49 protein-coding genes (1 of these 49 only partly in view) are annotated in these 56,163 nt (G+C 64.4%); 32 read left to right on the top strand and 17 right to left on the bottom strand.

The genetic code is table 11. From position 1 onward, the window contains the following. Positions 1-131: 131 nt before the first annotated feature. Together BLR77_RS19365 and BLR77_RS19370 are read left to right on the top strand one after the other, a co-directional pair. Positions 132-713, top strand: coding sequence for a DJ-1/PfpI family protein (locus BLR77_RS19365; protein ID WP_074680867.1), 582 nt, complete (start codon positions 132-134; stop codon positions 711-713). A 90-nt stretch (positions 714-803) separates the two neighbouring features. Continuing rightward, a complete protein-coding gene (locus tag BLR77_RS19370; RefSeq protein WP_017675012.1) occupies positions 804-1,106 on the top strand; it encodes a ribbon-helix-helix domain-containing protein in 303 nt (100 codons plus the stop codon). A 236-nt stretch (positions 1,107-1,342) separates the two neighbouring features. Here the strand turns inward: BLR77_RS19370 and BLR77_RS19375 are convergent, their stop codons facing one another. From BLR77_RS19375 to BLR77_RS19385, 3 genes are all read right to left on the bottom strand, one after another. Continuing rightward, on the bottom strand, positions 1,343-2,830 hold the full coding sequence (locus BLR77_RS19375) for an ATP-binding protein (RefSeq protein ID WP_074680868.1): 1,488 nt from the start codon (positions 2,828-2,830) through the stop codon (positions 1,343-1,345). Next, entirely contained in the window at positions 2,827-3,483 is a 657-nt protein-coding gene (locus BLR77_RS19380) for a response regulator (RefSeq protein ID WP_074680869.1), read from the bottom strand. Before BLR77_RS19380 ends, BLR77_RS19375 begins: the two co-directional genes overlap by 4 nt. Before the next feature lie 91 nt (positions 3,484-3,574). After that, the gene (locus tag BLR77_RS19385; RefSeq protein WP_074680870.1) at positions 3,575-3,973 is read right to left on the bottom strand and encodes a nuclear transport factor 2 family protein; all 399 of its coding nucleotides are present in this window, start codon (positions 3,971-3,973) and stop codon (positions 3,575-3,577) included. 111 nt (positions 3,974-4,084) lie between these two features. Between BLR77_RS19385 and BLR77_RS19390 the strand changes: the two genes are divergently transcribed. The 3 genes from BLR77_RS19390 to zapE are packed head-to-tail and all read left to right on the top strand — an operon-like array spanning position 4,085 to position 6,671. Next, positions 4,085-4,672: a GNAT family N-acetyltransferase gene (locus BLR77_RS19390; protein WP_074680871.1), complete on the top strand. Its 588-nt coding sequence runs from the start codon at positions 4,085-4,087 to the stop codon at positions 4,670-4,672. Then, complete coding sequence (locus BLR77_RS19395) at positions 4,672-5,556, top strand: carbon-nitrogen hydrolase family protein (RefSeq protein WP_074680873.1); 885 nt, start codon at positions 4,672-4,674, stop codon at positions 5,554-5,556. Before BLR77_RS19390 ends, BLR77_RS19395 begins: the two co-directional genes overlap by 1 nt. Next, positions 5,553-6,671: a cell division protein ZapE gene (zapE, locus tag BLR77_RS19400; RefSeq protein ID WP_074680875.1), complete on the top strand. Its 1,119-nt coding sequence runs from the start codon at positions 5,553-5,555 to the stop codon at positions 6,669-6,671. Before BLR77_RS19395 ends, zapE begins: the two co-directional genes overlap by 4 nt. Before the next feature lies 1 nt (position 6,672). Here the strand turns inward: zapE and BLR77_RS19405 are convergent, their stop codons facing one another. Further along, positions 6,673-7,221, bottom strand: coding sequence for a cysteine hydrolase family protein (locus tag BLR77_RS19405; protein ID WP_074680876.1), 549 nt, complete (start codon positions 7,219-7,221; stop codon positions 6,673-6,675). A 94-nt stretch (positions 7,222-7,315) separates the two neighbouring features. On the opposite strand from BLR77_RS19405, the gene BLR77_RS19410 reads away from it, so the two are divergent. Continuing rightward, positions 7,316-8,290, top strand: a complete 975-nt coding sequence (locus tag BLR77_RS19410) for a GlxA family transcriptional regulator (protein WP_074680878.1) — start codon at positions 7,316-7,318, stop codon at positions 8,288-8,290. On the opposite strand, the gene BLR77_RS19415 is transcribed toward BLR77_RS19410, so the two are convergent. Then, a complete protein-coding gene (locus BLR77_RS19415) occupies positions 8,287-8,961 on the bottom strand; it encodes a DUF1028 domain-containing protein (RefSeq protein ID WP_074680880.1) in 675 nt (224 codons plus the stop codon). The genes BLR77_RS19410 and BLR77_RS19415 overlap by 4 nt on opposite strands. A 140-nt stretch (positions 8,962-9,101) precedes the next feature. On the opposite strand from BLR77_RS19415, the gene dsdA reads away from it, so the two are divergent. Continuing rightward, the gene (gene dsdA, locus BLR77_RS19420; RefSeq protein WP_074680881.1) at positions 9,102-10,466 is read left to right on the top strand and encodes a D-serine ammonia-lyase; all 1,365 of its coding nucleotides are present in this window, start codon (positions 9,102-9,104) and stop codon (positions 10,464-10,466) included. 169 nt (positions 10,467-10,635) lie between these two features. On the opposite strand, the gene BLR77_RS19425 is transcribed toward dsdA, so the two are convergent. After that, positions 10,636-12,159: a fumarate hydratase gene (locus BLR77_RS19425; RefSeq protein WP_074680883.1), complete on the bottom strand. Its 1,524-nt coding sequence runs from the start codon at positions 12,157-12,159 to the stop codon at positions 10,636-10,638. A 474-nt stretch (positions 12,160-12,633) separates the two neighbouring features. Here BLR77_RS19425 and BLR77_RS19430 point away from each other — a divergent pair, with 474 nt between their 5' ends. The 3 genes from BLR77_RS19430 (at position 12,634) to BLR77_RS19440 (ending at position 15,527) form a co-directional block, all read left to right on the top strand. Beyond that, positions 12,634-13,761 carry a GGDEF domain-containing protein gene (locus BLR77_RS19430; protein ID WP_074680885.1) on the top strand — a complete coding sequence of 376 codons (1,128 nt, stop codon included), beginning with the start codon at positions 12,634-12,636 and terminating at the stop codon, positions 13,759-13,761. Next, positions 13,754-14,692 carry an iron-sulfur-binding ferredoxin reductase gene (locus BLR77_RS19435; RefSeq protein WP_074680887.1) on the top strand — a complete coding sequence of 313 codons (939 nt, stop codon included), beginning with the start codon at positions 13,754-13,756 and terminating at the stop codon, positions 14,690-14,692. Before BLR77_RS19430 ends, BLR77_RS19435 begins: the two co-directional genes overlap by 8 nt. A gap of 61 nt (positions 14,693-14,753) precedes the next feature. Continuing rightward, a complete protein-coding gene (locus BLR77_RS19440; protein WP_074680889.1) occupies positions 14,754-15,527 on the top strand; it encodes an enoyl-CoA hydratase in 774 nt (257 codons plus the stop codon). A gap of 1 nt (position 15,528) precedes the next feature. On the opposite strand, the gene BLR77_RS19445 is transcribed toward BLR77_RS19440, so the two are convergent. Further along, complete coding sequence (locus tag BLR77_RS19445; RefSeq protein ID WP_074680891.1) at positions 15,529-16,437, bottom strand: LysR family transcriptional regulator; 909 nt, start codon at positions 16,435-16,437, stop codon at positions 15,529-15,531. A gap of 188 nt (positions 16,438-16,625) precedes the next feature. On the opposite strand from BLR77_RS19445, the gene ycaC reads away from it, so the two are divergent. After that, on the top strand, positions 16,626-17,240 hold the full coding sequence (ycaC, locus tag BLR77_RS19450) for an isochorismate family cysteine hydrolase YcaC (RefSeq protein ID WP_074680893.1): 615 nt from the start codon (positions 16,626-16,628) through the stop codon (positions 17,238-17,240). A gap of 61 nt (positions 17,241-17,301) precedes the next feature. Here the strand turns inward: ycaC and pyk are convergent, their stop codons facing one another. Both pyk and BLR77_RS19460 read right to left on the bottom strand, forming a co-directional pair. Then, positions 17,302-18,753, bottom strand: coding sequence for a pyruvate kinase (gene pyk / locus BLR77_RS19455; RefSeq protein WP_074680895.1), 1,452 nt, complete (start codon positions 18,751-18,753; stop codon positions 17,302-17,304). A 71-nt stretch (positions 18,754-18,824) separates the two neighbouring features. Beyond that, positions 18,825-19,733, bottom strand: coding sequence for a universal stress protein (locus BLR77_RS19460; protein WP_074680897.1), 909 nt, complete (start codon positions 19,731-19,733; stop codon positions 18,825-18,827). A 268-nt stretch (positions 19,734-20,001) separates the two neighbouring features. Between BLR77_RS19460 and BLR77_RS19465 the strand changes: the two genes are divergently transcribed. The 3 genes from BLR77_RS19465 to BLR77_RS19475 all read left to right on the top strand — a co-directional run bounded on the left by BLR77_RS19465 (position 20,002) and on the right by BLR77_RS19475 (position 21,289). Beyond that, the gene (locus BLR77_RS19465; protein WP_074680899.1) at positions 20,002-20,376 is read left to right on the top strand and encodes a tetratricopeptide repeat protein; all 375 of its coding nucleotides are present in this window, start codon (positions 20,002-20,004) and stop codon (positions 20,374-20,376) included. 74 nt (positions 20,377-20,450) lie between these two features. Continuing rightward, positions 20,451-20,873, top strand: a complete 423-nt coding sequence (locus BLR77_RS19470; RefSeq protein WP_074680901.1) for a DUF4124 domain-containing protein — start codon at positions 20,451-20,453, stop codon at positions 20,871-20,873. A gap of 59 nt (positions 20,874-20,932) precedes the next feature. Then, positions 20,933-21,289 carry a PilZ domain-containing protein gene (locus tag BLR77_RS19475; protein WP_074680903.1) on the top strand — a complete coding sequence of 119 codons (357 nt, stop codon included), beginning with the start codon at positions 20,933-20,935 and terminating at the stop codon, positions 21,287-21,289. An 84-nt stretch (positions 21,290-21,373) separates the two neighbouring features. On the opposite strand, the gene BLR77_RS19480 is transcribed toward BLR77_RS19475, so the two are convergent. After that, positions 21,374-22,138 (bottom strand): SirB1 family protein, encoded by a 765-nt coding sequence (locus tag BLR77_RS19480; protein WP_074680905.1) that lies wholly within the window; start codon positions 22,136-22,138, stop codon positions 21,374-21,376. Between the two features lie 100 nt (positions 22,139-22,238). Here BLR77_RS19480 and BLR77_RS19485 point away from each other — a divergent pair, with 100 nt between their 5' ends. Next, the gene (locus BLR77_RS19485) at positions 22,239-23,261 is read left to right on the top strand and encodes a Leu/Phe/Val dehydrogenase (protein WP_074680907.1); all 1,023 of its coding nucleotides are present in this window, start codon (positions 22,239-22,241) and stop codon (positions 23,259-23,261) included. 3 nt (positions 23,262-23,264) lie between these two features. Here BLR77_RS19485 and BLR77_RS19490 read toward each other — a convergent pair whose 3' ends face one another. Both BLR77_RS19490 and BLR77_RS19495 read right to left on the bottom strand, forming a co-directional pair. Then, the gene (locus tag BLR77_RS19490; protein WP_074680909.1) at positions 23,265-24,140 is read right to left on the bottom strand and encodes a DMT family transporter; all 876 of its coding nucleotides are present in this window, start codon (positions 24,138-24,140) and stop codon (positions 23,265-23,267) included. A 283-nt stretch (positions 24,141-24,423) separates the two neighbouring features. After that, the gene (locus BLR77_RS19495; RefSeq protein ID WP_074680911.1) at positions 24,424-24,828 is read right to left on the bottom strand and encodes a DUF488 domain-containing protein; all 405 of its coding nucleotides are present in this window, start codon (positions 24,826-24,828) and stop codon (positions 24,424-24,426) included. Between the two features lie 82 nt (positions 24,829-24,910). Between BLR77_RS19495 and BLR77_RS19500 the strand changes: the two genes are divergently transcribed. Then, positions 24,911-25,153 carry a hypothetical protein gene (locus tag BLR77_RS19500; RefSeq protein WP_074680913.1) on the top strand — a complete coding sequence of 81 codons (243 nt, stop codon included), beginning with the start codon at positions 24,911-24,913 and terminating at the stop codon, positions 25,151-25,153. Between the two features lie 57 nt (positions 25,154-25,210). Here the strand turns inward: BLR77_RS19500 and BLR77_RS19505 are convergent, their stop codons facing one another. Then, a complete protein-coding gene (locus BLR77_RS19505) occupies positions 25,211-25,474 on the bottom strand; it encodes a YebG family protein (protein WP_074680915.1) in 264 nt (87 codons plus the stop codon). Between the two features lie 259 nt (positions 25,475-25,733). On the opposite strand from BLR77_RS19505, the gene BLR77_RS19510 reads away from it, so the two are divergent. The 8 genes from BLR77_RS19510 to BLR77_RS19545 all read left to right on the top strand — a co-directional run bounded on the left by BLR77_RS19510 (position 25,734) and on the right by BLR77_RS19545 (position 34,802). After that, positions 25,734-26,237, top strand: a complete 504-nt coding sequence (locus tag BLR77_RS19510) for a sigma-70 family RNA polymerase sigma factor (protein WP_074680917.1) — start codon at positions 25,734-25,736, stop codon at positions 26,235-26,237. Then, positions 26,234-27,175 carry a FecR domain-containing protein gene (locus BLR77_RS19515; protein WP_074680919.1) on the top strand — a complete coding sequence of 314 codons (942 nt, stop codon included), beginning with the start codon at positions 26,234-26,236 and terminating at the stop codon, positions 27,173-27,175. The genes BLR77_RS19510 and BLR77_RS19515 overlap by 4 nt, the downstream gene beginning before the upstream one ends. Before the next feature lie 88 nt (positions 27,176-27,263). Further along, the gene (locus BLR77_RS19520; protein ID WP_074680921.1) at positions 27,264-29,711 is read left to right on the top strand and encodes a TonB-dependent siderophore receptor; all 2,448 of its coding nucleotides are present in this window, start codon (positions 27,264-27,266) and stop codon (positions 29,709-29,711) included. Between the two features lie 111 nt (positions 29,712-29,822). Beyond that, complete coding sequence (locus tag BLR77_RS19525; protein WP_074680923.1) at positions 29,823-31,949, top strand: TonB-dependent siderophore receptor; 2,127 nt, start codon at positions 29,823-29,825, stop codon at positions 31,947-31,949. A gap of 72 nt (positions 31,950-32,021) precedes the next feature. Continuing rightward, entirely contained in the window at positions 32,022-32,318 is a 297-nt protein-coding gene (locus tag BLR77_RS19530) for a DUF3649 domain-containing protein (protein ID WP_074680925.1), read from the top strand. After that, positions 32,315-33,844: a PepSY-associated TM helix domain-containing protein gene (locus BLR77_RS19535; RefSeq protein ID WP_074680927.1), complete on the top strand. Its 1,530-nt coding sequence runs from the start codon at positions 32,315-32,317 to the stop codon at positions 33,842-33,844. The genes BLR77_RS19530 and BLR77_RS19535 overlap by 4 nt, the downstream gene beginning before the upstream one ends. Further along, positions 33,844-34,164: a DUF3325 domain-containing protein gene (locus BLR77_RS19540; RefSeq protein WP_394328066.1), complete on the top strand. Its 321-nt coding sequence runs from the start codon at positions 33,844-33,846 to the stop codon at positions 34,162-34,164. Before BLR77_RS19535 ends, BLR77_RS19540 begins: the two co-directional genes overlap by 1 nt. A 143-nt stretch (positions 34,165-34,307) precedes the next feature. After that, on the top strand, positions 34,308-34,802 hold the full coding sequence (locus tag BLR77_RS19545) for a phosphate-starvation-inducible protein PsiE (RefSeq protein WP_074680929.1): 495 nt from the start codon (positions 34,308-34,310) through the stop codon (positions 34,800-34,802). 87 nt (positions 34,803-34,889) lie between these two features. Here the strand turns inward: BLR77_RS19545 and BLR77_RS19550 are convergent, their stop codons facing one another. Both BLR77_RS19550 and BLR77_RS19555 read right to left on the bottom strand, forming a co-directional pair. Next, positions 34,890-37,520, bottom strand: coding sequence for a DEAD/DEAH box helicase (locus BLR77_RS19550; RefSeq protein ID WP_074680931.1), 2,631 nt, complete (start codon positions 37,518-37,520; stop codon positions 34,890-34,892). A 167-nt stretch (positions 37,521-37,687) separates the two neighbouring features. Continuing rightward, complete coding sequence (locus BLR77_RS19555; RefSeq protein WP_074680933.1) at positions 37,688-38,560, bottom strand: helix-turn-helix domain-containing protein; 873 nt, start codon at positions 38,558-38,560, stop codon at positions 37,688-37,690. A gap of 216 nt (positions 38,561-38,776) precedes the next feature. Here BLR77_RS19555 and bglX point away from each other — a divergent pair, with 216 nt between their 5' ends. The 4 genes from bglX to BLR77_RS19575 all read left to right on the top strand — a co-directional run bounded on the left by bglX (position 38,777) and on the right by BLR77_RS19575 (position 46,125). Beyond that, positions 38,777-41,071, top strand: a complete 2,295-nt coding sequence (gene bglX, locus BLR77_RS19560) for a beta-glucosidase BglX (protein ID WP_074681171.1) — start codon at positions 38,777-38,779, stop codon at positions 41,069-41,071. A 260-nt stretch (positions 41,072-41,331) separates the two neighbouring features. After that, the gene (locus BLR77_RS19565; protein ID WP_074680935.1) at positions 41,332-42,867 is read left to right on the top strand and encodes a glucan biosynthesis protein G; all 1,536 of its coding nucleotides are present in this window, start codon (positions 41,332-41,334) and stop codon (positions 42,865-42,867) included. Continuing rightward, positions 42,860-45,403, top strand: a complete 2,544-nt coding sequence (mdoH, locus tag BLR77_RS19570) for a glucans biosynthesis glucosyltransferase MdoH (RefSeq protein WP_074680937.1) — start codon at positions 42,860-42,862, stop codon at positions 45,401-45,403. The genes BLR77_RS19565 and mdoH overlap by 8 nt, the downstream gene beginning before the upstream one ends. A 191-nt stretch (positions 45,404-45,594) precedes the next feature. After that, positions 45,595-46,125 carry a cytochrome b gene (locus tag BLR77_RS19575; protein ID WP_074680939.1) on the top strand — a complete coding sequence of 177 codons (531 nt, stop codon included), beginning with the start codon at positions 45,595-45,597 and terminating at the stop codon, positions 46,123-46,125. Between the two features lie 232 nt (positions 46,126-46,357). On the opposite strand, the gene BLR77_RS19580 is transcribed toward BLR77_RS19575, so the two are convergent. Continuing rightward, on the bottom strand, positions 46,358-48,247 hold the full coding sequence (locus tag BLR77_RS19580; protein WP_074680941.1) for a DEAD/DEAH box helicase: 1,890 nt from the start codon (positions 48,245-48,247) through the stop codon (positions 46,358-46,360). A 149-nt stretch (positions 48,248-48,396) separates the two neighbouring features. Here BLR77_RS19580 and BLR77_RS19585 point away from each other — a divergent pair, with 149 nt between their 5' ends. Then, the gene (locus BLR77_RS19585) at positions 48,397-49,299 is read left to right on the top strand and encodes a DMT family transporter (protein WP_074680943.1); all 903 of its coding nucleotides are present in this window, start codon (positions 48,397-48,399) and stop codon (positions 49,297-49,299) included. Positions 49,300-49,397: 98 nt separating this feature from the next. Beyond that, positions 49,398-51,461, top strand: coding sequence for a TonB-dependent receptor family protein (locus tag BLR77_RS19590; protein WP_074680945.1), 2,064 nt, complete (start codon positions 49,398-49,400; stop codon positions 51,459-51,461). A 22-nt stretch (positions 51,462-51,483) separates the two neighbouring features. Here BLR77_RS19590 and mnmC read toward each other — a convergent pair whose 3' ends face one another. After that, entirely contained in the window at positions 51,484-53,457 is a 1,974-nt protein-coding gene (mnmC, locus tag BLR77_RS19595) for a bifunctional tRNA (5-methylaminomethyl-2-thiouridine)(34)-methyltransferase MnmC2/FAD-dependent 5-carboxymethylaminomethyl-2-thiouridine(34) oxidoreductase MnmC1 (RefSeq protein ID WP_074680947.1), read from the bottom strand. Between the two features lie 135 nt (positions 53,458-53,592). On the opposite strand from mnmC, the gene pap reads away from it, so the two are divergent. After that, positions 53,593-55,080 carry a polyphosphate:AMP phosphotransferase gene (gene pap, locus BLR77_RS19600; RefSeq protein WP_074680949.1) on the top strand — a complete coding sequence of 496 codons (1,488 nt, stop codon included), beginning with the start codon at positions 53,593-53,595 and terminating at the stop codon, positions 55,078-55,080. 182 nt (positions 55,081-55,262) lie between these two features. After that, a protein-coding gene (locus BLR77_RS19605; protein WP_074680951.1) for a thiolase family protein crosses the window boundary here: on the top strand, positions 55,263-56,163 show its 5' portion. The gene runs 287 nt beyond the window's last position; 901 of the gene's 1,188 nt are visible here — the first part of the coding sequence; it begins with the start codon at positions 55,263-55,265; its stop codon lies beyond the right edge, outside the window.

The raw sequence follows: 56,163 nt of genomic DNA on the forward strand, positions 1-56,163 counted from the left end.
TTTGATGGACGAGGTACTGGCTGAGGTTGGCCTTTGATCGGGCGTAGCGGGGAGTAGTACCCGGCTGTTACCTGTCGGAAGAAATAGGGGCGAATAATGGCGTTCGTTCCACCTACCTTCAGGAGACGATCATGGCTGCCAAGAAGATTCTCATGCTGGTCGGCGACTACGCCGAGGACTACGAAACCATGGTGCCGTTCCAGGCGCTGCAGATGGTCGGCCACACCGTGCATGCGGTCTGCCCGGACAAGGTCACTGGGCAGACGGTGCGCACCGCCATCCACGATTTCGAGGGCGACCAGACCTACAGCGAGAAGCCGGGGCACAACTTCGCGCTCAACTTCGATTTCGCCAAGGTCCGCGCCGAGGATTACGACGCCCTGGTGATTCCCGGTGGCCGTGCCCCCGAGTATCTGCGCCTCAATGGCGAGGTCGTGGCACTGGTGAAGGCCTTCGCCAAGGCCGACAAACCCATCGCTGCCGTCTGTCACGGTGCCCAGTTGCTGGCGGCGGCCGGTGTGCTGGAGGGACGCGAGTGCAGCGCCTATCCTGCTTGTGCGCCGGAAGTGGCATTGGCCGGTGGTATTTACGTGGACATCCCGGCGGACCAGGCACACGTGCAGGGCAAGCTGGTCACCGCGCCCGCCTGGCCTGCACATCCGGCTTGGCTGGCGGCGTTTCTCGGGGTGCTTGGCACGGAAATTCGCCTGTAACCAACGTAGCCCGGATGTAATCCGGAGCCGCACCATGTCGGCATCCCCGGATTGCATCCGGGCTACGACGCTAGTGAGGAGGTAAAGCCGATGTGCGAACTCTATGTAAAGGCTGATCCCATCCTCTACGAGTCGCGCTCACGCTCATTGCGCATCCGCGGTGTGGTTACCACGCTGCGTCTGGAAAATCAGTTCTGGGACATCCTGCGCGAAATCGCCGAAGTCGATGGCATGACCACCAACCAGCTGATTGCCAAGCTGCATGACGAGGTCATGGACTTTCGCGGCGAAGTGGTCAATTTCGCCTCGTTCCTGCGCGTCAGCTGCACCCGCTACCTGGCCCAGAAGGCCGGGCGTCAGGTGCCGCTGAGGGTGGTTGGTGCGAGCGGCTGAGTCACTGGTACATCCAGAAGTTCGGATGTTCCTGCACGTTCGCGGTGGTCGGTTGCTGGCTCGGTTGGGATTGCTGGAAGAAGCGTTTGATCAGGCTCATGCGAAGTTACTCCAGTAGTGGCTGTTGAACAGGTCTGCATGATCGGAGAAGCGCTTCGATTGATAAAACGGATTGTCTCTATCTTGCTGATTGGGTATGGCTATACCTGATGCCTGAGGTTTGCCATTGCGATCACTCAAGCATGGCTGCCGGGACGCCGGGGTAAGCGCACGCTGACACGCAAGCCGCCGAGCGGCGACTCCTCAAGGGCGATACTGCCCCGATGCAATTCAACGACGCGGCGCACGATGGACAACCCCAGCCCGGCGCCCTGGCCTTCGCCAATGCGAAAGAAGCGTTCGAACAACCGCTCGCGTAACTCCGCTGGCACACCGGGGCCGCTGTCGAGTACCTGCAGCATCACCTCCTGAGCCGTGGCCTGTAGTTGCACCTGAATGCAGCCGCCCTCTGGGGTGTACTGCACGGCATTGCTCACCAGGTTCTGCAGCAGAACTCCCAGGCTGGGCGCGTCCGCCGGCAGGTGATAGTCGCCTGGCTCCTGAGCGTCGAGAATCAGCTCCTGTCCACGATTGAGTGCCAGGGGGGTCAGCTCGGCCAGTTCGCCACGCATGAAGGTCAGCAGGTCCAGTTCATCCATGTTCAGGCGGATGCCATTGGGGTCCAGACGCGCCAGGGTCAGCAGCTGTGCGACCACGCGGGTCGCGCGGTCGACACCGCTGCCCAGCTGCTTCAATGCCTCTTCTCGGTCGCCGGCATCCGGTGCTTCCAGGGCGTTCTGTGCGTGAATGCGTAGCACCGCCAGCGGCGTGCGCAATTCGTGGGCGGCGTCGGCGATAAAGCGCTTTTCCTGTTCCAGCAACTGATTGACCTGCATCAGCAGGCGGTTGAGCGCAGCAGCCATCGGTTCCAGTTCATTGGGCAGCGGCGGGAAGACCAGCGGCGCCAGGTTATCCGGCGCGCGGCCGCGAATGGCATCGGCCATGCGTTTGAGTGGATACAGTCCCCAACCCACGGTCAGCCACAGCAGCAGGCCGACGATGGGCAGGCCGATCAGCAGGGGTTGCAGACTGCGCCGGGCGATCTTGCCGATCAGCTCGCCGCGCACGTCCTCGCGTTCGCCCGCCAGCACCCAGTGGTAGTCGCGGCTGTCATGCAGGACGAACACGCGCCAGCGATGCTCGCCGATGTTCAGGGTGTGATAGCCGATCAGGTAGCGGGCCAACTGGGCCAGGCGCTCGCGCATGGGCTGGTCATCGTTGGGCAGAGCCAGGCCGAGCTGCGCGATCATGTCGCTAAGCAAGCCAGGCGGCGCGCTGGCGGACTGGAACAGCAGCTCGCCATCGTCGTCGAGCATCTGGAAGGCCAGCTTGCCCTCGTATTCGTGGCCGAACAGGTTGTCCGGGTTGCGCGAGTTCTGCAGCAGCAGCGCTTCGTCGAGTACCGCCTGCATCTCATGGCGCTCGTTCTCGTTGAGATCGTGGCGTACCAGGCCCATGAGCAGGCGTGCGGTCTGCGACAACTGGGCATCGAACAACTCGCGCACTTCATGCACCGAGTCGTTGTAGATCTTGTGGCTGATCAGCCCGAAGCTGGCCGCTATCAGCAACAGAAGCAGGGCGAGCAGGCGAGTGCGGATGGAACCGAAGGTTTTCAGCAGCCTCATTTGTCCACCAGATAACCGACGCCGCGCACGGTGCGGATCAGCTCCGGGAAGAATTTCTTGCGCAGGTGATGCACGTGCACTTCCAGGGCGTTGCTTTCGACGTCTTCATCCCAGCCGTAGAGCGCCTGTTGCAGCTTGTCGCGGGTCAGCACGCGTCCGGGCTGGATCAGCAACTCGTGCAGCAGAAGGAATTCCTTGCGCGGCAGGTTGATGCTCTGGCCCTGGTACTCGACCACCTGGCTCGCGGGGTCGAGGCTGATGCCACGGTATTCCAGTGCCGGTTGCGGGCGCTGGAAGCTGCGCCGCAGCAGGGCGCGCAGGCGTGCCTTGAGCTCGGCGACGTCGAAGGGCTTGACCAGGTAATCGTCGGCACCGGCATCGAGACCGGCGATGCGGTCGCTGGTGGCGTCACGTGCGGTCAGCACCAGCACCGGCACCGGGTTGGCGGCGGCGCGCAGCTGCTTGAGCACCTGCAGGCCGTCCATGCGCGGCAGGCCGAGGTCGAGAATGACCAGCTCGAAACTCTCGTGGCTCAGTGCATGCAGCGCGCTGGCGCCGTCCTGTAGCCAGTCAACGGTATAGCCTTCGGGCTTCAGCGCGGTGCGAATGCCTTCGCCCAGGGCCTGGTCGTCTTCGACGAGAAGAATACGCATGGTCACTCCTGCAGAGGGTTAGCGGAGTTTACCTGTCACCTGCTGCAAAAGCGCTGTGGCTTGTGCGCGGCGCCCGCGTACGCAGAGCTTGTCACCCTACCTGCGTGATCCAGTCATTGAGGTTGTAGTAGTTGCTGATGCGCGCCACCTTGCCGTGCTTGATCTCGAAGAAAGCGCCGGCCGGCAGCACGTAGGTCTGGCCGTTGGCGGGCGGCAGGCCTTGGTCGTCGGCCAGGTATTCGCCGTGCACCACGAACTCGGCGGCGGCGCGGCTGCCTTCGGCGTTCTGCATCACCACGATATCGGCCAGGTGCTCGCGGTAGCAGCGGTTCATCTTGTCCATGAAGGCGGCGAAGGTGGCTTTGCCGACCTGGCGCTCGCCCTGGTTGATGTCGTGCACCACGTCATCGCTCAGCAGGTCGAGGAAGGCTGGCATGTCGCCAGCGTTGAAGGCGGCGTAGTAGGCCTGAACCAGTTCGGTGGCGGTCATGACTAAGTTCCTTTCGTAGCGTGGTTAGTGGTTCGTTGGCCCGCATGATAAGTTCGCCGTTTACCGCTGGTATAGCTACTGGCGTCACCCTGTTGCTGGCGAGCGACTGCAATGGATATCCGACTGCTGCGGGGCGCGGAGATCGAACCCCATATCAACGACCTCGCGCGTCTGCGCATCGAGGTGTTCCGCGAATTTCCCTACCTCTACGACGGCAGCCTCGACTACGAGGCCGAGTACCTGGCCACCTATGTGCGCAGTGCTGGCAGCCTGTGCGTGCTGGTACTCGACGCCGGTCAGGTAGTAGGCGCTTCCACGGCGCTGCCGCTGCCCGATGAGACCGAGGAATTCCAGCAGCCGTTCGTTGCCGCGGGCTGGAACCCGGCGCGGATCTTCTACTGCGCCGAGTCGGTGGTGTTGCCGACCTGGCGCGGGCGCGGCCTGGGCGTGCGTTTCTTCGCCGAGCGCGAGGCCCATGCACGCAAGCTCGGCCGCTTCGACTGGTGCGCTTTCTGCGCCGTGCAGCGCCCTCTCGATCACCCGCGCCGACCCGCCGACTACCAACCGCTGGACGATTTCTGGACTCGGCGTGGCTACCGCCATCACCCCGAACTGCACACCCATTACCACTGGCGCGATCTGGACGAGACCGAGGAATCGGCCAAGCCCATGTCGTTCTGGTTGAAGGAGCTCATCTGATGATCAAGGTTGCCGCCTGTCAGTACCACATCGACCTGTTCACCACCTGGGAGGCCTACGCCGAGCACTTCACCACGCTGTGCGAGGAAGCGGCCGGGCAGGGCGCCGATCTGTTGCTGCTGCCGGAGTACGCCGGCCTGGTGCTCACCGGCCAGCTGTCTGAAGTCGAGCGCGTCGACCTGCACGGCTCCATCGCCGGCATCCAGGCGCTGCTGCCGCGCTGGCTGGAGCTTTGCGAGAGCCTGGCGCGGCGCTTGAACGTTTATCTGCAACCCGGCTCGGTGGCCGTGCTCGATGACGATGGCATCTACCGCAACCGCGCCTGGCTGTTCGGCCCGGACGGCTGCCTGGGCACTCAGGACAAGCTGATCATGACCCGCTTCGAGCTGGAGCAATGGCATATCGCGGCGGGCAGCGGATTGAAAGTGTTCGATACGACGCTGGGCAAGCTGGGCATCCTGATCTGCTATGACAACGAGTTTCCGCTGTTGGCGCGTACGCTGGCCGAGGCGGGCGTGGATCTGATCCTCGCCCCCAGTTGCACCGACTCCGTGGCCGGTTTTCATCGCGTGCGCATCGGTGCCCAGGCCCGTGCGCTGGAGAACCAGATCGCCGTGCTGCATTCGCCTACCGTCGGCCTGGCGCCCTGGTCGCCTTCGCTCGACGAAGGCTACGGCCGCGCCTCGCTGTACGTGCCGTCGGACTACGGTATGCCTGCCAGCGGCATCGTCGCCGAGAGCGAGGCGTTGTGCCCCACGCGCAGTCATTGGCTGATCTGTGAGCTGGATCTGGACGAGGTGCGCCGTGTGCGTGAGCAGGGCCAGGTCTTCACTCGCCGCGACTGGCCGCGACAGTTCGATGACGGTCGGCTGGTGCTGCGTTGAACGCGCCGCAGGCGCTGCCGGATTCGCTTCAGGCCGCCTACGAGCGTGCGCTGGCTGCCGGTTTCATCGTCGATGCCGCGCAGCGCCGTGCAGTGCAGGCGCTGCAGCACTGCCATGAGGCCGTTCAGCGTGGTGAGCGGCCGCTCGGCGTCTACCTCTGGGGCCCGGTCGGGCGTGGCAAGACCTGGCTGATGGACAGCTTTTACAACACTCTGCAGGTGCCGGCGCGGCGGCAGCATTTCCATCACTTCATGCAATGGGTGCATCGCCGCCAGTTTCAGCTCACCGGCAATGCCGACCCGCTGCGTCTGCTGGCCGAGGAGCTGGGGCGCGAGGTACGCGTGCTGTGCTTCGACGAGCTGTTCGTCAGCGACATCGGCGACGCCATGCTGCTCGGTCGCCTGCTCAGCCTGGTGGTGGAGCAGGGCGTGGTGCTGGTGGCCACCTCCAACCAGCCACCGGATCAGCTCTATGCCGAGGGCTACAACCGCGAGCGCTTCCTGCCGGCCATCGCCGCGCTCCAGATGCATATGCAGGTCGTTGCCGTGGACGGCGAGCAGGATCATCGCCTGCACCCCGGCGCGCAGGTTCAGCGCTATTGGGTGCAGCAGCCACAAGCCTTGGGCGAGCTGTTCGCCCGCTTGAGCGAGGGTCAGGTCATTGGCCGTGAACCGGTGGATTTGGCCCATCGTCAGGTGGTGACCCTCGGTCAAAGCCCGGCGGCGCTCTGGTGCCGTTTCCGTGATCTGTGCGAGCAGCCATTGGCGGCTCCCGACTTCATCGAACTGTGCCAGCGCTTCCCCGCCATCCTGCTTGGCGAGGTGCCACGCCTGGGCGGCGAGCAGCGTGAAGGACGCATCGCCCGTGGCACCGAGGACGGCGCCGAGCGGGTCGATGCTGGGGATCGACAGCTGCCGGCGCTGTCGCGCAACGACGATGCGGTGCGCCGCTTTATTGCCCTGGTCGACGAGTGCTACGACCGCCGCGTGCCGCTGTACATCGAAGCCGAGGTAGCGCTGGATGAACTCTACACCCAGGGCTACCTCGATTTTGCCTTCCGCCGCACGCTGAGCCGTCTACGCGAGATGCAGCTGGAGCGCTTCGGGGCACGCTGATTCAGCCCGCCAAGTACTGCTCGGTCGACACCACGCTCGCATAGGCGAATGCCAGGGCAGCCATATAGGCCGCATGCACTTGCCCAGCCGCAACGCTGCGCCCCTCGAACGCCTGGTCGCGCGTCGCGCAGGCATCGTGGATCACCGTCGTGGCGTAGCCAAAGTCGGCGCTGGCGCGTGCTGCTGCGTCGATGCACATATGGCTCATGGCGCCGACCAGGGTGATCTGCTCGATGCCGGCGGCGTCCAGCTGCGCCTTGAGGTCGGTGCCGAGAAAGGCGTTGACCTGGTGCTTGAGCACCACCGCTTCGCCTGCCAGCGGCTGCACCAGGGGATGGATGTCCGCGCCTGTGCTGCCCGGAGCGAAGAAGGGTGCATCCTTGCCCTCGAACTCGTGGCGCACGTGGATCACCTTGTCGCCTGCAGCACGTGCAGCCGCCAGCACACGTGCGGCATTGGTCGAGGCGATCTGCATGGCTTCAAGTGACCATTTACCGCCTTCGAAATAGTCGTTCTGGATGTCGATCAGAATCAGGGCGCGCTTGCTCATGGTGTTCTCCGTGGGATGATGTGTGGCAAACCTTATCGCCCTGGCGCGCCTGCGAGGATGGGCGGGGCCGACAATCTGCGGGGAAAAACTGACAATGAGCGAGCGCTGTCTGGAGATCGGATTGTTGCTCTACCCAGGTGCCCAGTTGGCGGCCGTGCATGGTCTGGGCGATTTGTTCACCGTGGCCAATCGCATGGCTGCCGGGCAGGGGCGTAAAGGGTTGCCGCGGCTGCGGGTCAGTCACTGGCAGGCCGATGAGGCGGGATGCGTGCGGCGAGTGTTCGACAGCCTGCCGCAGGGTGACGGCGCGCCGCAGGTGGTGATTCTCCCGCCCTGCCTGGACGACGATGCCGAGCAGCCGCTTGCCGACTGTTATCGCGACTGGCTGCGTGAGCAGCATCGCGGCGGGGTGCTGCTGGCGTCGGTGTGCGTCGGTGCTTTCGCACTGGCCGAGGCCGGCCTGCTCGATGGCCGTACGGTGACCACCCACTGGGCACTGGCAGCGCAGATGGCGGCGCGCTTTCCGCTCGTGCAGGTGCTACCCGAGCGCATGGTCATAGACGACGGTGACCTGATCACGGCCGGGGGCCTGATGGCCTGGACCGATCTTGGGCTGGCGCTGGTAACGCGCCTGCTGGGGCCGACCATCGCCGCCGAGACCGCGCGCTTTCTGGTGGTGGACCTGAACCGCGAATCGCAGCGCCATTTCAGCAGCTTCGCGCCCAGCCTCGATCATGGCGATGCCGCGGTGCTCGCCGTGCAGCGCTGGTTGCAGGGGGAGGGCGGGGCGGAGGCGAGCCTGGCGGACATGGCCGCGCGCGCCGGGCTGGGGGAGCGTACTTTCCTGCGCCGATTTCGCTCTGCCACAGGCATGAAACCTACCGAGTATTGCCAGCAGCTGCGCGTCACCAAGGCGCGCGAACTGCTCGAGTTCACCCGCCAGAGCATCGAGCAGGTGGCCTGGCAGGTGGGCTATGGCGACAGTGGTGCATTTCGCAAAGTGTTCACCCGTCTGGTGGGGCTGTCGCCCGGCGATTATCGACGGCGCTTCGGTACGGCGGCGCGTTAGACCGAATCCTCCGCCGCCAGCCCCGCTGGATTGTCGCGTGTGGGCATGGCAAGAATCTCGGGCAGCACTTCGCGGGCGAATACCTTGTGCAGGCGGCGCAGTTCGGCCACCGGGTCGAGGTGATGGTCGACGCGGATGTCCCACAGCGGATACTCCTCCTGGTCGACCACGTAGATCACTGCCGAGGATTCGCCGTGACGATCGCCGCCGCAGCGGTCGCCAGCGGCCAGGGCTTCGATCAGGCGTTCGATCAGCGGGCGCTTTTCAGCGTGGCGGAAGGCTTCGGCTACTGCATCCAGCACCTGTGGCCCGACCAGCCTGTTGCCCTGTACGGAGAACTGCTCGCCGGCCAGCGAACCGGCCCAGGGAATGCACTTGTCGCCCGTCCAGCAGACGCTGTCACCGTTGGTATCTATCAACGCGCATTGGCGCAGCTCCATGCAGGGATCGGTACCCTTGAGGCGTTCCAGCGCTGCCTTCGCCGAAAGCCCCTGACGCAGCAGCGCCAGGCCATCCAGCCCCAGATAGGGGTTGACCTGCGCCTGGGACGCCACGGCGCCCGCACCAGCCGCTGCGTGGCTGAGCAGCTTGCCCACGGCTGGCATCGCAGTGGCTGCTGCGACGCCGAACTGTCCGCTGCGCGGGCAGCGGGCGATGATGGAAAAGGTCATGGCGACTCCTGGGCGATTTTCAGGTTAGGCCATGGCCTGGCGGTTATCGTTCCGCTGGGGGCAGCGTGCGCGGTCTTTGCCAGAGCGCAGCAGGCGTCGTCTAATGCGCGCTGTCCAGTGCCTGCTATGAGGAACGCCGCATGATTCTTGGCCAGCCGCTTGCCCAATGGCGCGCGCAATATCCGCTGCTCGACGAGCTGATCGCCCTGCGCGAAACCAGCTGGTTCAACCCGGCCGTGGCGCCCGCTGCCGAGGTGCTGGCCGATGTCGGTTTGAGCGCTGCCGATGTGGCCGATGCCCGCATGCGTCTTGAGCGCTTCGCCCCCTACCTGGCCCGGGTGTTCCCGCAGACGGCCGCCAGCGGCGGCATCATCGAGTCGGACGTAGTGCCCCTGCCGAAGATGCAGGCGCTGCTGAGTGAAGAGATGCAGGGCGAAGGCGAAATCGGCGCGCTGTGGCTCAAGCGCGACAGCCATCTGCCCATCTCCGGTTCGATCAAGGCCCGTGGCGGCATCTACGAGGTGCTCAAGCATGCCGAGGACCTGGCGCTGGATGCCGGACTGCTCAGCCTTGACGACGATTACGCCTGCCTCGACAGCGATGCGATGCGCGCCTTCTTCGCTGGTTATCAGGTGGCGGTCGGCTCCACCGGTAATCTCGGCCTGTCCATCGGCATCATCAGTGCGCGCCTGGGCTTTCAGGCCACGGTGCATATGTCCGCCGATGCGCGCCAGTGGAAGAAGGACAAGCTGCGCGCCCATGGCGTGACCGTGGTCGAGTACGCCAGCGATTACAGCGTCGCGGTGGAGCAGGGGCGCCGCCAGGCCGAGGCCGATGCGCGCTGCCACTTCGTCGATGACGAGAACTCCAGGCACCTGTTTCTCGGCTATGCGGTGGCCGGCGAACGCCTCAAGCAGCAACTGGCAACGGCCGGTGTCGTGGTCGATGCCGAGCATCCGCTGTTCGTCTATCTGCCCTGTGGCGTCGGTGGCGGGCCGGGTGGCGTGGCGTTCGGCCTGAAGCTGGCGTTCGGCGATGCGGTGCACTGCCTGTTCGCCGAGCCGACCCATTCGCCGTGCATGTTGCTCGGCGTGCATACCGGCCGGCATGAAGAGCTGGCGGTGCAGGATTTCGGCATCGACAACCGCACCGCAGCCGATGGCCTGGCGGTAGGGCGGCCATCGGGTTTCGTCGGCCGCGCCATGCAGCGCCTGATCGATGGTTATTACACGGTCAGCGATGAACAACTGTTCCGCTACCTGGCGTTGCTGGAGCAGGCCGAGGGCCAGCGTCTGGAACCTTCGGCTCTGGCCGGGATGCCGGGTGTACTGCGCGTGCTGGGCGAGCAGCAGGGCTACCGCCAGCGCATGGGCCTGACCCCTCAGCGCATGGCGCAGGCGACCCATCTGGTCTGGGCCACCGGCGGCAGTATGGTGCCGCAGGCGGAGATGGACGGTTACCTGGCGCGTGGTCGGCAGCTGTTGCAGGATTCGGGCGAGGATTGACGCAAGCCCGTAGGAGCCCCGCCCCGGGGCGAAGTTTCTCTGCCGTTTGCATAGGCCAATTCGCCGCGGGGCGCGGCTCCTACCCAGGAACGATAAGAGTAGCGCCTGAAAACGCAGAAGCCCGGCACTTGGCCGGGCTTCTGCTAGCAGCTTGAAGCTTGTCGCTGCCTTACTTCACTTCCACCGCCAGGCTTTCGGCGATCTTCTTGTTCCAGATCGCAGGGCCGGTGATGTGCACCGACTCACCGTTGGTGTCGACCGCGACGGTCACCGGCATGTCTTTGACTTCGAACTCGTAGATGGCTTCCATACCCAGTTCTTCGAAGGCCAGCACCTTGGACTTCTTGATCGCCTGGGCGACCAGGTAGGCGGCGCCGCCGACGGCCATCAGGTACACGGCCTTGTTGTCCTTGATCGCGTCGATGGCGATAGGGCCGCGTTCGGACTTGCCGATCATGCCCAGCAGACCGGTCTGCTCGAGGATCTGACGGGTGAACTTGTCCATGCGGGTGGCGGTGGTCGGGCCAGCCGGACCAACCACTTCGTCACCGACCGGATCGACCGGGCCGACGTAATAGATGAAGCGACCCTTGAGGTCCACCGGCAGCTGTTCGCCCTTGTTCAGCATGTCGACCATGCGCTTGTGCGCAGCGTCGCGGCCGGTGAGCATCTTGCCGTTGAGCAGGACGGTCTCGCCCGGCTTCCAGCTCTGCACGTCTTCCGGGGTGATCTCGTCGAGGTTGACGCGACGCGCGCTCGGGCCGGCTTCCCAGACGATTTCCGGGTAGGCGTCCAGATCCGGCGCTTCCAGTTCGGCCGGGCCGGAGCCGTCGAGCACGAAGTGGGCGTGGCGGGTGGCGGCGCAGTTGGGGATCATGCACACCGGCAAGGACGCGGCATGGGTCGGGTAGTCCATGATCTTCACGTCGAGCACGGTGGTCAGGCCGCCCAGGCCCTGGGCGCCTATGCCCAGCTGGTTGACCTTCTCGAACAGTTCCAGGCGCAGCTCTTCGATGCGGTTCTGCGGGCCACGGGCCTGCAGTTCATGGATGTCGATGTGCTCCATCAGCACTTCCTTGGCCATCACTGCCGCTTTTTCGGCAGTGCCGCCGATGCCGATGCCGAGCATGCCTGGCGGGCACCAGCCGGCGCCCATGGTCGGCACGGTCTTCAGCACCCAGTCGACGATGGAGTCGGACGGGTTGAGCATGGCCATCTTCGACTTGTTCTCGGAGCCGCCGCCCTTGGCCGCAACGTCCACTTCCACCTTGTCACCGGGGACGATGGAGTAGTGGATCACCGCTGGGGTGTTGTCCTTGGTGTTCTTGCGGGCACCTGCCGGGTCGGCCAGGATCGAGGCGCGCAGGACGTTCTCAGGCAGGTTGTAGGCGCGGCGTACGCCTTCGTTGATCATGTCGTCGACGCTCATGGTGGCGCCGTCCCAGCGCACGTCCATACCGACGCGGATAAACACGGTGACGATGCCGGTGTCCTGGCAGATCGGGCGGTGGCCGGTGGCACACATGCGCGAGTTGATCAGGATCTGCGCCATGGAGTCTTTGGCGGCCGGCGACTCTTCCTTCAGGTAGGCCTCGTGCATCGCCTGGATGAAGTCGACGGGGTGGTAATAGGAGATGAACTGCAGTGCGTCGGCGACGCTCTGAATCAGGTCGTCCTGCTTGATCACGGTCATTGGGGCGCTCCTCTATCAGGGAACATCTACAAGGAAGCGCCGGACAACGACCCGGCGCAACGGCGAAAGGGCAGCTCTGAAAACTACCTTGAACATTTTTCAGAGCCGCCCAAAAAGGCGCGGCAGTATACCGCAGCCGACTGTGGCGGGCACAGCAGCCGAAGGTCGATGGCAAGTGCAGTGGGCGGTTATCGGGCGCCTGCAAAACGACCTCGGCTTTGACTTCCTGCGTCGCTCTACCTCCTGCACCCATGCACTCGTGCATTGCCATCGCCACGTAAAAACAGACGGAACGCCAGTCGGGTCAAATGCTCATTTGCCGCTTGTAAAAACGGGCGCGACTGCGATCGTTTCCGCCTGTTTTTTCTTGCGATGGCCGCCTCGCCTACATTTTCAGAGGTTTCCCACGGCGGCCTAGGTTTTTTGTGATCACAGGGGTAGAGTACGGCCAGATGCCAGTATGGGATGGAGCCCATGAGCTCAACGACTCGCCGGGGAACGCAACGCAGCCTGCAGAGCCTCCTGCTCAAACGCTTCGCCATGGCCTTCGCTACCTACGCGATGATGGCGCTCGTCTGCTGGTTCGCTGTGTTCAATGGCCTTTTCCTCGGTTCGATCAGCACCGCCGGCTGGTTGACCCTGGGCGTGTTCGGCAGTCAATTGGTGTTCCTTTGGCTGTTCCTTTCCGGCCGCAACCTGCGCTGCGAGGATCCCAGCCTGACCGAAGCCCAGGTGCTGGTGGCACTGGCCTGGCAGCCGCCGGTGCTGGCGCTGTTCGACAGCGCGCGCGGCGTGATGATGGTCTTCTATGTCCTGATCCTGCTGTTCGGCGTGTTCCAACTGCCGCCGCGGGTGTTCGTGCGTTGCGCCGCCTTCGCCTTCTTCGGCTTCACTGCGATGGTACTGATCGAAGCCTACCGCATGCAGTTGGTGGACCCGAGCATGGCCTGGCTGCAGGTGTGGGTGCTGTTCATCCTGCTGGTCTGGTTGTGTCTGTTCTCCAGCTACGTGCAGGCCATGCGCAAGCGCATGCGGCAACGCCGCTTCGCCTTGCAGGCGCACCAGGACACGCTGCGCGGGATGATGCGCCAACTCGAAGACCTGGTCGCCACCGACGAACTCACCGGGCTGTTCAATCGTCGCCATTTCCTGCGTCTGGCCAGCCGCGAACTTGAGCATCTGGGCCGTGGCCGGCAGCACGGCCTGGCGTTGATCGACCTGGACCATTTCAAGCGAATCAACGATGCTCATGGCCATGCCGCTGGCGACCGGGTGTTGCAAACCTTCGCCGCGGTCGCCCGCGCCTGTCTGCGCGATGGCGACATCATTGCCCGCTACGGCGGTGAGGAATTCGTCCTGCTATTGCCCAACACCGATGCCGATCAGTTCACCGCCTGCTGCGAGCGCCTGCGCGAAGCTTTCGCCAAGGCCGAGCCAGTGGGCGTGAAGGTCGACAACCTCAGTCTCTCCGCCGGGATGACGATGCTGGTTGCCGGTGAAGACCTTGATGAGGCGCTGCAGCGCGCCGATCAGGCGCTGTATCAGGCCAAGCGCGGCGGGCGCAATCGTTGTGACGCCAGCTGGGAGAACGCGGGTGCCTGAGCTGCGGGTCGGTGACCAGCGGTTGCAGGTCGCCCAGCAAACCAACTTGCTCGATGCGCTGCTCGGCGGCGCAGTGGCGGTGCCCTACAGCTGTCGCGCCGGTAGTTGCCACGCCTGCCTGGTGCGCTGCGTGGCTGGCGAGCCGCTGGACCTGCGGCCCGAGGCGCTGGCAGCCGACAAACGCGCCGAGGGCTGGCGTCTGGCTTGCCAGTGTCAGGTGGTCGGCGATCTGCAGGTCGAACCTTTCGATCCGCAGCGCGATGGCCTGGCAGCCAAGGTCGTCGCCCTGGACTGGCCCAGCCCACAGGTTTTGCGCCTGCGCTTGCAGCCGGGGCGGCCGCTGCGCTACCGCCCCGGTCAGCACCTGCTGTTGTGGCACGACCAGGGCGTGGCACGCCCTTATTCGCTGGCCAGCGTACCGGGCGAGGACGACTGGCTGGAGTTTCATATCGATTGCCGCATGCCCGGTGCGTTCGCCGATGCTGCGCGTCGACTGCAGGTTGGCGATGCCCTGCGCCTGGGGGAGTTGCGTGGCGGCGCGCTGCACTACGACCCCGACTGGCAGGCGCGGCCCCTCTGGCTGCTGGCCGCCGGTACCGGTCTGGCGCCGCTGTACGGGGTGTTGCGTGAAGCGCTGCGCCAAGAACATCAGGGTGCCATCCGCCTGCTGCACGTGGCCCACGAGCCGGCCGACCACTACCTGGCGAGCGAGCTTCAGGCGCTGGCGGCGCAGCACGCCAACCTGCAGGTGGAACTGGTAACAGCGGCGCAGTTGCCGGCTGCTTTGGCCGAACTGCGCCTTGTTTCGCGGCAGACCCTCGCCTTACTCTGCGGCCATCCCGTGACGGTCGACAGCTTCGCACGGCGCCTCTACATGGCCGGGTTGCCGCGCAGCCAGATGCTCGCCGACGTCTTTCTCACTCGCGCGTAGGCTGTGCGGGGCCGACCAGGCCCGGCGCCGATGCGTACGACGCAGCCATTGGAATGCTGGCATGAGCGAACACCTGCATATCGAACGCGACGGCGGTCTGTTGACCCTGCGCATGCACCGCCCGGACAAGAAGAATGCGTTGACCCGCGCCATGTACGCCGGCATGGCCGAAGTGCTGGATGAGGCCGAACGCGACCCGAGCGTGCGCGTGGTGCTGCTGAGCGGCGGTGAGGCGTGCTTCACCAGCGGCAACGATGTCGCCGACTTCATCCAGGCGCCGCCCAGTGGATTGAACAGTGAGGTGTTCCAGTTCATGCGCGCGCTGTTCGAGTTCAGCAAGCCGGTGGTCGCTGCTGTGGCGGGCCCGGCGGTGGGGATTGGCACCACCTTGCTGCTGCATTGCGATCTGGTCTACGTCAGTCGTGATGCGCAGTTGAAAATGCCCTTCGTCAATCTCGGCTTGTGCCCCGAGTACGGCTCCAGCCTGATCCTGCCGCGCTTGCTGGGGCATGCGCGCGCCGCCGAACTGTTGTTGCTCGGCCAGGCCTTCACGGGCGAGCAAGCGGCGGCCTGGGGGATTGCCAACCTGGCGCTGGAGGATGGCGCCGCGACGCTGAACAAGGCGCGCGAGATGGCGCAGCGTTTTCTCCAGCTGGCGCCATCGGCAGTCGCCGACAGCAAGCGCCTGATGCGCGCGCCGGGTCGCGAGGAGCTGCGCAAGGTAATCGAGGAGGAGGGTGCCCTGTTCGGCCAGCGCCTGCGCTCGCCGGAGGCCATCGAGGCACTGTCGGCTTTCATGCTGCGCAGAAAGCCGGATTTCTCTCGCTTTTCCTGATCTATTCCCAAGGCGGTTCGAGCAGGCGCTGCTGGAGAAACTCGCAGAGCGCCACGACCTTGCGTGACGCCCGCCGGGAGCGTGGATACATGGCATAGATTGAGTAAGGCTTGGGGCGCGCCTGAGGCAGTATCTCGATCAGCGAGCCGTCTTTCAGATGCTGATGGACCAGGAAACTTGGCAGCAGCGCCAGGCCCTGGCCGGCCAGCACCAGTTCGCGCATGACTTCGCCGTTGTTGCTGGAAAACCGTCCGCGTGGTGCCACGTTCGCCAGTTCGCCTTGCTCATCGTCGTTTTCGAAGGACCAGAACTGCCGTGAAGCGACGTTGCTGTAGCCGATGCAGTCGTGTTCGCGCAGCGCTTCGACATGTTCTGGTGTGCCTCGGCGTTGCAGGTACTCCGGGCTGGCGCAGAGTATCCGGGCGCTGCTGGCGAGCCTGCGGGCGATCAGCGCGCTGTCGCCGATGCGTGAGATCCGTACGCAGAGGTCATAACCTTCGCGCTCGAAATCGCTGATGCGATCCTCGAGATACAGGCTGACTTCCAGTTGCGGATGCAGGCGCATGAATTCGGCGATCAGCGGCGCCAGCCAGAGCGTGCCGAAACTCATCGGCGCCAGCATGTTCAGGCGCCCGCATAGACCGCTGTCATTGAAGGCTGCCGCCTCGGCTGCTTCGCTCAGTTCCAGTAGCGCCTGCTTGGCCTGTTGGTAGAAGGCCAGGCCGGTGTCGGTCGGTGTGACCTTGCGCGTCGAACGATGCAGCAGTTTACTAGCAAGACGTTGTTCCAGATCGCTCAAGCGCTTGCTGACCACCGACTTGGATAACGCCAGGTCTTCCGCTGCCCGGCTGACGCCACCCAGTTCCACCACACGCAGATAGGTTTCGATTTCCTGCAGATCAAGCTTCATGTGCGGGTATCCCCCGATTCGATGGGGTGAGGGTAATGCCTTCGCCGAGGTTTTTTGTTCGGTTTTTTCGAAAAGCTATTTTCCCTCTGCGCGGTCGATTGCCAGCGGCCTTGGCCACTAGGCTGAGCGTCCTTCGAGATCGCAACGATCTCGAGGTTCAGCCTCATCACCCGTACAGGAGTTTTTCCATGGCTTTCACTTACAAGCGTTTGGACAAGGACGATGCCGTCGTATTGTTAATCGATCACCAGGCGGGTTTGCTCTCGCTGGTGCGCGATTATTCGCCGGACGAGTTCAAGAACAACGTCATGGCGCTGGCGGATATCGCCAAGTTCTTCAATCTGCCGACCATCCTTACCACCAGCTTCGAGACCGGCCCCAACGGGCCGATCGTCCCGGAGCTCAAGGCCATGTTCCCCGACGCGCCCTACATCGCCCGTCCGGGCCAGATCAACGCCTGGGATAACGAGGATTTCGTCAACGCGATCAAGGCCACAGGGCGCAAGCAACTGATCATCGCGGGTGTGGTCACCGATGTCTGCGTGGCATTTCCCACGCTCTCGGCACTGGAGGCCGGCTATGACGTCTTCGTGGTGACGGACGCTTCCGGCACCTTCAACACCGCCGTGCGCGATGCCGCGTTAGCGCGCATGGCTCATGCCGGTGCCCAACTGGTCAACTGGTTCAGCGTCGGCGGTGAGCTGCACCGCGACTGGCGTAACGATGTCGAGGGGTTCGGCGGCATCCTCGGCGGCCACTTGCCGGCTTACGCCAACCTGATTCAGAGCTACAACCAGAAATGAAACCAGGCACCTGAAACGCAAGAGGCCGCTCGATGAGCGGCCTCTTGCGTTAACGGACGGGTTACACCATCGGATCGCCGACGTGGAGGATCTTCATGGTGTTGGTGCCGCCGGTACCGTGGTAGCTGTCGCCCTTGGTCAGGATGACCCAGTCGCCCGGCTCGACCACGCCGCGCTTGAGCAACTCGTCCACCGCCGCCTGGCTGACCTTGTTCGCCGGCAGCGAGGCCGGGTCGAACGGCACGGTGTAGACGCCACGGAACAGCGCCACGCGGGCCTGGGCTTCGCGGTGCGGGGTGAAGGCGAAGATCGGGATCGACGAGCGGATGCGCGACATGATCAGCGGGCTGTAGCCACTCTCGGTGAGGCTGATGATGGCCTTGACGCCCGGGAAGTGGTTGGCGGTGTACATGGTCGCCAGGGCGATGCTTTCGTCGCAGCGCTCGAAGGTGCGGCCCAGGCGGTGGCTGGACTGCTTGCTGGTCGGGTGCTTCTCGGCGCCCAGGCACACGCGGGCCATGGCCTGCACGGCTTCGACCGGGTATTCGCCAGCGGCGCTCTCGGCCGAGAGCATCACCGCGTCGGTGTAGTCCAGCGCGGCGTTGGCCACGTCGGAGACTTCGGCGCGGGTCGGCATCGGGCTATGGATCATCGACTCCATCATCTGCGTGGCGGTGATCACGGCTTTGTTCAGACGGCGGGCGTGGGCGATGATCTTTTTCTGGATACCGACCAGCTCGGCGTCACCGATTTCCACCGCCAGGTCGCCACGGGCGACCATCACCGCGTCACTGGCGCGGATCAGGCCGTCCAGCGTTTCATCATCGGCTACGGCTTCGGCGCGTTCGATCTTGGCCACCAGCCAGGCAGTACCGCCGGCTTCGGTGAGCAGGCGACGGGCGTAATCCATATCGGCGGCATCGCGCGGGAAGGAGACGGCCAGGTAGTCCAGATCCATCTCGGCGGCGACCTTGATGTCGACCTTGTCTTTTTCGGTCAGTGCTGGGGCGGTGAGACCACCACCGCGGCGGTTGATGCCCTTGTTGTCCGACAGCGGGCCACCGATCAGTACGCGGCAGTGCAGCTCGTCGGCACCCTTGAGTTCGACGCGCATGACCACTCGGCCGTCGTCGAGCAGCAGCTCGTCACCGACATCGCAGTCCTGGATCAGTGCCGGGTAGTCGATACCGACCACGTCCTGGGTGCCGGCCGTGCGCGAGTGGCTGGAAGAGAGGCGGAACAGGTCACCGTCCTTGAGCTCGATGCGCTTGTTCTCGAACTTGGCGATGCGGATCTTCGGGCCTTGCAGGTCGCCGAGCAGGGCTACATGACGGCCATGCTTGGCGGCCAGTTCGCGAACCAGGGCGGCGCGCGCCTTGTGGTCGTCCGGCGTGCCGTGGGAGAAGTTCAGGCGGGCCACGTCGAGACCGGCGAGGATCAGTTGCTCCAGCACTTCCGGCGAACTGCTGGCCGGGCCCAGGGTGGCGACGATTTTGGTGCGGCGAAAGGTCATGCACGAACTCCCTAGTGAACTATGTCCGGGAGGCTACTACGGCGCCGGGCTGTAGTCATTGTTCCTGTGCACTACCCTTTGCCGTCGGGTTTGATCACCAGCAGATCGCACTCGATACGCTCCAGCACCCGTTCCGCGGTGTGGCCGATCAGCAGGCTGTCCAGGTGGCCACGGGCGATGGCGCCCATGACCAGCAGTCCGATATTGTGCTCGCGCACGAAACGCGGGATGACCTCCTCGGCAAAACCCTCCAGCAGGTGGGCCTGTGCCCGATCGATGGCGTGCTGGGCGATCAGCGTGTCGAAGGCTTCACGGTGCTCGCGGCTGCACTGGGTCACGTAGTCTTCATATTCCTGCGCTACCTCGGCGTCGAACAGCAGCGACCGCGGCAGCGGTGCCTGCGCGTGCAGGTATTGGGCTTGCAGGCCGAGCTCGGCCTGCAGGGTCTGGCTGATGCCAATCAACTGATGATCGAGGGCGGCAGGTTTGTCCGCGCTGTGCAGTGGGTCGAGCGCGGCGCACAGGCTCTGGCCACGTGGCGCGACGTCGTGTACCAGCCACAGTGGCACAGGGCAGCGGCGGATCAACTGCCAGCTGGTATCACTGAACAGCAGGCGGCGCAGCGCACTGCTGGGGTGGGTCGATTTGAACAGGATGTCCGGTTGCAGCACCGCGACGCGGGCGAGAATCTCTTCATGGCGGCGCTTGCCCCAGCGTACATCCACTTCGATCCTGAATCCTTCATCGCTCAGGTGAGCGACGCTGGCGCGCAGGGCCTCGTGGCTTTGCCGCAGAATGGCTTCCCGGGCGCGATTGAGCAGGTGGCTGTCCAGCAGGCCGCCTTCCAGGCTTGGGTGGTATTCGATCTGCAGCAGGTGCAATTCGGCGCCAGTCTTGCGCGCCACGTCGGCGGCGCGTTGCAGGGCGGGTTGTTGCTGGTGCTCGGCGTCGATGACGACCAGCAGTCGTTGCAAGTTCATGGCAGCGTCCTCGCCTGGAGTCTGTACCCGCATTACAGACCCTGTTGCGGCGCGCGGCATTGATATGGGTCAGCGCATGCGGGGATTTAGCGCCAGCTCGAGAGGGCGAGCCGTCTCGGTGCTGGCGTTCGGCAGGCTGTCCGATGAAGAGCAGCGGCCGGCATCCTGGCGGAACTGCGCAAGGCGCTGGCAGAAATATCATCGCAGGCTTGCCACTGTTCAGTTTTTGCCTGGGCTGTCGATACACTGCTCATTGGAGGAATTGCCCATGCGTACCCTGATCATTCTGGCCGTGGCCCTGGTTGCCACGGGTTGCACCCGTGTATCGCTCGACCATCACCTGAACAACGCCTATCGCGCCTACAACGAAGGTGATTGCGCGCGTGTCGCGCTGGAGCTGTCGCAGGCCGAGCGCAAGAGCCGCTCGCGCAATTACCTGCAGCCGGAGATTTCCCTGTTGCGCGGCCAATGCCTGGAGCGCGAGAGCCTGTTCGTCGATGCGGCGCAGACCTACCAGTTCATCATCACGCGCTACCCGGCCAGCGAATACGCCTATCGCGCCCGCGCGCGTCTGCAGACGCTGGAGCAGTTGGGGCATCACAGCCCGGCGCCGGCGGCCAAGGTCAGTCCGGCCGCACTCTGAGCCTTCGGTCGTCCGGCGTTCCGCGGCGACGCGGTGCGGTATAAGCTGGCGTATGTCTCTCATGGAGGATGAACATGCGCCACTTGCTGTTGATCGCTGCACTGTTGCCCACTCTGGCCACGGCGGAAATCTATCGCTGGACGGACGAGCAGGGGCGGGTGCATTTCGGCCAAAGACCCGTTGCCGGGGCTGAACCCGTGCAGGTGAAGCCACAGGTAGTCGAACGCGACGAGCATACGCGTGAGCGCGAGGCGCGCAGCCAACGCTTCTACGAGGCGCGCCGAGAAGAGCAGCAGCAGGCCACCGCCGCAGCGGCATCGCAGCGTGAAGCGCGTGCCAGCGAATGTCGCGAGTTGCGCACACGCCTGGCACAGATGCCGGAGGGCTTTCGTTACTATCGCGAAGGCGCCAGCGCCGAGCGCATCTACTACAGTGATGAAGAAACCGACACCGCTCGTCGCCAGTTGCGCGAACGGATAGCCCAACGCTGTTCTTGAGGGTGGTTAAGTGGCCGTAGTAGGGCCATACTCAAGTCCCTTTGTAGCGATTTGCCACTATGCGTAGCCAGCGCCGAATCGAACGCCATCAGCTGCCCTACTACCTGAAGGTGTTCAATCGCATCACCGACAAACCGATGGGGTCCATCGGCAATGTCTCTCTCGATGGCCTGATGCTGATCAGCCAGTTGCCGTTGCTGGTCGGCGCACGCTTCGACATGCGCCTGAAGATTCCAGGCCAGCATGGCATGCATTTCATCGATTTCTCCGCCAATTGCCAGTGGTGCCGTGAAGATGTCACGCCTGGCATCTACGACTCCGGCTTTGCCCTGGTCGCGCCACCTGCTGACTACGTCGAGATGATCGACGCGCTGCGTTACTACTTCAGCTTTCACAGCCTGGCGGCGTCTGCCTGATAGTTCGCTCGTCCGAGTTGCCGGAGGCCGCCGTGCTCTGCGGCGTCAATGCACCGCCGGCGCACGTGCCAGGTTGCGCAAGCGCTAGCTCAACTGCAGGCGCAGACCTTCTTCCTCACAGAACAGCAGTGCGTGCTCAAGGTCATAGCGTTCACCCTGCGGGCAATCCAGTTGCCGATAGACGTCCGCGCGAGCCAGGTGGTCGACCAGGTTCGGTGGACCGAGCTGCAGGACGCGCTCGGCATCCTTGAGTGCTGCCTCGGGCGCATCGTGCTGCATATGCAGCAGGCGCAGATTGCGTGACAGGCGCTGCAGCATGGCATGGGCGTCGGCCGTCTGCAGGTGCACCGCACTGAGCTCGACATCCGGGCCCTGCTGGCGATAGAGCTGATCACGGCAATCGCGGGTGTACAGACGGCGTCCGCCGCAAGGGTCGAGCAGGTGATCGGCGCCAGGTACACGCAGCATGAAATGACCCGGGAAATTCACGCCTTGTAGTGGAATGTCCAGGCGGCGTGCCACTTCCAGCGCGATCAAGGCCAGGGCCAGCGGCTGGCCGCGTCGACGGCGCAGCACTTCATGCAGCAGGGCGTGGCACGGACGTGTCACGGCTTCGTCGTCTTCTTGAAAATCGAGCTCGGCAAGTCGGCGCAGCAGCGGCTGGGCCAGTTCGCGAGGGGGCAGGGCGGGGAGTCCGGCGCTGACCTGTAGTTGCAGGCCCTGCAGATCGCTCAGTATCTGCGCGGGCTGAAGCTGATCATCGTGTTCGGCGGCAATCCACAGGGCCGCCTCGAACAGGGCGGGTGGGTCGCGTTGCAGGCACTGCAGGCAGGCTTGGCGTGGGCTCATCGCATTCTCCACTCGATTCTGCTGTTGTAGTCCCTGACAAGGTCGTCGTCCAGTGTGGCTCTCCTATACTGAGGCCTGAAGTCCGACCGGGAGCTCGCCCATGTTCAGCATGATGGAAGCCGCCCGCCTCGAGGCCCTGCACCTGGCCGAGGATCCGGCCAGCGGTCTCAAGGCCGTTATCGCCATTCACAACACCCGCTTCGGCCCAGCACTCGGCGGTTGTCGTTACCTGGCCTATGCCGATGAACAGAGCGCCATTGGCGATGCCATTCGTCTGGCTCAGGGCATGAGCTACAAGGCAGCGCTGGCGGGTATCGATCACGGTGGCGGCAAGGCGGTGATCATCCGTCCGGCGCATCTGCAGAGTCGGGCCGCGCTGTTCGAAGCCTTCGGGCGTTTCATCGAAACCCTCAATGGCCGTTACATCACCGCCATCGACAGCGGCACCTCCAGCGCCGACATGGACTGCATCGCCCAGTACACCAATCACGCCACCAGCACGACCAGCGAGGGTGACCCATCACCGCACACGGCATTGGGCGTATTCGCGGGCATTCGCGCCACTGCCCAGGCGCGTCTTGGCAGCGACGATCTGGAAGGGCTGCGGGTCGCTGTTCAGGGGTTGGGCAATGTCGGTTTCGCCCTGGCCGAAGCGCTGCATGCCGCGGGCGTCGAACTGTTGGTCAGCGACCTCGATGCCGGGCGTGTGCAACTGGCCGTCGAGCAACTGGGTGCGCACCCGATTACCAGCGATGCGCTGCTCACCACGCCCTGCGACATCCTCGCGCCCTGCGGTCTGGGTGGTGTGCTGAATGCGCAGACGGTCGCCCATCTGCGCTGCGCAGCGGTGGCAGGGGCTGCCAACAATCAGCTGGCCAGCCCCGAAGTGGCCGACCAGTTGGAAGCTCGCGGCATTCTCTATGCGCCGGATTACGTACTCAATGCCGGAGGGCTTATCTACGTGGCGCTGCGTCATCGCGGCGAGGAACTACCGGCGATCACCGCGCACCTGGCGCAGATCAGCCGACGCCTGACCGAGATCTACGCCCATGCCCAGGCGGAAAAGCGCTCCCCGGCGCGAGTCGCCGACTATCTGGCCGAGGGTCTGCTTTATCGCACCTAGCCACTATCCGGCCGGTTCCAGGCGATTGGCGAAGCGAAAGACCAGGGCCAGGCCGAGCAGGATCGCGACCATCCCGAGCAGGGCGCTGGCCGCAAGGCGGTTCCCCAGCAGCAGGTAATCGAGCAGTGCCGTAGTCACCGGCACCAGATAGAACAGGCTGGTGACGTTGACCAGATTGCCGGTCTGGATCAGCCGATACAGCAGCAACTGTGCGCCCACCGAAATCACCAGCCCCATCCACAGCAGCGTTACGATCAGCCCGACTTCAAAACGCACCTGCCACTCCTGACTGGGCAACAGAATCAGGCTACCCAGTAGACAGAGGCCGTACTGCAGCGGCAGGGCACGCATGGGCGTTTGTCGCAGATTCTTCTGGGCGATGGTGCCGCAGGTGATGCAGAGCAGAGCACCAAGAGCCAGCGCCACACCGGACAGCGGCATCGCGCTGCTCAGCAGACTGTCCGCGACGATTATTGCCAGCCCGGCCAGAGCCAGCAGCAAACCGAGCACGCGCAGCAGCGAGGCGCGCCGCTCCAGCAGCATGAGGGTCAGGATGGGTTGTACGCCGAGCACCGTCGCCAGTACACCGGGGGTGATGCCTTTGGCCAACGCCAGCATGTAGCAGATGCTGTAACCGCCGATCATCAGCAGACCGGCCTTGGCAGTTGGCCAGCGCAAGTCGCGTTCGGGTAGCCAGACCCCGGAAGCACTGGCAATCAGCACCAGCGCTGCACAGGCGAGGGCAAAACGCAGGATCAGAAAGGCGAAGGGAGAGGCATGGTCCAGGCCCAGGCGAGCGAAGATCGCACCACCGGACCAGAGCAGCACGAACAGAGCGGTCGCGCCATAGGTGCGCAGAGAGGTCGAATCGAAATACATGATGGAACACCTGTCGAAAATCCGCATGAGCTCCGCACACGCGCAAAGACGCATATCGGCAAGGCCGATACAGCGGAGCAAGGAAAGGCGGGATTAGCCCGCTTGGACGGAGGCCGGCGGTGGTGGCGTGCCGGCGTGACAGGCTGGTGGCGGCGCGCAGCCATCGGCAGCGGCGCGGCAGGCGGCGCTGGCGAAGTCGTAGAGGCAATGCGCGGAGAGGGTCATGGAAGCAGGTTCGAATATGGTGCAGAAGCCTGAAGGCTAGCCTGCCGCGCCAGCACGGTCAATCGCCGTCGAATTCGCCGAGGTAGCACACCGGCGAGCTGGGCGAGTCATGGCGCTGCAGTTCATCTTCGAGGAACTCCGTCAGTACTCGTGCGTTGTTATGCACCTCATCGCGCGCGGCGTAGAGCAGCGTCAGCGTGCCGCTTGCCGCCCAGTGCAGCAGGCGCTGCCAATGCTCGGGGTGAGCGGCCAATTCACGGCGATAGGCGGCGCGGAAATCAGCAAAAGCTTCGCTGCGGTGAGCGAAGGTTTTGCGCAGCTGGGTAGAGGGTGCGACATCGGGTAGCCATTCATCGAACGCCGAGATCTCCCTGGACAGGCCCCTTGGCCATAGCCGATCGACCAATACGCGCTGGCCGTCGCTGGCCTCGGCTTCCAGATAAACCCGCTTGCAGTGGATCATGGGCCTGCCTCCTTAGCCTGCGGCAACGCCGCACTTGGCGCTGCGTACGGGCTCGATTAGCGTGGTGCAAGGAGGATTCACCATGGACTATTTCATTATCGTCGTCACCACCGCAGCGGGTCTGTACTTTCACTGGTGGTTGTTCTGCCGCATTCGCCAGTGGAGTGATCGCGATCTGGCGCTTTCCCTGGCCGAAGGTGATGAGCACAAACGTCAGTACATGCTGGAGCAACTGGCCCGTGCGCAGCGTGAAGGCATCAAACGACGAGATTTGCCGGCCTGGCTGGAGCAGGCCGCGGCGCAATACCCAGGCAGCAGAGCATGATGCTGGGCGGTTTTACCGAGCAGACCCCTCGTACGGACAAGGGGCCTCGGTACGCGGTCACTCGCTGGCGGCCTCGATTTCGAGTTCCTCGAGTGCATCCGGCTGGCTCTTGAACGCCTTGGCGAACACATCGCGGTTCTTGGCCATGAAGATACCCAGTTCCTCGCCTTGTTCTTCGCTCAAGGACGGCACCGCCTTGTGCAGCACCTCGCTGAGGCGTTCGGCCAGCTCCAGCATCTTGTCGTAACGATCGGCTTCGGCCTTATCCATAAACAAGCGCTCCGGATCGCGACTGCTGCGGTACACCACTTCGACGGCCATTCATCACCTCGTCTGCCTTCATGCGTGTCGGTCAGTAATTAACTGGTTGTTTGTACAGTGGTGGCGAGAATAAAGGACTCGCTGCCGTTTGGCCAGTAGTGAATTCATCGGCCTTCGCCCTGATTGGTTGAGTGTAAGCCCCCGGTTTTTGTATGGATTGGCAGAAGTGCGGGTCGCGCGGCGAGGCGTAGTGACAGTATTTTTCATATGCAATATATTCGCATTCGTTTCTTTCCTGTCCCATGGAACACTCTCGGCGATGGCCCAACCCCTTCCAGGCGATTCCCTCGCAACGCTCTATCGCGGCCATCACGGCTGGCTGCTTGGCTGGCTGCGCCAGCGCCTGGCCTGTCCGCAGCAGGCGGCCGATCTGGCCCAGGATACCTTCGTGCGCCTGCTGGTGCAGCGCGAGGCGCAGGCTCCGCGTGAGCCGCGGGCCTTTCTCGCCACAGTCGCCCGTGGCCTGCTGATCGATCACTACCGCCGTGCCAGTCTGGAGCGTGCCTACCTGGACGCCTTGGCGCAGTTGCCCGAGCCAGAGGTGCCTTCACCGGAGAGCCAGGCGCTGGTCATGGAGACCCTGGTGGCCATCGACCGGCTGCTCGACGGTCTCAAACCGGTAGTGCGCGAAGCCTTCCTGCTGTCGCAACTGGATGGCCTGACCTACCCGCAGATCGCCGAGCGGCTGGGCCTGTCGGTCAGTTCTATCCAGCAGTACATGACCCAGGCCTTCACCCATTGCTACCGGGTGGCCTACGCATGAGTGCGCTCGACGAAGCGGTGCAGCAGGCGATTGCCTGGCGCGTGCGCCTCGCCTCGGGTACCGCCACTGCGCAGGAGTTACGCTTGTGCGCCGACTGGCGGGCAGCCGATCCGCAGCACGAGCAGGCCTGGCAGCGCCTGGAGCACCTGGGCCAGCAGTTTGCCAGAGTCTCGGCGCCGCTGGCCAGGCAGGCGCTGGCGGGCGCTCAAGTGGATCGTCAGCGTCGCCGCGCGCTCAAGCAACTGGGCCTGTTCGGCAGCCTGGTGGCCGCCGGAGTACTGGGCCAGCACCTGCAGCCCTGGCAGCCGTTGCTGGCGCAACAACGTACCGGCACCGGTGAGCGCCGCCGCCTGCAACTGGCCGATGGCGGCACCCTGCACCTCAACAGCGATACCGCGCTCGATATCCACTACAGCAACGAGCGTCGCTTGCTCCAGCTGTATCAGGGCGAGATCCTCGTGCAGACCGCCGCCGACCCGCTCGGTCGGCCGTTCCTGGTCAGTACCGAGCAGGGCCAGCTGCGCGCCCTCGGCACCCGTTTCCAGGTACGCCAGCAGGCGGATGCCTGCGAGCTGACGGTCTATCAGGGAGCGGTCGAGGCGTGGCCCGTGGGCAGCGTGGCGCAGCGCATCGAGGCCGGCCAGCGGGTGCGAATGAGCGCCGGCGCGCTGCACGAGTTGGGCACTGCCGATGTCGATCGTGGTCGCTGGGTCGATGGCCTGCTGGTGGCCCACGACATGCCGCTGGCGGAGTTTCTCACCGAGTTGGGGCGCCAGCGCCCGGGCGTGCTGCGCTGTGCGCCGGAGGTGGCCGGGTTGCGTATCTCCGGGGTCTTCCCGCTGGACGACAGCGACCGCGTGCTGGCGATGCTGGCGCGTACCCTGCCGCTGCGGGTGGTCTATCGCACCCGCTATTGGGTCAGCCTGCAGGCTGCCTGAAAGTAATTCTCAAATTCTTTTGCAGGTTTTTCTCGTTCGTCCGGCTTCCCAGGCAATCGTTACCTAACGCTATGCCGAAGGAGTCGTCATGCCCCGCGTTGTCCGTCGTTCCCAGCCCTTGGCAAGTGCCGTGCGCGCCGCGCTGCTGAGCCTCAGCCTGCCACTGGCGTTGTTGCCCGTGGCGACCCCGGCCTGGGCCGCACAGCCTTATCAGGTCAGTGCCGGGGCCCTGGATGCGGCGCTCACCGAATTCGCCCGGCAGTCCGGCGTGCTGCTCAGCTTCGACCCGGCGCTGACCCGTGGACGCAGCAGCTCCGGTCTGCAAGGGCACTACTCGCTGGAGCAGGGCTTCGCCCAACTGCTGGCCGGCAGCGGCCTGCGCGTGGTGCTGGACGGGCAGGGCGACTATCGCCTCGAGCCGGCGCCGCGCGCAGCGGCCGACAGCCTCGAACTGCAGAGCCAGACAGTAATCGCCCAGCCGGCTGAACGCGCCAACGGGCCGGTCGGTAGCTACGTCGCCAGCCGCAGCGCTACCGCCACCAAGACCGATACGCCACTGCTGGAAACCCCGCAGGCGATAAGCGTGATCAGTCGCGAGCAGATGGATGCACGCGGCGTCACCACCCTGGAAGAGGCGCTGCGCTACACCCCGAGCATCAGCGTGCCCTATGGCTTCGACACCCGTTACGACTGGTTCAGCATCCGCGGTTTCGATGCCAAGACCCGGGTGTTTCGCGACGGTCTGGTGCAACCGACCAGCACCTACGGCCTGCCGCGTCTGGACAGCTGGGCGATGGAACGTATCGAGGTGCTCCGCGGCCCGGCGTCGGTGCTCTATGGCCAGGCCGAGCCCGGCGGCATCGTCAACCAGGTGAGCAAGCGGCCCAGCGAAACGGCGCGCAATGAGGTGCGTGTACGCGCCGGTAGCGACGATCTGGCAGAGCTGGCCGGCGACTTCGGCGGGGCCTTGAGCGACGACGGTTCGCTGCTCTATCGGGTGGTGATGCTCGGTAACGATGCCAACGCCCAGGTCGACAAGACCGGCATGCAGCGGCAGATGCTGGCACCGAGCCTGACCTGGCGGCCGAACGCCGACACCGAGCTGACGCTCCAGGCCGCCTACCAGAAGGATGACGGGCGTTACGGCTTCAGCACGCACTTCTCGCCGTACCTGCGCGACACCTTCAACCTGCCCTACGACCGCGATCCCGACTTCTTCGATGGCGAGCCGGATTTCAACGACTTCCAGCGCAGCTATCATTCCGTCGGTTATCAGTTGTCGCACCGTCTCAATGACACCTGGACCCTGCGGCAGAATCTGCGTTACGACGAGACCAGCCTGGAATACAGCTACATCAACGCCTATGCCGTGTTGCCGTCCGATGGCCGCACCCTGCTGCGCAGCGCCGGCGTCCAGGACGAACACATGAGTGGGTGGGGCGTGGACAACCAGGCCGAAGCCAGTTTCGCCACCGGCAGCGTCGAGCACAATCTGTTGCTAGGCCTCGACTGGCGCCGCAGCCGCTCCAATGAAACGGCCTATTACGGCGCCACGGTGCCGCCGCTGGATCTGCTCGACCCGCAGTATGGTCGGCCACTCGCGTCGCCGGCTATCGACCGCAAGCAGAGCCTGCTGGCTCGTCAGACCGGCCTCTACCTGCAGGACCAACTCAAGTTCGGTGACCACTGGCGGCTGTTGCTTGGCGGCCGCTACGACTGGGCGCAGAACCAGATCGACGACGCCCTACAGGCCGACAGCAAGACCACCAGCGAAGCCTTCAGCGGTCGCGCGGGGCTGGTCTACGTGTTCGACAACGGCCTGGCGCCCTATGTCAGCTACAGCGAATCGTTCAACCCGGTCAGTGGCAGCGATACCCTCACGGGCAAGCCGTTCGACCCGGAGCGCGGCAAGCAATACGAAATCGGTGTGAAGTACCAGCCCGAGGGCGCGCGCAGTTTCGTCAGCCTGGCACTGTTTGACCTGACCAAGCAGGACTACGTGCTCAATGACAGCAGCAGTGATCCGGGGCGTACCCTGCGCCGTCAGGTGGGAGAGGTCAGCTCGCGCGGCATCGAACTGGAAGCCTTGGCCAGCCTGGCCGAGGGCCTGGATCTGAGTGCGTTCTACAGCTACACCGACGCCTTCGTCAGCAAGAGCCCCAACGCCTGGGAAAAGGACAGCCGTCTGCCGCGTACCCCGCGTGATTCGGCCGGCGTCTGGCTCGACTACACCCAGCTCAATGGCGCACTCAAGGGCTTCGGCGGCGGCATCGGCGTGCGCTACGTCGGCGAGAGCCGGTATACCGGGCGCAACGCCGCGCTGGCGTTCAACCCGACGCTGGAACCCATCGTCAGCGTCGAGTCCGAGGCCTACAGCCTGGTCGACGCCAGCCTGCACTATCAACTCGATGGCATGCGCCTGGCGCTCAACGCCAGCAACCTGCTGGACAAGGAGTACGACACCTCCTGCAGCGAAGTGACCTGCTACTACGGCTACGGTCGTACCCTGACTGCCAGCGCCAGCTACAGCTGGTGAGTGGAGACGGCCGCCAGGTGGCGTCATTTTGCAATTGATATTTCAAATAAAAACAGTTCTCACTAATATGTCGCCGCCTTACACGACCTTCACATTGCCCAAGGAGTCGCAATGCCTACCTCTACTGTCCACCGTTCCCTGACCAGATCCGTCCGCCTGGCGACCCTGGGTTTGGCGCTAAGTCCGCTGATGGTAATGGCTGAAGAGGAGGCCATTGAGCTCGAGGCGCAGAGCGTTGTCGCGACCCAGCAAGTCGAGCGCGCCAACGGTCCGGTGGCCGGCTATGTCGCGAGCCGCAGTGCCACCGGCACCAAGACCGATACTCCACTGTTGGAGACGCCGCAGTCGGTTAGCGTGATTACCGCTGACCGCATCCGCGATCTGGGATCGCTGACCGTACAGGACGCGCTGCGTTACACCGCCGGTATGCGTGGAGAAACCTATGGCTTGGACAGCCGCGGCGACTGGTCGATGATTCGCGGTAGTGCGCCCAGCATCTTCCTTGACGGCTTGCAGCAGACCTTTGGCAGCTACACCAATATCCGCACCGATCCGTTCACCCTGGAGCGCATCGAGGTGCTCAAGGGACCATCCTCGATGCTCTATGGGCAGACGCCGGTCGGCGGCCTGGTCAACCTGGTGAGTAAGCGTCCGCAGGCAGAGCAGCGTACCGAGCTGCAGGCGCAGTACGGCAGTTTCGACCGCAAGCAGCTAGCAGTGGACAGTACCGGCCCGCTGAACGAGGAGGGCACGCTGCTGTACCGCGTGATAGCGGTGCAGCGTGACAGCCAGACCCAGGTCGATCACGTCAAGGACAACCGCCTGGTGCTGATGCCCTCGCTGACCTGGAAGCCTAGCGAAGATATCGAATGGACCCTGCTGGTCAACGTGCAGAAGGACGATACCGGCACCACCAGCCAGTTCCTGCCGCATCGTGGCACCGTGTTGGGCGCGCCTTACGGCGAGATCGATAGCAACACCTTCGTCAGCGAGCCGGGCTTCGATGAGTACGACAGCGAACAGGTTGCGCTGACCTCGCAGTTCTCCTGGCGTCTGGACGACACCTGGACGTTGCGGCAGAACCTGCGCTGGCAGAAGAGCAAGGTCAGCTACCAGACGATGTACGGCTGGCCGCCAGTGCTGCAGGCCGACAACCGCACTGTCAATCGGGTGTTTTCCATCTCCAAGCCAGAGGTGAAGGTCTGGGTGGCCGACCATCAGGGCGAGGCGCGTTTTGATTCCGGCCCGCTGCAGCATACCTTGTTGCTCGGCAGCGATTACCAGCACGCGGTGACCAACCGCGAACGTGCCAGCGGCGCCGCCACGCCGCTGGATCTGTACGACCCGGTGTACGGCACCTTCGACCCCTCCGGCACCCCCTTGAGCGAAGATCCGGAACAGCGGGCGGTGCAGAAGGGCCTCTACGTCCAGGACCAGATCCGTTATGAGAACTGGTTGTTGACGCTCGGCATGCGCAAGGACTGGGCCGAGAGCAAGACCCAGGGGCGCGAGGGGCAGAAGGACGACGACGTCACCGGGCGGGTCGGCCTGACCTACCTGTTCGATAACGGCCTGGCACCCTATATCAGTTACAGCGAATCGTTCCAGCCGATCATTGGCCTCAACAGTCGTACCCTCGACCCGTACAAGCCTATCGAGGGCAAGCAGTGGGAGCTGGGCGTTAAGTACCAGCCGCTGGGCAGCAATAGCCTTTTCACCGCGGCACTCTACGACCTGCGTGAACAGAACCGGCGTATGCCCGACCCGAACGACCCACTGAACACTGTGCAAAATGGTGAAACCCGTGCCCGCGGTCTTGAGCTGGAAGCGCTGGTGGAGATCAACCCGAACTGGAACCTCATCGCCACCTACAGCAAAACCGACACCGAAGTGCTCAAGGGGGCGCCCGCCGAGGAGGGCAAGCGCCTAGCCAGCGTGCCGGAGAACATGGCCTCGCTGTGGAGCCAGCATCGCTTCAGCATCGCCGGCATTACCGGTTTCAGCGCCGGTGCTGGGGTTCGCTACGTAGGTGCCAGTTGGGATGGCCTCGACCGCCTGAAGACGCCGTCCACCACTCTGTTCGATGCCATGCTCGGTTACCAGTACCAGAACTGGAATTTCACCCTCAACGCCAGCAACCTTGAAGACGAAACCTACTACACCACCTGCCTGTCCCGTGGTGACTGCTTCATCGGTAGCCGCCGTACCGTGGTGGGCACCGTGGGCTATAGCTTCTAGACCCTGCGCGCTAGGCCGGCGCCCGCCATGCGGGCGCCGCTCCGAGCCCGATCAGCGAACAACGAGCCGACCGTGAGCAAGCAACCTTCCCCTACCCCTTGTAATATCGCTTCGCGGATCCTGGCCGCCCTGTTCGGTGGCTATGCCCTGGCCTATGGGTTTACCGCGTTCTTCTCCGTCTACCTGCCGCTGGCGCGCGCTGACCGTGTGGTGTTCGCCAGCCTGTTGTGCTTTGCCGTATGGAGCGCTGCAGCGATCTATGCCTTCGCCGCACGCAGCGCCTTGCGTGCCTGGCTGCTGCTGGTTGGGCTTACAGTGTTGGCGTGCCTGGCTGCCTTCCTGCCCGCCGAATTCGGAGCGCGCCCATGAGCCTGCGGCAATCCATGGCCGGTTTGCACACCTGGGGCGGCCTGCTGCCCAGTTGGCTGTTGTTCGTCATCCTGTTCAGCGGCACCGTGGCCTGCTTCGACAAGGAACTGGAGCGCTGGATGCGCCCGGCGCTGCACCTGCCGCAGGGCGCCACGCTGAGCGCCGAGCAAGTGCGTGGCTGGCTGCAGGCCAATGTCGCGGACGAACTGCACGCCTTCTGGCTGCGTCCACCGAGCGAGCGTGCTCCGTTCTGGCAACTGGCCTGGGAGGTCGACGGCAGTGAGCGGATCGAGCGCCGCGCCTTCGCTCCGCACAGTCTGCAACCCTTGGCCGAAACCCAGGGCGGCGACTTCTTCTTCAAGCTGCACTATGAATTGCACGGCGGCATGCTCGGGCGCTATCTGGTTGGTCTGGCTGGCATGTTCATGCTGGTGGCGCTGATCTCGGGGGTGATCATTCACCGGCGCATCTTCAAGGATTTCTTCACCCTGCGCCCGGCAGCCAACGGCCAGCGCGCCTGGCTGGATGCGCACAACCTGTTCGGTGTGGCTGGCTTGCCCTTCCATATGCTGCTGGCCTACACCGGCGTGGCGATCTTCGTCGCCTCCTACATGCCGGCTGGCGTTCAGGTGGCCTACAAGAGCGATATCGCCCACTTCTTCAGCGAGGTGATGGGTGGGTATCACCGCGAGGAGCTGCATCGTCCGGCGGTTGCAGCGGTTTCCCTCGATACGCTGATCGAGCAGGCGCGAACGCACTGGCAAGGTGGCGAGCCAGGCTGGATCAGCGTGCACCACCCGGACGATGCCTCGGCGGTGGTAGAGATGCGCCGCGCTGATCGTTCGCGCATCGCCAGCCCGGCCGATACGCTGACCTTCGATGCCGGCACCGGCGAATTGCTGCACGAACAGCGGGCGCCAGCCGGCTACAGCACCTACCTGTGGTTGGCTGGCCTGCATATGGCGCAGTTCGGCGGCGCCCTGGTGCGGGCGGTCTATCTGCTACTGGGGTTGGCCGGCTGCGCCATGCTGGTGGCTGGCAGCCGGGTCTGGCTGAGCAAGCGTGCGGCCCGTGGTGGGCGGGGTATTGGTGTGGTGCGTGCGCTCAACGGTGCGGTGTACGTCGGCCTGCCGCTGGCCAGCCTGGCTCTGCTGTGGGGCAATCGCCTGCTGCCAGACAATCTGCCTGCGCGGGCCAGCTGGGAGGCCTGGCTGTTCGTCGCCAGTTGGTTGCTACTGGCAGTGTGGGCGGTGCTGCGTCGGCACAGCCCGCGCCTGCTGCGTCAGCAACTAGCCCTCGGCGCGCTGCTGGCCCTGGGTCTGCCGCTGCTGTCCGGGCTGCTGGCGCCGCAGGGCCATCTGCTGGCCAGCCTGGCACGCGGTGACTGGGCGTTGGCCGGCATCGATCTGTTCCTGTTGCTGACTGGCCTGCTCTGCGCCTTGTGCTCCTGGCGTCTGGATGTGTCGTCGGCGGTGCAGGTCAGGCCGATGCAGGGGGCGCCAGAGCCGGCCGGGGAGGTACGCTGATGCTGCTCGCTTTCGCCTTGGCCTATCTCGGCATGCTCGCCCTGTGCCTGGCCATGTCGCGTCATCACAAAGCATTGCTCGGCGACGAGCCGGGGCGTTCGCGCCAGCGCGCTCTGCGCCTGGCTGCAGCGCTTTGCTTCGTACTTGCCCTGGGGTTGTGCAGCCTGAGCCTGGGTGGCGAGATCGGCGCGGTGCTGTGGCTGTGCCAACTGATGCTCGCTGCACTGCTGCTGGTCGCCGTGCTGGCCTGGCGCCTGCGCTGGGCTTTGCCGGTCGCCGCACCGCTGCTGGCGAGCGGGATGCTCAGTTGGTGGCTCTGAAAGGCCTGCGGCAATCCGCGCCTGTGTCTTTGCGTCACATCCCTGCATCATCCTGAAGCTGGTGTTTTTCCTGCATGATCGCTGGGGACGGGCCTCCATTTCGGATGTCCGGGCCGTTATGCAGGGCTTTGGGGAGTGACACGATGAATTGGGCGGAACGTCTGCGTACGGGCATGCATGGTCTGGCGGAATCCTTGGGTAATCTGCTGATGGAGGCCTTCCATTACCTGGCGCTGTTCGCCATCGGGGCGATCACTGCATGGGCGGGGGTGATGACCTTCATCGGCATGCTGGAGAAGGGCCATATCACGGTCGATGACATTCTGTTGCTGTTCATCTACCTGGAATTGGCGGCGATGGTGGGGATCTACTTCAAGACCAACCATATGCCGATTCGCTTCATGATCTATGTGGCGATCACCGCGCTGACCCGTTTGCTGATTTCCGACATTTCCCACACGCACAAGCCGAGCTGGGGTGTGGTGATGGTGTCCGGGGCGATCCTGCTGCTGGCTCTGGCGATTCTGGTGGTGCGCTATGCGTCGTCGCGCTTTCCCGCCGTGGCCGCTCCGCACCCTCGTAGCAAGGCACGTAACCGCGAGGATGCCGAGGCCGAGCGCGACGATGCGTCTGATTGAGGCATAGGGGGGATGGCGCTTTATTCATCCACCACTGTGGCGTGATGGTGGATCGATGAAGCGTGATCCACCTTACGAGGCGAGGCGTCAATCGAGCGGCGCGAACAGCGCCGCCAGGTCCTCTTCATCCAGTCGCCACTGGCCCTGGCTGCCGCCGTCGAGTACGCCCTTGGCCAGGCTGGCCTTGGCCTGCTGCAGCTGCTGGATCTTCTCTTCGACGCTGCCACGGGCGATCAGCTTGTAGACGAACACCGGCTTGTCCTGGCCGATGCGGTAGGCGCGGTCGCTGGCCTGGGCTTCGGCAGCCGGATTCCACCAGGGATCGAAGTGGATCACGGTATCGGCGGCGGTCAGGTTGAGGCCGCTGCCGCCGGCCTTGAGGCTGATCAGAAATACCGGAAACTCCCCCGCCTGGAAGCGTTGTACCGGCGTGCGTCGGTCCTGGGTGCTGCCGGTCAGCTTGGCGTAGGTGATCTTGCGTGTCTGCAGTTCTGCTTCGATCAGCGCCAGCATCGAGGTGAACTGGGAAAACAGCAGCACGCGACGGCCTTCGTCGACCAGCTCCTGGAGCATGTCCAGCAGGGCGCTGAGTTTGCCCGAGTCGGCGGCCGTCAGTTCGCTGCCGGCCTCGCCGAGCAGGCGCAGGTCGCAGCAGCTCTGGCGCAGGCGCAGCAGCGCCTCGAGGATGACGATATGGCTGCGCGCCAGGCCCTGGCGGGTGATTTCCTCGCGCACCTTCTGGTCCATGGCCAGGCGCAGGGTTTCGTAGCGGTCGCGCTGCAGCTGGGTCAGCTCGACCCATTGGGTGATCTCGGTCTTCGGCGGCAGCTCGCTGGCCACCTGCTCCTTGGTGCGGCGCAGCAGGAACGGGCGGATGCGCCCATTCAGGTGGTTCAGGCGCTGGGCGTCGCCACGTTTCTCGATGGGCGTGCGGTAGTCGCGGGTGAAGGCCTTGGCGTCGCCGAGCCAGCCGGGCATGAGGAAGTGAAACAGCGACCAGAGTTCGCCCAGGTGGTTTTCCAGCGGCGTGCCGGTCAGGCACAGGCGCAGCTCGGCCTGCACTTGAGCGGCGGCGGTGGCCGCCTTGCTGCGCGGATTCTTGATGTTCTGCGCTTCGTCGAGAATCAGCAGGCGATAGCGCTGCTGGTTCAGCGCCTTGAGGTCGCGTGGCAGCAGGGCGTAGGTGGTGAGGATCAGATCGTGCTCGGCGATCTCCTCGAACAGTGCCTTGCGCTTGTTGCCATGCAGTGCCAGCACGCGCAGCTGCGGGGTGAAGCGTGCCGCCTCGTCCTGCCAGTTGGGAATCAGGCTGGTGGGCATGACGATCAGCGCGGGCTTGTCGAGGCGGCCCGCTTGTTTCTCGCAGAGGATATGCGCCAGGGTCTGCAGGGTCTTGCCCAGGCCCATGTCGTCGGCCAGCACACCACCGACGCGCAGTTCGCCCAGGGTCTGCATCCAGTTCAGGCCCTGCAGTTGATAGCTGCGCAGTTCGGCCTGCAAGCCCTCGGGTGGCGAGACTTCACGCACGGCCAGACTCTGCAGGCGCTGGGCGAAACCGCGCAGTTCGTCGCCGCCTTGCCAGCTCAGTTCAGGGCCATGCGCCAGTTCGGCCAGGCGCGCGGCATCGGCGCGGCCCAGGCGCAGCGGCAGATGATCGTCGCCGGGGGCGCGAAAATACAACTCGCCCAGCGTGGCCAGCAGTGGTTTCAATCGGGCGAAGGGCAGGGCGATGCGCTTGCCGCCCTGCGGCAGGCTGACCAGCAGGCGATCCTCGTCGGCGCGCTGGGCCAGTACCTCGGGCGCTAGCAGCCAGGGCGTGCGGCGAATGGCCTGGAGCAGGATCGGCAGCAGGCTAAGGCGCTGACCTTCGACTTCGATGCCCAGCTCCAGATCGAACCAGTTCTGCTGCGGATCTTCCTCGACCTCCGCGTACCAGTCGTCGACCTCGGCGAGGTTGTACTGGAAGTCCGGGCGCATGTGGATCTGCCAGCCCTCGGCGCGTAGTTGCGGTAGTTGCTGCTGGACGAAGTCCAGCCAGTCACGCTCGCGCTCCAGCTCGAACGGCTCGCCTGCTTCGGCCGGCAGCGCCTCGCTCTGGCGCAGGGCTACCTGCAGGCCGAGGCCCTCCAGGCGTTTGCGCAGGCTGGCTTCGGCTGCGCCGTCACGGATCAGGCGCAGGTTGGTATCTGCATCCAGGCGCTTGACCATATCCTTGGCCGGCTTGCCGAAAACCTTGTGTCCGGCGTAATCGAAGGCCAGCGCGGCGCGGTGCTGGGTCTGTTCCTGCATGCGCCCCTTGCGTGCGTCGAAGTGCACGCGCACCTGGCTGCCCAGGCTGAGGATAGCGGTGGGGGCGATGCCTTCGAGGCGCGTTTCCGCCAGCTCCTTGTTCGGCACGATTATGTCCGACAGGTCGCTGCCGGCGCGCTGTTGCGCTTCCAGGGTGAGCAGGGCGGCGACCACGTGCTTGCAGTTGAAGCCGACCGGGCAGTTACAGTGGCCGGTGACGCTCCATTTGCGCCCATAAGGATGCAGGGTGATGCGCTGCTGGTAGGTCTGCCCGCCGGAGCCACGGCAGTTGGCGAGCAGGCTGTGGTCCTTGAGGCTGAGCAGTTTGCTGCGCTTTTCTTCGGCGTAGGCAATGCCACGGCGCAGGTCGCCAGCGCCGAACTCGGAACGCCAGTCTTCCTGGCGTAACTGGTGAATATCCAGAGGCATCAACGAAGCCCCATGGGAAAACGTAATGGGCGCATGACTGGGCCGTGGCAATGCAAAGCCGCAGATTTTCGCATAGCCGCGTGACGATTAGCAGGCGTGGCGGCGAGATTGCCGACGAGTAGAGCGGGCGTAACCCGCCGAGGGGAGGAGGGCGGTTTGCTGCCACCCTAGAGGAATGCGGCGCGGTACTGTCCCGGTGTGGCGTCCAGTGTCTGGCGAAAGCGGTTGCTGAAATGGCTGGCGCTGGCGAAACCGCAGGCCAGCGCCACCTCGCTCAGCGAGGGTTGCGGCTGACGCAGCAATTCGCAGGCGCGAGCCAGGCGTCGGGCCAGCACGTAGCGGTGCGGTGGCAGGCCGAAGCTGCTCTGGAACATGCGTGCGAAGTGGTATTCCGACAGGGCGCAGAGCGAGGCCAACTGGCTCAGCGGCAGTGGCATATCCAGATGCTGCTCGATGAACTCGCGCACACGTCTGCGTTGCAGCGGTGCCAGGCCACCCTTGAGGCGCAGGCCCTGGCGCAGGCCAACCTGGTTGAGCAACGCATGGTCGAGCAACTGGTGCGCCAGGCTGCTGGCCAGCAGGCGTTCGCCCGGCTCCTGCCAGTCGAGGGTGCACAGCTGACGAAAGCGTGCGGACTGTTCGGCGTCCTCGAGAAAGGTCGCTTCTTCCAGTTGCAGGCTGCGCGGTTCGCGATCGAGCAGGGCGACCGCGCCGAGGGCGAACTGCTCCTGCTCTATATAGAGGTGGGCAAGCTGAATCTCGCCGTTGATGATCCAGGCCGACTGATGCTCGGCCGGCAGGATGCACAGTTTGTCCGGCGCGCCCTTGTTGCCGGGCTGCTCGCGGCGAAAGGTGCCCGTGCCGCCACTGAGGTAGCACGATAGCGTGTGATGGCTGGGGGCAAGGTAGTCGCGCGCATCATGGGCGTTGCTCCAGCGTGCCACGGCCATGCCGTTGCCCAGCTCGGCCATGGCGTGCAGCCGCGCATTGGGCGAGCGGCTCATGCTCTGGAATACCTGCAGATGTTCGAATTGCGCCATCACCTTCTCCCGAATGCGGCCATGCTACGCCTGCCGGTATGCAAAACCAGAGGTGAAGAAAAAAATGCGCAAGTTTGTGCAAGTCCGGGGTCGTAATATCTGGAGCGCATTTGACTGGTACCTGGTTTATTTGCGCCGACCTGCGGCGCGGCGCGAGGACTCGGAGTATCGTGGCGGCCATTCCAACAATGATTCGCATCCCGGATGCCGCTCTCGATGAAATACCTGCGCCAGTTCGCTCTTGCCTCTGCCCTGATCCTCCCCAACCTGCTGGTTGCCGCGCCTTCGATCGATGACAAATCGGCCTTTATCGCCGATCTGGTAGGTCGTATGACCCTCGAGGAAAAGGTCGGCCAACTGCGCCTGATCAGCATTGGCGGCGACATGCCGCGTGAGCGCATCCGCGAAGAGATGGCTGCGGGTCGCATCGGCGCCACCTTCAACTCGGTGGTGCGTCCGGAGAATCGCCCGATGCAGGAGGCTGCGTTGCGCAGCCGCCTGGGTATCCCGGTGTTCTTCGCCTATGACGTCATCCATGGCCATCGCACCACCTTTCCCATCGGTCTGGGGCTGGCCTCGAGCTGGGACATTGCGGCCATCGAGAACAGTGCGCGGGTCGCGGCCTTCGAAGCCAGCGCCGATGGCCTGGACATGACCTTCGCGCCGACCGTCGACATCTCCCGCGATCCGCGTTGGGGGCGCACGTCTGAAGGTTTCGGCGAGGACCCGTACCTGGTTTCGCGCATCGCCGCAGCGATGGTGCGCGGTTACCAGGGTGAGGATCCCAGCGACCCGCAGCGGATCATGGCCAGCGTCAAGCACTTCGCCCTGTACGGCGCGGTGGAGGGTGGCCGTGACTACAACGTGGTCGACATGAGCCCGATGCGCATGTACCAGGATTACCTGCCGCCTTATCGCGCCGCCATCGATGCTGGCGCCGGCGGGGTGATGGTGGCGCTGAACGCCATCAATGGCGTCCCAGCTTCGGCCAACACCTGGCTGCTGCGTGATCTGCTGCGCCGCGAATGGGGCTTCAAGGGCGTGGCGCTCAGCGACCATGGCGCGATCACCGAACTGCTGCGCCATGGTGTGGCCGCCGATGGCCGCGAGGCTGCACGACTGGCGGTCACGGCCGGTGTCGGCATGAGCATGGCCGACACGCTTTATGATCAGGAGCTGCCGGCTTTGGTGCGCAGCGGTGCGGTAGCGCAGGGCGTGCTGGATGAAGCTGTCACCCATGTGCTGAACACCAAGTACGACCTCGGCCTGTTCCACGACCCGTTTCGCCGCATCGGCCGCGCCGAGGACGATCCGGCCGACGTCAATGCCGAAAGCCGCCTGCACCGCGCCGATGCGCGGGCCATGGCGCGCGACTCCCTGGTGCTGCTGGAAAACCATGGCGACACCCTGCCGCTGAGCAAGAACACCACCGTCGCGCTGATCGGCCCGCTGGCCGACTCGCCGGTGGACATGCTCGGCAGCTGGTCGGCGGTCGGTGTGGCCGAGCAGGCGGTGACGCTGCGCAAGGGTATAGAGGCGGCGCTGAAAGGCCAGGGCAAGCTGCTCTACGCCCTGGGTGCCAACGTCACCGACGATGCCCACGTGATCAATTATCTGAACCAGCTAAATTGGGATCGTCCGGAAGTGGTGCTGGACAAGCGCACGCCGCAGGCCATGCTCGAGGAGGCCGTGCGTGTCGCCGCTCAGGCCGACGTCATCGTCGCCGCGGTGGGCGAAGCGCGCGGCATGTCCCATGAGTCGTCCAGCCGTACCCGCCTGGACCTGCCGGACAGCCAGCAGGCTCTGTTGCGCGCGCTCAAGGCCACCGGCAAGCCGCTGGTGCTGGTGCTGATGAACGGCCGCCCGCTGGCGCTCGGCTGGGAGAAGGCAAACGCCGATGCGATGCTGGAAACCTGGTACAGCGGCATCGAGGGCGGCAATGCCATCGCCGATGTGCTGTTCGGCGAGCACAACCCCTCCGGCAAGTTGCCGATCACCTTCCCGCGTTCGGTCGGGCAGATACCCACCTACTACAACCACCTGCGTCTGGGGCGTCCGTACACACCTGGCACGCCGGGCAACTACACCTCGCAGTATTTCGAGGAGCCCACCGGCCCGCTCTATCCGTTCGGCTATGGTCTGAGCTACAGCGACTTCCAGCTTTCGGCACCGAAGCTGTCTGCCGAGCGCATGACCCCGGGCGACAAGATTCGCGTCAGCGTCACATTGAAGAACGCCGGGCCAAGGGCTGGCGCGACCGTGGTGCAGCTGTATCTGCACGACGAGGCCGCTTCGGTGATCCGTCCGGTGAAGGAACTCAAGGATTTTCGCAGGGTCAAGCTTGAAGCAGGTGAGGCGCGCGAGCTGAGTTTCGTGATCGACGAAACCATGCTGCGTTTCTACAACGCCAGCCTGCAGTATGTCAGCGAGCCAGGTGCCTTCCGTGTCCAGTTGGGACTGGATTCGGAGAGCGTGCAGGAGGCGCGTTTCGAATTGTCGCCGCGCCAGTGATGGCGTGGCCCAAGGAGGCGAAAAATATACTCGCGCGAGCACCTGTGCCGGACTTCACGATCTGGTAATAATGCGCAGAAAGAATCCGCGCATGCGGAGACGTCACCGCTCGGTTGGCTGTCTGCATTGTGCTCGCGTTGTCTTTGCACCATTCGCCTGATTTCAACTCCCTGCAGCGGCCGCCCCTGGGCTGGCTGCTGCCTGTCAGTACGTGTTGCCCTGGAGGCTGTGTGTCGATGAGTCGTTGTTCTGGAGCCCGTATGGGCAAGGCCGGCAAGCTGGCCCTCTGTGTGCTCCCTCTGCTGTTCGCTGCCCATAGCTGGGCCTTCGATCTGGATGATGTGGCGGTCAAGGCCAAGGCGCTTGCCGCCGAAGGCTACAGCGCCCCGCAAAGCCGCTTGCCCGATTCGCTGCGTGAGCTGCCGTTCGCCGGTTACCAGAAGGTTCGCTTCCTTGAAGAGAAAGCGCATTGGCGCGACGGCAAGACGCCGTTCCAGCTGTATTTCTTCCATCAAGGCATGCACTTCGACGTACCGGTGAAGATCAACGAAGTGACTGCCGAGGGCACCCACGAGATCAAGTACGACCCGTCGATGTTCGATTTCGCCGATCTCGAGCTGGATCCCAAAGACCTCAAGGATCTCGGCTTCGCTGGCTTCAAGGTCATTCACGAGCTCAACGCCGAAGGCCGTCATGACGAAGTGATGAGCGTGCTCGGTGCCAGCTACTTCCGCATCGTCGGCAAGGGCCAGGTGTTCGGCCTCTCCGCGCGCGGCCTGGCCATCGACACCGCGCTGCCGTCCGGCGAGGAATTCCCGCGTTTCACCGAGTTCTGGATCGAGAAGCCGCAACCGGATCGCCGTAGCCTGGTGATCTACGCGCTGCTCGACTCGCCGCGCGCCACCGGCGCTTACCGCATGGAAATCAAGCCGGGCCGCGACAGCGTGCTCGATGTGCAGTCGAAGGTTTACCTGCGCGAGAACGTCGAGAAGCTCGGTATCGCGCCGCTGACCAGCATGTACCTGTTCGGCGCCAATCAGCCCTGGCCGCGCCCGAACTACCGCCCGCAGCTGCATGACTCCGACGGCCTGGCCATTCACGCTGGCAATGGCGAATGGATCTGGCGTCCGCTGAACAACCCGCAACGTCTCAACGTCAGCAGCTATCGCATCGACAATCCACGTGGGTTCGGTTTGATGCAGCGCGGTCGCGATTTCAACCAGTATCAGGATCTCGACGACCGCTACGAGCTGCGCCCGAGCGGTTGGGTGGAAACCGTCGGTGACTGGGGCGCCGGTCATGTCGAACTGGTGGAGATTCCCACGCCGGACGAAACCAACGACAACATCGTCGCCCTGTGGCGCCCTGAGAAGCTGCCGGCACCGGGAGAGCCGCTGGATGTCGCCTATCGCCTACACTTCAGCCGTGACGACGCCAAGCTGCACGATCCGCAACTGGCCATGGTCAGCCAGACCCGTCTGTCCGAGGGCGATATCAAGCAAGCCAACCTGATTCGTCAGGCCGATGGCAGCACCGCGCTGGTGATCGATTTCGTTGGCGAGGAGTTGGCCAAACGCTCGCCTGATGCCGCGCCAACCGCGCAAGTCAGCGTCGATGGTAACGCTGAGCTGCTCGAAGAAAGCGTGCGCTACAACCCGGTGAGCAAGGGCTGGCGCCTGATGCTGCGCATCAAGGTCAAGGATCAGGCGCATCCGGTGGAGATGCGCGCCGCCCTGGTCGAGGACGGCAAACCGTTGTCGGAAACCTGGAGCTATCAGCTGCCTTCCCATGAATAACACCCTAGACGCTACACAGATCCAGGATTATCTGGGTGAACTGCCGCTCGATCATGAGCGGCAGCAAGCTTTGGCTCATCGTCTGGAACAGGAGGGCGGAGATCTCGCAACCTTGCACCGTGCCCTGCAGGAACAGCAGGATCGTGTTGCGGCCGAGCCCCTGGAAGAAACCCGCGAACTGCTCGATTCGGTGCCTGCTCGGCTGGCGCTGGGCTGGCCGGATGCGCTCGAGCGCGGCTGCCGCATGGTGCAGGATCACCAGGGCCGTCCGACCATCGACTCGACGCCACCGATCAAGCGCACGCGCATGGTGCCGGAGCCGTGGCAGACCAACATCCTGGATCGCGGCTGGCGCCGGCTGAAGGGCGAGAAACCCGCGCCGCGGCCGCGCACGCGTGAGAGCGAAGACTTCGCCGAAGAGCGTTGGCGGCATGTCGCGGCGGTGCGCCGAACCGCGCTGCTGGTGCTGATGATCACGCAGACCGTGGTCGCCACCTGGTACATGAAGTCGGTGCTGCCTTATCAGGGCTGGTCGCTGGTCGATCTGGGCCTGGTGTTCGACCAGCCGTGGCAGGAGTCGGCGCGGCAGATCCTGCCTTACGTGGTGCAGACCAGCATCCTGGCGCTGTTCGCCCTGCTGTTCTGCTGGGTGTCGATGGGCTTCTGGACCGCGCTGATGGGCTTCTTCCAGCTGCTCAAGGGGCGTGATCGCTACAGCATTTCGGCCAGCAGCTGCGGCGATGAGCCGATTTCCCCCAGGGCACGCACCGCGTTGGTCATGCCGATCGCCAACGAGCACGTGCCACGGGTGTTCGCCGGCCTGCGTGCGACCTTCGAGTCGCTCAAGGCTACCGGGCAACTCGAGCACTTCGATTTCTTCGTCCTCAGTGACAGCAACGATCCGGATATCTGCGTGGCCGAGCAGCAGGCCTGGATGGAGCTGTGCCGTGAGGTGGAAGGCTTCGGCCATATCTTCTACCGCCGTCGTCGGCGTCGGGTGAAGCGCAAGAGCGGCAACATCGACGACTTCTGCCGGCGCTGGGGCAGCAACTACCGCTACATGGTGGTGCTCGATGCCGACAGTGTGATGAGCGGTGAATGCCTGACTCGTCTGGTACGGCTGATGGAGGCCAACCCGGGTGCCGGCATCATCCAGACTGCGCCCAAGGCCTCGGGCATGGACACCCTGTACGCGCGCCTGCAACAGTTCGCCACCAGCGTCTACGGGCCGCTGTTCACCGCGGGGCTCAACTTCTGGCAGCTGGGTGAGTCGCACTACTGGGGGCACAACGCGATCATCCGGGTCAAACCCTTCATCGAGCACTGCGCCCTGGCGCCTTTGCCGGGCACCGGTTCCTTCGCTGGCGCGATTCTCTCTCACGATTTCGTCGAAGCCGCGTTGATGCGCCGCGCCGGCTGGGGTGTGTGGATCGCCTACGACCTGCCGGGCAGCTATGAAGAGTTGCCGCCGAACCTGCTCGACGAGCTCAAGCGCGACCGCCGCTGGTGCCACGGCAACCTGATGAACTTCCGCCTGTTCCTGGTGCGCGGTATGCACGCGGTGCATCGCGTGGTGTTCCTCACCGGCGTCATGTCCTACCTTTCAGCGCCGTTATGGCTGCTGTTCCTGGTGCTCTCGACCTGCCTGCTGGCGATCCACACGCTGATGGTGCCGGAGTACTTCCTGCAGCCCAACCAGCTCTATCCCCTGTGGCCTCGCTGGCAACCGCACGAGGCCATCGCCCTGTTCTCGGCCACCATGACTCTGCTGTTCCTGCCCAAGCTGCTCAGCGTGCTGCTGATCTGGATCAAGGGCGCCGAGGCCTACGGTGGTCGCACGCGGGTGCTGTTGTCGATGCTGCTGGAGGCGTCCTGCTCGGTGCTGCTCGCTCCGGTGCGCATGCTGTTCCACAGCCTGTTCGTCACCGCCGCCTTCCTCGGTTGGTCGGTGCAGTGGAACTCGCCGCAGCGGGTGGATGATTCGACGCCCTGGAGTGAGGCTTTCCGCCGTCACGGCACCCAGGTAATGATCGGTATCGGCTGGACGGCGCTGGTGGCCTGGCTCAACCCGGACTTTCTCTGGTGGCTGGCGCCGATCGTGGTGTCGCTGGTGCTTTCGCCGGTGGTGTCGGTGTTGACCAGCCGCACGGCGCCGGGCCTGGCAGCACGGCGCAGCAAGCTGTTCCTGATCCCGGAGGAGCACAAGGTGCCGGTGGAGCTGAGCAACACTTCCGAGTACGAGCAACTGAACAGCGCGCGGGCGCTGCGCAACGGGTTCCTGCGCGCAGTGGTCGACCCGCTGTACAACGCCCTGGTCTGCGCCATGGCCCGCGCCCGCCACGCCAAGGTGGTGCCGGCTGCCGAAGCGCTGCGCGACGAGCGTATCGAGGAAATCCTCAACGCCGGGCCGCAAGGCAAGGTCGAGGCGACCCGCTGGCGTCTGCTCAACGACCCTGACGGCATGGCGCGCTTGCATGCGCGCATCTGGCAGGAGCCGCAACACCACGCCTGGCGCGAAGCGCTGCGCGACGCCTGATCATCCGCCACGCCCCTGCTTGCCGGGGGCGTGGCGTGATGCCTTTCTGACATACCCGCTAACATCTGCAACTGCACCCGAGCCCAGGCGCACGGCACCATTGTGTCTGGATCAGGTCTTTGCACGGACTGCAGCGTTTGCCTGCCCGACCTGAACACCGTTTTCGTTGATGACATTGGAGAGAAACCACGATGTCGAATCTGCATGATTCCGCGCAGCGCTATGGCGCCGTTACACGCTTGCTGCACTGGGGCATGGCCGTTTTGCTGGTGTGGCAGTTCGTCACCGTTCTTGCCCACGCGCTGCTGGAAGACAGCGCACTGGACAAGTTCGCCTGGGGTACGCACAAGGCGACGGGCCTGGTGTTGATGGCGCTGGTGGTGATCCGCCTGCTCTGGGCGTTGTACAACCGTAACCGCCGTCCCGCTGCAGTCAGCACCCTGGCGCGCCTTGGTCACCTGGCCCTGTATGGGCTGATGTTCGTGATTCCCTTTATCGCGCTGCTGCGTCAGTACGGTTCTGGCCGTGAGTTCGTGGCGTTCGGCATGACAGTCATGCCGGGGTTCGACGGCAAGATCGAGTGGATGATCGCCCCGGCCAGCCTGCTGCACGGCAATCTGGGCTGGCTGCTGTTGTTCATGGTCATCGGCCACGCGGCCATGGCTTTCGTTCATCGCCGCCAGGGCGGCGAGGACGTGCTGGCGCGGATGATTGGCCGTTGAATCGAGCGGCTATGGCGAATGTCTTACACGCGGTGGCGGCAACCGCCACTGTTGCCAGCGCGGGTTGACCTCTAATCTACACACATCCCCTGCAGCGACGGATCGCTGAGGATCAAGGAAGATGACCAGGCCAAGATGGCTACCGACAGGATGTCGGATGGTTGGGAAGAAACCCGCTTAGGCGGGTTTTTTGTTGCCTGCGAAAAACACTACCCCCGGTTCATCTGACGCTCTAGCGGGCCAGGCACTGCGTCGCCCCCTGCGCCTTGCGCGTGTACCACAGCACGCGGCTGACGCCGCGGGTGATGGCCACGTAGGCCAGGCGCCGGGCTTCGTCCTGCATGGCCTGGTCGTAGCTGCCGCTGAAGAAGCCACTGTGGGCATAGAGCGCATTGCGCAGCGGGTGCTTCTCCACCGGCAGGCAGTCGTCGAGGATGATCGCTACTTCGGCCTGCAGGCCCTTGGCGCGGTGGATGGTCATGGCTCTGACCGGTAGCGCCTTGTCCAACTGCGCGCGCACCTGTTGCAGCGGCTCGTTGCGCCGGCTGAGCAGCAGCACGGCGGTGCGATCCGCGTTGGGGCGCTCGCTGACATGCTGGCACTGCGCGGAGATTTCCTTGAGCAGAGCCGCCAGGCCGCTGGCCAGGTCGAAGCGCTGGATCAGCTTGACGCCGTGGTCACCCGGTTGCATTGCCTTGGCCGCGACGCAGGTCTTGGCCTGCTTGTTCTGCACTTCGGCCAGCACCTTCTCACCATCGCGGATCACCGGCTCGATGCTGCGGTAGTTGGTGCCCAGCAGCAAGGTGGTGCTCTTGCCGCGGCCACGGCTGGGAAAGTGCCGGTCGAAATCGATGAACAGCTCCGGCGAGCTGCCGCGCCAACCGTAGATCGACTGCCAGTCATCGCCGATGGCCATCAGGCTGATGCGCTCGCCTGCGCCGTGCAGCCGACGATGCATGGCCTGCAGCCATTGCACGATCTGCGGCGAGATGTCCTGGAATTCGTCGATCAGCAGGTGGCTCAGTGCAAGCAGGGCGGGGCCGGGCTTGCCAGCCTCGGTCCCTTGCAGGCCGTCGCTCAGTTGCGCGAAGGCACCGTTGAAGCTGATCAGCCCCTGGCTCTTTAGCAGAGCGGTGAAGTGCTGGTGGAAACGCTGCATGGCCTCGATGAAGTCGCGCTCGCGCGCAGCGCAATCCAGGGCTTTCACCTCCAGACGGTCGAGACGAATCCCCAGGCTCTCGGCGAAGTCGATCTGCCCGTGCAGCAGCTCGAACAGGGGCAGGGCGGCGAATTCGCCAGGCAACTTGCAGGCATCCAGTGGCGCCTTGGCTTTGCCCTTTGGCGGTTCTTCGGGAGCGGGCAGTTTGAGCAGGCGATGGCTCAGGGCGCGAAAGCGCGAGTCCTCGGCGTAGGCGTTCTGGTAGGCCTGCTTGAGCAGGCGCTGCTGTGCGGGGCGCAGGCGCCCGCCAGTGAGCGGGTTGTCCGGCTCGTCGCCGGGTTCGTCGAGTTGCTCGAACCAGCGCGGGTTGCCCAGGCTTTCCTTGGCCAGCGTGGCCATGGCCGCGTGGAAGGTACGCACGCACTGGCGTGCATCGTGCGGGTAGTGCCAGAAGTCGAGCAGACGTTGCAGGCGCTCGCGCAACTCGCTGCAGGAGGCGTTGGTGAAGGAAATCACCGTCAGGCGCTTGGGGTCGACCTCCAGGTGGCAGAGCAGGAACACCACGCGCAGTACCAACGTGCTCGACTTGCCTGAGCCAGCGCCGGCGAAGATGCGCGCCAGCGGCGCACGGCAGAGGATCATCGCCCATTGTTCGTCCGACGGTGCGCCGATCAGCCTGGCGTTCACCGCCTGCGCCACCCGTTCGCGCATGGCTTTTACCTGGGCGTCTTCGACCTTCAGCCGGGTGCCGGGGTAGATGCCGGCAGGGCCGGGTTTACCGCTGCCAGCCTTGCTACTGGCGGTTTTCTTGTTGCCGGTGGATTTCTTCTTGCTCTGCTTGCGGACGGGCTTGCGTGGCTGCGCCGCCTCGCGCTCGGCGCGCAGGTAGGCGGTGGTGTGGGGGAAGTAGCGGGCGAGGGCGCTGGACAGCAAGTGTTTGTAGCGCGCGACGGCAGAAAGCATGTGCTGAGGATGACCTGATTGGCAAAGCCGGCATGATAAAGCCTGGGGCGCGATGGCAGGCAACGATGGCGCTCTGATAAATGCGCAACTTTGTGCAAGCGCCTGAGGCTCGCCGGTTCCAGACTGTGATCAGTCTTGGAGAACCTTCGATGAACCTCTCGCTTTACCTGCTTACCGTACTGATCTGGGGCACCACCTGGATCGCCATCAAGTTTCAGATGGGCGAGGTGGCTGTCGCCGCCTCCATTGCTTATCGCTTTGCCCTGGCCTCGGCGGTGCTGTTCGCCATGCTCTGGTTCAGCGGTCGCCTGCAGCCGCTGGATCGCCGGGGTCAGGGCATCTGCCTGGTGCAGGGGCTGTGCCTGTTCTGCCTCAACTTCCTGTGCTTCTACACCGCCAGCCAGTGGATACCCAGCGGCCTGATCGCGGTGATCTTCTCCACCGCCACCCTGTGGAATGCGATCAATGCGCGGCTTTTGTTCAAGCAACGCATCGCGCCCAACGTGCTGCTCGGCGGTGGGCTGGGGCTCAGCGGCCTGGGGCTGCTGTTCTGGCCAGAGCTGGCCGGTCATGAAGCCAGCCGTGAAAGCCTGCTGGGCATTGGCCTGGCGCTGCTCGGCACGCTGTTCTTCTCGGCCGGCAATATGCTTTCCAGCCTGCAGCAGAAGGCCGGGCTCAAGCCGCTGACCACCAATGCCTGGGGCATGCTCTATGGTGCGTTGATGCTGGTGATGATATGCCTGGTCAGCGGTACGCCGTTCGCCTTCGAGTGGAACGCGCGCTACGTCGGCTCGTTGCTGTACCTGGCGATTCCCGGCTCGGTGATCGGTTTTACTGCCTACCTGACCCTGGTCGGGCGCATGGGACCGGAGCGCGCGGCCTATTGCACCGTGCTGTTCCCGGTGGTGGCGCTGAATATTTCGGTGTTCGTCGAAGGCTACCAGTGGACGGCACCAGCCCTGTTCGGGCTGGTGCTGGTGATGCTTGGCAACGTGCTGGTGTTTCGCAAGCCGCGGGCGGTAGTACCCGCCGCTGAACTGGTGAGACGTTAAGTTGTTATTTAGTAATCGTTATTATTTACATTGTATTTACAAAGTTCTAGAGTTCGCTCCTTTTTGGGCTACGGCCGTTCACTGGGGGAGCGATTCACATGTGTGTCGTCAGACGCAGTTACCTGGCGCTGGGCGTAGCCCTGGCCTTTACCCATCTGCCTGCCGTGGCCGAGCGTGTGGAGCTGGAAGGCACCGAAGTGGTGGGCGACTGGCTTGGTGAGGCGAGCGAGGAAGATGTACTGAATCACGCCGGTGCGCGCAGTGTGCTGCGCCGCCAGCAGATCCAGGAAAGCGGTGCGAGCAGCGTGCGCGAGGTCTTGCGTCGTGTACCCGGTCTGCAGGTGCAGGACAGCAACGGCACCGGCGGCAGCGATATTTCCCTCAACGTCGGTACGCGCGGTCTGACCTCGCGACTGTCGCCGCGTGCCACCATCCTGCAGGATGGTGTACCCCTGGCGGTGGCGCCCTATGGTCAGCCGCAGCTGTCGCTGGCGCCCACCAGCCTGGGCAACATCGAGTCCATCGACGTGGTGCGTGGTGGTGGCGCGGTGCGTTATGGCCCGCAGAACGTCGGCGGCATCATCAACTTCGTCACCCGCGGGATTCCCGAGGAGCTGGCGCGCGAGGTCAGCTTCCAGAGCGAATCGGCGCCGGCGCAGGGTGGTTTCCTCAACCGCAGCAGTGCCTTCCTTGGTGGCACCGCGGACAACGGTCTGGGCATGGCCCTGCTGTATTCGGGCGTGCGCGGCGATACCTACCGCGAGCAGAGTGGCACGCGCATCGACGATGTGATGCTCAAGTACCGTTACGCCCTGAGCGAGATCGACGAGCTGTCCGGCAGCCTGCAGTACTACCGCGCCGACGCCGACATGCCGGGCGGCCTTAGCGCTGCCGAGTTCGACCATGATCCCTATGCCAGCAATCGCCCGTACGACAATTTCGAGGGGGACCGCAAGCAGGCGGTGATCAAGTACAAGCGCAGCCCGGATGCCCTGAGCAGCTTCGAGGTCACCAGCTTCTACAACACCAGTTACCGGGGCGCCGTGCTGGCCAACAATGGTGCCGACAGCCTCACCTGGCTGCGTGAGTTCCCCCGTCACTACGAGGTGTTCGGGATCGAGCCGCGTTATTCTCAGGTGCTGTTCGTTGGCGACAGCAGTCACGAGCTGGGTGTCGGCTATCGCTATACCGAGGAAGACTCGGCCGAGAAACGCTACGATCGCGTCGGCTTCGGCAGCGGCGGCAACCCGTACAGCGTGCCGCGTCGTCTGGCCGCTTCGAGCAGTGCCAGCACCGAGGCGCACGCTCTGTATATCGACGACCGCATCGATATCGGCCGCTGGACCCTGACCCCCGGCCTGCGTTACGAACAGGTGCGGGTGACCTCGCGCAATCGCCTCAGCGGCGTGGATCAGAAGCAGCGCTACAGCGAACCTCTGCCGTCGCTGAACCTGATGTATCACCTGTCCGATGCCTGGAAGCTGTATGCCAACGCCAATACCTCATTCGGCAGCATCCAGTACTTTCAACTGTCCCAGGAAAACGATCTGCAAGGCGAGAAGGCTTATACCTACGAGCTGGGCACGCGATATGACGATGGTCTGTGGAACGCTGAGCTGACTCTGTTCCGCATCGACTTCGACGATCAGTTGGAATTGACCAATGCCGTGTGGCGCAATGCTGGCGAGACCCGTCACCGCGGCGCCGAGCTGGCCGGTGGCGTCGATTTCGCTGCTCTCGACCCTCGTCTGGCGGGACTTTCCGTTTACGCCTCGCTGGTGCTGACCAAGGCCACGCGCGAGGAGGATGGTCCCAATCAGGGCAATGACGTGCCGTTCTATTCGCGTCAGGTCGCCACGCTCGGCCTGCGTTACGCCAGCGGCCCTTGGGTGTGGAATCTGGACGGTTACGCACAGACCCGTCAGTTCGCCGACTCCGCCAATACCCGTGAGGAGAGTACCGACGGCGCGCTGGGAGAGATCCCCGGCTATGCCAGCTGGAACGCCCGCAGTCAGTACGATTTCGGCAATGGCCTGACGTTGGCCGCTGGGGTGAAGAACCTGCTGGATCGCCAGTACTACACCCGCTCCACCGATACCAACCGCGGCAAGTATCTAGGTCAACCGCGCACGTTGTACGTGCAGACCAGCCTGAGCTTCTGACCAAGGGCCGGCTCGCCAAGCCTCAGGTGGGCGAGCCGGCGCCGCGAATCAGCTTGCGCAGGGCGAAGCGGTTGGGATGACAGGCTTCGGCGACCGCGCGTGGCAGCGGCAGGGGCTCGTCTTCGAGCCAGGCGGCGATCAGCTCGCCGGAAAGCGGTGCGCTGATCAGCCCGCGCGAGCCGTGGCCGCTGTTGATGTACAGGCCGGGCAGCCAGGGGCAGGGGACGTCCGGCACCTGGCGGGCGTCCTTGGCCAGTACCGCATAGGCCTCGCTGAAGGCCTCGGCATCGGCCAGCGGTCCGACTATCGGCAGGTAGTCCGGGCTGGTGCAGCGGAAGGCGGCGCGGCCTTCGAGCTGCGCCGGGTCGATCTGGTCGACCTGCAGGCGCTCGGCCAGATCGGTGGAAATGTCCATGAGCAGCTCGAGGTTGCCGGCATGCTCGGCAGCGCTCGGCGTCAGGTCGTCGCTGTGGAAGTCGAAGCTGGCGCCCAGGGTGTGCTCGCCGTCGCGTGGCGGGGCAACGTAGCCCTCGGCGCAGACCACCGTGCGCAGTTCGCTGCTGGCCGGACTGGCCGGCAGGCGGCTGATCTGCCCGCGGATGCGTTTGAGCGGCAGGTTGGCGCTCTGCGCGAAGCGGCGGATTTCTGCAGCGGCGGCCAGCACCACCACTGGTGCGCTGATCAAGGGGCGCGCGCCCGCCAGCACCTGCCACTGTCCATTGTCACGCTGCAGTTGCAGCGCTTCGTGATGCGTCATCAGGCTGATCAGTGGGTGAGCGGCCAGCAACTGGCACAGCGCCGGTGGATGCACCCAACCGGCGTCGGGGTAGAACAGGCCGCCAGCCGGTAGACCGATGCCGGCCAGCGTCTCGGCCTGCTCGCGCGTCAGGGATGCCAGCAGGTCGACGGGGAAGGCAGCGGCCAGTTTGGCCTGGCGCGCGGCTTCCTTGTCATCGAAGGCCAGCTGCAATACGCCGCAGGCGTCCCAGTCGGCACCACGCTGCAAGCGTTCGAGCAGGCGGCGGGTATGGCCGAAGCCGGCGACGATCAACTGCGACAGCGCGGTGCCATGGGCCGAGAGCTTGAGGTAGAGCACGCCCTGCGGGTTGCCCGAGGCCTCGCAGGCAACCGCTGCGTGACGCTCCAGCAGACTCACCCGCCAGCCGCGCGCGGCCAGGCTGGCTGCCGTGGCGCAGCCGGCCAGGCCGGCGCCGATCACCACCGCGTGTTTTTCCCGCGCCGGGCGTGCGGGACGGGCGAACCAGGGTTTGCCCTCGCCTGTTGGGTTGCCGATGAAGCGCCCCTTGAGCACTTCCCATTTTTTCCCCAGTCCGGGCACACGCTTCATCTGGAAGCCGGCGTCGATCAGCGCCCGCCGCACCACGCCAGCGCTACTGAAGGTGCCCAGGGTTGCGTTTGCTGCAGACAACCGCGCCAGTTCGGCGAACAGCTCCGGCGTCCACATCTGCGGATTCTTCGCCGGGTTGAAGCCGTCGAGAAACCAGGCGTCGATGCGCGCATCCAACTGCGGCAATTGTTCCATCACGTCGCCGATCAACAGGGTCAGCATCACCCGCCCACCGGCCAACAGCAGGCGCTGGAAACCGGGGTGAATGGCGCGGTACTGCGTCAGCAGTTCTGCGCTGAACGGCGCGAGCTCCGGCCACAGGGCCAGGGCGCGCTGCAGGTCGTCGTGGCGCAGCGGATATTTCTCGACACTGACGAAGTGCAGGCGGGCGCCAGCGGGCGCCTGTTGCTCGAACAACTGCCAGGCGCAGAGAAAATTCAGCCCGGTGCCGAAACCGGTCTCGCCGATGCTCAGGCATTCGCCGTTGGCGAGAGCGGCGAAGCGCTCAGCCAGGTCGTTGTTGGCGAGAAAGACGTAGCGGGTCTCTTCCAGACCATTTTCCTGGGAGAAATAGACGTCGCCGTAGCTGCGCGACAGAGGCTGGCCGCGCTCGTCCCAGTCGAGCTGGGCGTGGTGGGTGTCTGACATGGGAGGGTTCCGCTGGATCGTGTGGCGATTCTACCGTGCTCGGCTACCCCGGCGCTGGGACAAGGCGCCGCGGCTGCGGGCAAAAGCGGGCTTCATCCGTTACCCTGTGAAGATCGTTTCCAGGGAGGTTGCCGCATGTTCGAATCCGCCGAAATCGGCCGCAGCATTGATAAAACCGTGTTCGAGGCCGAAGAGCCGGCGCTGCGCGAAGCGCTGTTGGAGGCACAGTATGAGTTGAAGCAGCAGGCGCGGTTTCCGGTCATCGTGCTGATCAATGGCATCGAGGGGGCCGGCAAGGGCGAGACGGTGAAACTGCTCAGCGAGTGGATGGACCCGCGGCTGATCCAGGTCAGCACCTTCGACGTGCAGACCGACGAGGAACTGGCGCGGCCGCCCGCCTGGCGTTACTGGCGCCAGCTGCCGCCAAAGGGGCGCATGGGCGTGTTCTTCGGCAATTGGTACAGCCAGATGTTGCAGGGGCGGGTGCACGGCAAGTTCAAGGATGCCGTGCTGGACCAGGCCATCGACGGCGCCGAGCGTCTGGAACGCATGCTCTGCGATGAAGGCGCGCTGATCTTCAAGTTCTGGTTTCACCTGTCCAAGAAGCACATGAAGGCGCGACTCGAAGCGCTCAAGGACGACCCGCTGCACAGCTGGCGCATCAGCCCGCTGGATTGGCAGCAATCGAAAACCTACGACAAGTTCGTCCACCACGGCGAACGCATCCTGCGCCGCACCAGTCGCGACTACGCGCCCTGGTACGTGGTCGAGGGCGTCGATCACTATTACCGCAGCCTCACCGTCGGGCGCATCCTGCTCGAAGGTCTGCAGGCGGCGCTGGCCAATCCGCAGCGCACCCAGCTGCAACCGCATGCCGCGCCATTGGTGTCGAGCCTGGACAACCGCGGTCTGCTGGCCAGCCTGGACATGACCCAGGCTCTGGATAAGGACGACTACAAGGAACAACTGGCCACCGAGCAGGCGCGGCTGTCCGGCCTGATGCGCGACAAACGCATGCGCAAGCACGCCCTGATCGCGGTGTTCGAGGGCAACGACGCCGCCGGCAAGGGTGGCGCCATCCGCCGCGTCACCGGTGCGCTGGACCCGCGCCAGTACCGCATCGTGCCGGTGGCGGCGCCGACCGAGGAGGAGCGCGCGCAGCCCTACCTGTGGCGCTTCTGGCGGCACATCCCGGCGCGCGGCAAGTTCACCATCTTCGACCGCAGCTGGTACGGCCGCGTGCTGGTCGAGCGGGTCGAGGGCTTCTGCAGCCAGGCCGACTGGCTGCGTGCCTATGGCGAGATCAACGATTTCGAGGAACAACTGACCAACGCCGGAGTGATCCTGGTGAAGTTCTGGCTGGCCATCGACCAGCAGACCCAACTGGAGCGTTTCAAGGAGCGCGAGCAGATCCCCTTCAAGCGCTTCAAGATCACCGAGGAGGACTGGCGCAACCGCGACAAGTGGGATGACTACGCCGATGCGGTAGGTGACATGGTCGACCGTACCAGCACCGAGATTGCGCCCTGGACCCTGATCGAGGCCAACGACAAGCGTTTCGCCCGGGTCAAGGTGCTGCGCACCATCAACGAGGCCATCGAAGCGGCGTTCGCCAGGGATTGAGACTGGGACGCGGTATGTAGGAGCCAGCTTGCTGGCGATCCGCAATGAGAAGCCATCGCCGGCAAGCCGGCTCCTACCCGGCCCCCATCGTCCCGTATACGCCAGATCAATGATGGTCGCACCCTGGGATCGGCTGGATTTATCTTCACGCCATTCGCCATCCAATAACAACGAGGTGCGTCATGCGTGAAGTGGTGATCGTCGACAGCGTCCGGACCGGCCTGGCCAAGTCCTTCCGCGGCAAGTTCAATATGACCCGGCCAGACGACATGGCCGCCCATTGCGTCGATGCGCTGCTGGTGCGCAATGGCATCGACCCGAAACTGGTCGATGACTGCATCGTCGGGGCCGGTTCCAACGAAGGCGCGCAGGGCATGAACATCGGCCGCAACGTCGCCGTGCTCTCGCGCCTGGGCAACCCGGTGGCGGGCATGACCCTCAACCGCTTCTGCTCTTCAGGCCTGCAGGCCATCGCCATCGCCGCCAATCAGGTGGCGTCCGGCTGCAGCGACATCATCGTCGCCGGCGGTGTCGAGTCCATCACCATGACCCTGAAAAGCATGAACATGGACAACCTGTTCAACCCGCTGCTGCAGCAGGACAACCCCGGCATTTACTACCCCATGGGCAAGACCGCCGAGATCGTCGCCAACCGCTACGGCATCACCCGCGAGGCCCAAGACGCCTACGCCCTGCAAAGCCAGCAGCGTACTGCGCGGGCACAAGAGGAAGGCCTGTTCGCCGACGAAATCGTGCCAATGACGGTGAGGTATCAGGTCGAGGACAAGGCCACTGGCGAGAAGAAGATCGTCGACGGCGTGGTCGAGGCGGATGACTGCAACCGTCCGGATACTACCCTGGAGTCCCTGACCAAGCTGCAACCCGCGTTCGACCCTGCTGGCAGCGTCACCGCCGGCAACGCCTCGCAACTGTCCGACGGTGCATCCATGACTCTGGTGATGAGCCTGGAAAAGGCGCTGGAGCTGGGCCTCAAGCCCAAGGCGTATTTCCGTGGTTTCACCGTTGCCGGCTGCGAGCCGGACGAGATGGGCATCGGCCCGGTGTTCTCGGTGCCCAAGCTGC

Origin of the sequence: Ectopseudomonas alcaliphila (assembly GCF_900101755.1) — a bacterium.
GTDB classification, from domain to species: domain Bacteria; phylum Pseudomonadota; class Gammaproteobacteria; order Pseudomonadales; family Pseudomonadaceae; genus Aquipseudomonas; species Aquipseudomonas alcaliphila.

Coding starts and splice junctions, on each gene's coding strand:
- BLR77_RS19365 (WP_074680867.1), top strand. CDS start 132: ATGGCTGCCAAGAAGATTCTCATGCTGGTCGGCGACTACGCCGAGGAC.
- BLR77_RS19370 (WP_017675012.1), top strand. CDS start 804: ATGTGCGAACTCTATGTAAAGGCTGATCCCATCCTCTACGAGTCGCGC.
- BLR77_RS19375 (WP_074680868.1), bottom strand. CDS start 2,830: ATGAGGCTGCTGAAAACCTTCGGTTCCATCCGCACTCGCCTGCTCGCC.
- BLR77_RS19380 (WP_074680869.1), bottom strand. CDS start 3,483: ATGCGTATTCTTCTCGTCGAAGACGACCAGGCCCTGGGCGAAGGCATT.
- BLR77_RS19385 (WP_074680870.1), bottom strand. CDS start 3,973: ATGACCGCCACCGAACTGGTTCAGGCCTACTACGCCGCCTTCAACGCT.
- BLR77_RS19390 (WP_074680871.1), top strand. CDS start 4,085: ATGGATATCCGACTGCTGCGGGGCGCGGAGATCGAACCCCATATCAAC.
- BLR77_RS19395 (WP_074680873.1), top strand. CDS start 4,672: ATGATCAAGGTTGCCGCCTGTCAGTACCACATCGACCTGTTCACCACC.
- BLR77_RS19405 (WP_074680876.1), bottom strand. CDS start 7,221: ATGAGCAAGCGCGCCCTGATTCTGATCGACATCCAGAACGACTATTTC.
- BLR77_RS19410 (WP_074680878.1), top strand. CDS start 7,316: ATGAGCGAGCGCTGTCTGGAGATCGGATTGTTGCTCTACCCAGGTGCC.
- BLR77_RS19415 (WP_074680880.1), bottom strand. CDS start 8,961: ATGACCTTTTCCATCATCGCCCGCTGCCCGCGCAGCGGACAGTTCGGC.
- dsdA (WP_074680881.1), top strand. CDS start 9,102: ATGATTCTTGGCCAGCCGCTTGCCCAATGGCGCGCGCAATATCCGCTG.
- BLR77_RS19425 (WP_074680883.1), bottom strand. CDS start 12,159: ATGACCGTGATCAAGCAGGACGACCTGATTCAGAGCGTCGCCGACGCA.
- BLR77_RS19430 (WP_074680885.1), top strand. CDS start 12,634: ATGAGCTCAACGACTCGCCGGGGAACGCAACGCAGCCTGCAGAGCCTC.
- BLR77_RS19440 (WP_074680889.1), top strand. CDS start 14,754: ATGAGCGAACACCTGCATATCGAACGCGACGGCGGTCTGTTGACCCTG.
- BLR77_RS19445 (WP_074680891.1), bottom strand. CDS start 16,437: ATGAAGCTTGATCTGCAGGAAATCGAAACCTATCTGCGTGTGGTGGAA.
- ycaC (WP_074680893.1), top strand. CDS start 16,626: ATGGCTTTCACTTACAAGCGTTTGGACAAGGACGATGCCGTCGTATTG.
- pyk (WP_074680895.1), bottom strand. CDS start 18,753: ATGACCTTTCGCCGCACCAAAATCGTCGCCACCCTGGGCCCGGCCAGC.
- BLR77_RS19460 (WP_074680897.1), bottom strand. CDS start 19,733: ATGAACTTGCAACGACTGCTGGTCGTCATCGACGCCGAGCACCAGCAA.
- BLR77_RS19465 (WP_074680899.1), top strand. CDS start 20,002: ATGCGTACCCTGATCATTCTGGCCGTGGCCCTGGTTGCCACGGGTTGC.
- BLR77_RS19470 (WP_074680901.1), top strand. CDS start 20,451: ATGCGCCACTTGCTGTTGATCGCTGCACTGTTGCCCACTCTGGCCACG.
- BLR77_RS19475 (WP_074680903.1), top strand. CDS start 20,933: ATGCGTAGCCAGCGCCGAATCGAACGCCATCAGCTGCCCTACTACCTG.
- BLR77_RS19480 (WP_074680905.1), bottom strand. CDS start 22,138: ATGAGCCCACGCCAAGCCTGCCTGCAGTGCCTGCAACGCGACCCACCC.
- BLR77_RS19485 (WP_074680907.1), top strand. CDS start 22,239: ATGTTCAGCATGATGGAAGCCGCCCGCCTCGAGGCCCTGCACCTGGCC.
- BLR77_RS19490 (WP_074680909.1), bottom strand. CDS start 24,140: ATGTATTTCGATTCGACCTCTCTGCGCACCTATGGCGCGACCGCTCTG.
- BLR77_RS19495 (WP_074680911.1), bottom strand. CDS start 24,828: ATGATCCACTGCAAGCGGGTTTATCTGGAAGCCGAGGCCAGCGACGGC.
- BLR77_RS19500 (WP_074680913.1), top strand. CDS start 24,911: ATGGACTATTTCATTATCGTCGTCACCACCGCAGCGGGTCTGTACTTT.
- BLR77_RS19505 (WP_074680915.1), bottom strand. CDS start 25,474: ATGGCCGTCGAAGTGGTGTACCGCAGCAGTCGCGATCCGGAGCGCTTG.
- BLR77_RS19510 (WP_074680917.1), top strand. CDS start 25,734: ATGGCCCAACCCCTTCCAGGCGATTCCCTCGCAACGCTCTATCGCGGC.
- BLR77_RS19515 (WP_074680919.1), top strand. CDS start 26,234: ATGAGTGCGCTCGACGAAGCGGTGCAGCAGGCGATTGCCTGGCGCGTG.
- BLR77_RS19520 (WP_074680921.1), top strand. CDS start 27,264: ATGCCCCGCGTTGTCCGTCGTTCCCAGCCCTTGGCAAGTGCCGTGCGC.
- BLR77_RS19525 (WP_074680923.1), top strand. CDS start 29,823: ATGCCTACCTCTACTGTCCACCGTTCCCTGACCAGATCCGTCCGCCTG.
- BLR77_RS19535 (WP_074680927.1), top strand. CDS start 32,315: ATGAGCCTGCGGCAATCCATGGCCGGTTTGCACACCTGGGGCGGCCTG.
- BLR77_RS19540 (WP_394328066.1), top strand. CDS start 33,844: ATGCTGCTCGCTTTCGCCTTGGCCTATCTCGGCATGCTCGCCCTGTGC.
- BLR77_RS19545 (WP_074680929.1), top strand. CDS start 34,308: ATGAATTGGGCGGAACGTCTGCGTACGGGCATGCATGGTCTGGCGGAA.
- BLR77_RS19550 (WP_074680931.1), bottom strand. CDS start 37,520: ATGCCTCTGGATATTCACCAGTTACGCCAGGAAGACTGGCGTTCCGAG.
- BLR77_RS19555 (WP_074680933.1), bottom strand. CDS start 38,560: ATGGCGCAATTCGAACATCTGCAGGTATTCCAGAGCATGAGCCGCTCG.
- bglX (WP_074681171.1), top strand. CDS start 38,777: ATGAAATACCTGCGCCAGTTCGCTCTTGCCTCTGCCCTGATCCTCCCC.
- BLR77_RS19565 (WP_074680935.1), top strand. CDS start 41,332: ATGGGCAAGGCCGGCAAGCTGGCCCTCTGTGTGCTCCCTCTGCTGTTC.
- mdoH (WP_074680937.1), top strand. CDS start 42,860: ATGAATAACACCCTAGACGCTACACAGATCCAGGATTATCTGGGTGAA.
- BLR77_RS19575 (WP_074680939.1), top strand. CDS start 45,595: ATGTCGAATCTGCATGATTCCGCGCAGCGCTATGGCGCCGTTACACGC.
- BLR77_RS19580 (WP_074680941.1), bottom strand. CDS start 48,247: ATGCTTTCTGCCGTCGCGCGCTACAAACACTTGCTGTCCAGCGCCCTC.
- BLR77_RS19585 (WP_074680943.1), top strand. CDS start 48,397: ATGAACCTCTCGCTTTACCTGCTTACCGTACTGATCTGGGGCACCACC.
- BLR77_RS19590 (WP_074680945.1), top strand. CDS start 49,398: ATGTGTGTCGTCAGACGCAGTTACCTGGCGCTGGGCGTAGCCCTGGCC.
- mnmC (WP_074680947.1), bottom strand. CDS start 53,457: ATGTCAGACACCCACCACGCCCAGCTCGACTGGGACGAGCGCGGCCAG.
- pap (WP_074680949.1), top strand. CDS start 53,593: ATGTTCGAATCCGCCGAAATCGGCCGCAGCATTGATAAAACCGTGTTC.